The following is a 55179-nucleotide window of genomic DNA, read 5'->3' as shown; positions in this document are numbered from 1 at the left end:
GGCAAAGGGGGTGATGAAGGTTGATTGCGATTATTAATAAAACGTATTAAAAGCAAAATAATAATACAAAGATATTATGACAAATTAAAAGTTAAATTCAATAGACAAATTAAAAGTTGACAACATACCAAAAATAATTCATTGACAGAGTAAACATTTTATGATAAATATTAATTTATCATTTTATTAACATTTTAAAAAAATGGAGGAAAAGTAATGAAAAAGGTTATGAAGTTCTTTAAGTTAAAACTTTTGTTTTCATTGGTTTTTGCGTTTCTATCGGTTTTTTTAATTGCCAACAGCGTGTTTGCAGCTGATTACGGGGTGTTTACCAATGTTGCCGTAAATGTTCCCGGAAGCATTTCTTCCGTAACGCAAAAAGTAGAAAGCGCTTTGAACGCGCATAATTGGACGGTTATTGGCAAATTTAACACATCGGTTCCGTCCGGCGACACTTATCATTCAACAGTTATAGTCGCAACCAATAATGTTTACGACAAATATATGGTGGATAACGGGAAATATCCTCTTGGAGCTTTTGGATTGCCTTTAAGATTAGCCGTTTATACTACGCCAAATCAGGGAATCGTCGTGAGTATGGTAAATTTGCCTGCGCTTGCAAGGACTTTTTCAGGTAATTCTTATGTAGCTTATGCATTAGAAATAAATAACTATTTAAAAGGCATAATAAGAAAAGCGATAGGCGGAACTCCTTCAAACACTCAGTATGGACCTATGAGAACAGGAAGATTTCCAGGTGGAATAGGCGGAGGCTCATTCCCTGGAAGCGTCGACCAGATATCCAACTATTCCGGAAGCACCGATTCGAATTTGCGTGGAGTAGCCGATTTAGTTTTAAAGGGTATAGGGCGTAATAAAGGCAAATGGCATTTGGTTTACAAGATAGAAAAGCCTTCAATAGGATTTATAGAAATAGGCGTCACTAGAAATTCAACGGAAAGACATTCAATAGAAATAGACAGCAGTGCAAGGGCTACTTCATCATATAAGTTTCCAGGCATCGACCACAGTTCTGCTTATCCTATTGAAATACTTATATACAGAGCAGGAAATTATACCGATGTTTCTATACTAGGAGAAATGTGGAGAATGAAATATTATTTTGCAGACGCTGGTATGATGGCTTTTATGACCCATATGGGTATGCCTAGTTCCATTCAAGGATCTCTAAAGCAGATGATTTTATACGGACTTGCATATTAAAAATACGGCACAGTCCGGTAAGTCTGTCGTGCATCTGTAATTTTAAAGCCGGGGCTATTTTCGGAAGAAATGTGCATCATAGAAAAGAAAAGACCGAATATATTTTTAATTTATTAAACTCTTGTTAAATCTATAACGGAGGGCTCAAAGGCTTTTGCCGCGAGCCCTTTTTGTTTAACAGTTTTAATCTTGATATAAAATTTCATTCTTTAAAATAAATAAATTAACCGCTATTTGCAATAAAAATTTTTCTTGACAAAATTCTTCACTAAAAATAGAATAAAAATGTTAAAGGAGGTGATAAAATTTGAAAAAGCTTACAGTATTAGTTTTGGGAGTGTTTTTAGTCATATCGACTTTTGCATTTTCGGGTTGCGCAAAGAAAGCAGCGGCTCCGGCAAAACCTGCAAAACCTGCAGCAGTTAAAAAAGCGGCAAAACCGGCTAAAAAAACAGCTGCAAAAACCGCAAAAAAAGCGGCAAAACCGGCTAAAAAAACAGCTGCAAAAACCGCAAAAGCAAAAAGCTAAGGCTAAAGATTTAAATTCGTCCAGCTATCATTTCAATGCGTTATTAAATGAAAATGGTGGCTGGATTTTATTTTTATAAATGAAGAAAATTATTATTAATAATAAACTATTGTTTTTTTTTGCGATATTTCTATCGGTATCGCTTTCCTATTATTGCCGCAATAGCTTCGCCGCACATAAGCCAAATATAAACACGCGTTTGAAATACAGCTCCGTAATTAAACGCCTTACATTTTATAAAAAAGAATTATCCTTAATATCTTCTAAAATATCGCGCAGCGATTCTGCCGTAAGCAATCTGAAAAAAAAGATTAAGAATGATGAAAAGCAAATAAAAAAAATAAAAAAGAAAATAAAAAAATACGGACTGCTGATAGAGGATTTAACCGAAAAAATTTTTATTATCAACAAAGAGTATAAGTTAGACGGAATAACGCCGTTTAAAAACGAAAGCAATGCCTATATAATAAATTATCAGTTAAAAAATTTACTAAAAAAAGAAGAAACAAAACTCTTAAAACTCGTCAGGCGAAAAAATAAATTTTTAAGATTAAAAAAATATTTAAAAAACGAACAAAACAGTCTTATTGCCGACGTTAACGGCGTAAAACGCTCTAAAAAAAGGTTCAAACAATTGATAGCAGGTTTAAATATATATATAAAGTCGTTAAAAATGAAAAAAGATAAAAATTATAACGGTTACCAATCTAAAAAACCCGGAAATAATAGCAGAGACAATAAAAAGAATAGACTTTTAAAACGTAAAGTTATAAAATTGATTAAGAATTTAAAAAATAAATCCCGCAATAGCGGTGTAATATTCCAAATAATAAAATAAAGAGGTGAAGCATGTCCAACATAAAATACCGCTTAATATTTTTGTTTTCGGCATTATTTATTTTATCTATATCCTCCGTAAATTGCGTAAAAGTTTATGCCGCAGCAAAGACCGAACATAAAGCCGCCGTTAAAAAATTTAATTCAAATACCGTTAAAAATTTAAGGCTGTTTTCAAAAGTTTACGCGTTGATAAAAAACGACTATATAAAAAAAGAGCCGTCGAAAAAACTTATATTTGGAGCGGTGGAAGGCATGATATCTACTCTTGACCCCCACACCTATTTTCTAACTCCCAGCGAATTCAGGCAGATGAAATCAGAAACGTCCGGCGAATTTATAGGCATAGGCGTAAAAATATCTACCAGAAAAGGATACGTCGTTATTATTTCGCCGATAGACGGTTCTCCCGCCGCAAACGCAGGAATAAAAGCAGGCGACGTCATAGAAAAAATTAACGGTATTTCAACGTATCGCATGAATATTATGGAAGCAGTTAAGCTTTTGCACGGAAAAGCAGGGACTTCCGTTACGCTTTTAATAAACAGAAAGGGATTTAAAAAACCGAAAACATTCGTATTGACTAGAGAAAAAATATTGCTTAAAAGCGTAACCTATATGATTCTTCCGCATCACATAGCGTATGTCAGAATTTCAAGTTTTCAGGAGCATACTAATTCGCAGCTTTTGAAGGCTTTGAAGATTATAAGCGCTAAAGAACACGGCATTCAAGGACTTATACTGGATCTCAGGAACAATCCCGGAGGATTGTTGAATCAAGCGGTAAAGGTATGCAGCGATTTTATAAAAAGTGGAGTTATAGTTTATACAAAAGGCAGAATAAAGTCTCAAGACGTAAAATATTATGCATTGGGTAAACATATACAGCCTAATTATCCTATAGTCGTTCTTGTAAATGCCGGAACGGCAAGCGCGGCCGAGATTACGGCGGGCAGCTTACAAGTTCATAAACGCGCAATAATAGTAGGCACTAAAACTTTCGGCAAAGGTTCGGTTCAGACGATATTTACTCTGCCAGACGATACCGGCATGGGGCTTACGACGGCTTTTTATTTTCTTCCAAACGGGGTATCCGTTCAAGATACCGGCGTAATACCTAATTTTTACGTTCACAGCTCTAAAGATTTCATATTCGTAAAACCTTTGAGAAAACTAAGGGAAGTCGACTTAATGCATCATTTTAAAAATCCGGAAAACAAAAATATAGCAAACAGGGATAAAGATAAATATAAAACCTTTAACGTTTATTTCAAAAAGGATAATCAATTCAGGTTTGCATACGAGCTGTTAAAGAGCTGGAACGTTATTAAGAATACCGGCACTAAATTAAATTAAATGAAGAATTCCGTAAATTTCAACGATAAAATAATAATTGCTTTAGATTACGGCGATTTAAAACCGGTAAAAAATTTATTAGATAAACTTGAAGGAAGAGCTTTTTTTTATAAAGTCGGATTCGAACTCTTTACTTCTTGCGGAGAAAAAAGCGTTAAATTTATCAAGGAACGCGGATGTAAAGTTTTTTTAGACCTTAAATACCACGATATTCCGAATACCGTTTATAAAGCAGTAAAAGCGGCGGGTAGATTAGGCGCAGATATAATAAACGTGCATGCTTCCGGTGGAACGGAAATGATGTCCGCCGCAAAAAAAGCGGCAGACGAAGCATCGGAAGATGCAGGCAGGCATATAGATATTATAGCGGTTACGGTTTTGACCAGCCTTTCGGACGGCGATATAAATCGGATTTTTTACGATTATAATAAGGATTATGAAGAAGTTATGCAAGGAAAAGGCAATGAATGCAGAGTTAGCAAAAACAGCGCATCTTCCGCTTTAGCAATTCATTTAGCCATGCTGGCTAAAATTTCAAAACTGGACGGCGTAGTGTGTTCCGGTCACGAATCGTCAAATATAAAAAAAACGTTCGGGAACGATTTCAAAACCTTAACGCCCGGCATAAGAACGAAAACCGGAAGCGGTAATAAAATAACGAACTGCGCTAATAATTCCAAAGACGACCAGAAAAGAGTAATGACGCCTTCCGAGGCTTTTAACGCCGGAGCCGATTATATAGTAATAGGCAGAGAAATAACCGGAGCTGCGGATCCCGCCTATGCTTTCGATAAAATTTATGCCGATATAAAAAACAACGTCAAGACGCAAAAAATATGAAATTAATAGTTTACGGCGTAAATACGGTCAGGGAAGCAATTCTTTCGGGCAGTATTAAAAAAGGCGGCAGCGTTTATATAACTGAAAAAAAATACAAAAGCGGCATAGCGGATAAAAGCTTTATTAATATCGCAAAAGATAAAAATATAAATATTTATTCAAAAAAAGATGCCTCTTTTCTGCAAGAGTTCGGCAAGGAAGCTTTCATAAAGGGCATAGCCGCCGTTGCCGAATATACCGAATCGGATTATGAAAATTTATTAAATAAATCCGAACAAAATACAGGCAAACCGTTTTATCTAATTTTGGACGAAATAACCGACCCTCAGAATCTCGGCTCGATAATAAGAACTGCAAACGGAGCAGGAGTATCCGGAATTATAATACCTAAGGCAAATTCCGTCGGTATAACTTCTTCGGCGGCTTATGTTTCTCAGGGAGCCTTATTTTATGTCGCCGTGGTCCGCGTCGTGAATATTTCCAGAACTATAGCGGATTTAAAAAAGAGAGGCATATGGGTAGCCGGACTTTCGGGGGATGCGGAAGATACTGTATACGATATGGATTTTAACCTGCCCTTAGCATTAGTCGTAGGTTCCGAAGGAAGCGGTTTAAGGCGTCTTACTGCCGAAAACTGCGACAGGATTTTAAAAATTCCGATGGAACGAGGCGTTAATTCCCTTAACGCATCCGTAAGTTTTGCGGTTGCCGCATATGAAGTCGTACGTCAAAGGAAATACGGAGTTAAAAACAGCAGTTAAAAAAATAGCTTGACATTATTTATGCAGTAGTTTAAACTTTGTATTACGGTTATTTTATCTAGTTGTTTAGATAAAAGCCGATATTATTAATTTACAAGCCGTCGTTATTTAAACAGCGGCTTAAGATTCAAGGAGAAGTTAAGTATGAGGTACCAAGGGAAAGTGAAGTGGTTTAACGACAGTAAAGGTTTTGGTTTTATCGAACAGGAAAATGGACCTGATGTTTTCGTTCATTATTCTGCAATTTCGCAGGACGGTTTTAAAACCTTAACGGAAGGACAGAAAGTAGAGTTCGAAATCACCAACGGTGCAAAAGGACCGCAGGCTGTCAACGTAACCAAGGGTTAATCCTTAGTTTATCGTTTTAAGCGGAGTATGCGCGCCACTTGCATTAAAAATAATATAATTAAAAAATAATAAAAATTATAATATATATAAGTTAGCAAGCGAATAAAAGCATACCGTTTTAAAATCATTTACCCCAGTAAATAAATTAAATTTATTGGGGTATTTTTATTTAAAAAAATCGGAGGATAAATAATTGAATTTTCAAGAAAAAATTAGAAATATAGCCGTAGTTGCCCACGTCGATCACGGTAAAACGACTCTTATCGACAAAATGTTAAAGGAAAGTATAAGCAAAAGAGACTTCGAGGCTCTTTCCGAAAGGGCGATGGACAGCGACGAATTAGAAAAAGAAAGAGGAATAACTATTTTATCGAAATGCACCGGCATTAAATATAAAGATTACAGAATAAACATAGTAGATACTCCCGGCCACGGAGATTTCGGCAGTGAAGTAGAAAGAGTGCTTGCAATGGTGGACGGAGTTCTGCTTTTAGTAGACGCTTTCGACGGACCTATGCCGCAGACCAGATTTATTCTTAAAAAATGCTTTGAATACAACCTTCACGTACTTCTTGTCATTAATAAAATAGACAGACCCGGAGCGAGACCGGAAGAAGTACTGGAAATGGTTTACGATCTTTTTTTGGAACTCGGCGGGGAAAACGTAAATTTAGATTTTCCGGTAATTTATGCTTCCGCAAAAGAAGGTTACGCTATTAAAGATTTAAAAGTTCAAGGAGAGGAAAGGTTTAAAGACAAGCTTAATCCACTTTTCGATGCAATAATAGATTTTATACCTCATCCGCCCATACTTAATAAACCGGAACTTGAATTTTTAGTCACGAGCATAGGCCACGACGATTTTCTCGGAGCTACGGCTATCGGCATAGTTAAGGCCGGAAAACTTAAAGTAAACGATTCGGTTTATCTTTATAATGCCAAGGATGAATTGATAAAAACAAAACCTAACAAGATTTTTCTTTTCGACGGATTAAAAAGAACGGAAACCGATGAAATTAACGAGGGCGACATTGCTTTAGTAGCAGGTTTGACCGGCGTAAATGCCGGAGATTATATAGTTAACGACAAACCGATAGCGCCTTTGCAGAGAATAAAAATAGACGAACCTGTAATACTCGTTAACTTCATAGTAAACAAAAGCCCTTTTTGCGGAAAAGAGGGAAAATTGGTAACTACGAGGCAGTTAAGGGAAAGGCTGTTTAAGGAAGTCTCTAACAACGTCGGATTAAAAGTCGTCGAAACAGGAGACGAAACGGTATTCGACGTTTACGGCAGAGGTCTTCTTCATCTTTCTATTTTAATCGAAAAAATGAGAAGAGAAGGTTTTGAGTTTGCCGTTTCTAAACCTAAAGGCGTAATAAAAGAGATAGACGGAAAGAAAATGGAGCCGTACGAGCTTTTGTATATCACGGTAAAAGACGAATTTACCGGCGGAGTGCTCGAAAGGCTTTCATCCATGAAAGGCAATCTTCTCGATATGACTAAGGACGATAACGGCAATACCTACCTTGAGTTTGTAATACCTTCAAGAAGCATAATGGGATTTCATAATGAATTTCTCACTATGACTAAAGGTACCGGCACGATGAACCATAATTTTTATAAGTTCGACGAATATGCTTTCGATATTTCCCCCAGGAAAAACGGAGTAATGATTTCCATGGAAAACGGAGAAGCCAACTCTTACGGTTTATATAATCTACAGGACAGAGGAAGCCTTTTCGTTTCTCCGCAGGACGAAGTTTATGAAGGGATGATAATAGGAATACATTCCAAGCCCGGAGATATAACGGTAAATCCCTGCAAGAAAAAACAGCTTACAAATATGAGGTCGAAGGCATCCGACGAAATGATAACGCTTACTCCGCCTATAAGGCTGTCGATAGAATATGCCTTAGAATTCATAGAAGACGACGAACTTGTAGAGTTTACGCCTAAATCTATACGCCTTAGAAAAAAAATATTAACGGAGAACGACAGAAAAAAAGAATCCAGAGGACTTCTTAAGGCTTGACGGCAGATTGTAAATATATTAAATAATATATACAATATATAATATTATATATTGTATATATTTTGTAATTTTTATAATTATTTAAAATTTAGAATCGGGCATATGAGAATTAAAATTTGCGGCGTACAGATGTCTCCTTCTGCGGATATACATTCATCCGCATTGAAAGCTATAGATTTTTTGGCTATGGCGGCAAAAAATAAAGCCGGCATAGTCTGCTTTCCAGAGCTTTTTTTAATGAACTGGTTTCTGCAGAATAATTCTCCCGACAATATGGACGCGCATTATAAAACAGCCGAAGATTTAAACGGAAAAACTATAAGTTTGTTCAGAGAGCAGGCAAAAAGATTTAATATAGTAACAATAGTTCCTTTTTTTGAAAAATTAGAAAACAAATATTACAACAGTTCCGCCGTTATCGACGAAGAAGGCGGAATTGTCGGCGTTTATCGCAAGATTCACCTTCCGGAATTAGAATATTATAAAGAAAAGTCTTATTTTTCAAGCGGCGACGAAATTCCGGTTTTTAAAACTAAATACGGCAATATTGGGATACAGATGGGCTGGGATAATTTTTACCCGGAATCTTCAAGGATTTTAGCGCTTAAAGGAGCGGATATTATTTTTGCGCCGACGGCATCCGCTTTTAATACTAACGGCAAATGGTTTTTGTCTATTTCTGCCTCGGCTTTTCTTAACGGTTTGTATATCTTAAGGGTTAACAGGGTAGGAAGGGATAAGCCTTTAGATTTTTATGGAAAGTCTTTTTGTGTCTCGCCCGACGGAAGTATAATAAACGACTTTGCCGGAATAAATGAATGCGCCGTTATTTATAATATCGATACCGATGAAGTCAAATCGGCAAGAAAAAACTGGCCGTTTATGGAAAACCGAAATAAAATGGCGTATAAAGATATTATTAATTATTAGAAGCACGTGAAAATAAATTTTTTAGATTTGAAAGAGTTAAAACGGTCTTCTTCTGCAAATAACGATGAGAACGATATTCTAGCCGAATATCTCATCGGTAGGATGTTCGATATACATATGCAGTCTTCTCAGACCATATGGAACAGAACAATGTTTGACGAAGAATTAAAACGCGAAGGTTCGGGTTTTTTAATATGTTATTCCGATTCCGGCTCTGCGGACGGCGGCGATAAGCGTCTTGCTTTAAAAAAATTCACCGAAAAAGATATTGAACCCGCCTTAAAAATAGGATTACAATCATTAATCGTCGGTTTTTTTATTTATTATAACGTTATAGACGAAATGCATATACTCGATATCACGGTTTCCAAAGAAATGCAGTCTAAAGGCATAGGCTCTCTGATGTTAAGCAGGGTAATAAAAAAAAATTCGGAAGCCGGAATAAAACATTTCTTTCTTGAAGTCAGAACCTCAAACATTGCCGCAATTAATTTATATAAAAAATTCGGGTTTAAGATATTTATGTTAAGAAAAAACTATTATGAAGACGACGGAGAAGATGCTTTATGCATGGTAAAAGAATCGTAAGCGAAAAATGTCTCGTTACCGTAAATAGAAAAATAAAAGATACCGAAGGCACTTATATTTTAAGAATAAAAAACGATTTTATCGCGGCAAATTTTAAACCGGGGCAGTTTGTTATGGTTAAAATTAACCCCGACGGACTGAATCCTCTTTTGAGCAGGCCTTTTTCGATATTCAATAAATTTAACGATTCGGAATTTGAAATTTTATACAGAGTTTTCGGAAAAGGCACGGAGATATTGAGCAATATTAAGGAAGGAACTTATTTAGACGTTACGGGTCCTTTGGGAAACGGATTTAGTTTAAATAAAAAAAACAAAAACGCGGGTATTAACGTTCTTATTGCAGGAGGTATAGGTATAGCGCCTTTGAATACTATTCCGCTTTTTTTAGGAGAATCGTTATCTGCAGACGCTCAATCTACGGTGCAGGACGAGGAATCGGTAAATTCCGAAAATTCAGTAAATTATGTTAAAACCGTTTTATACTACGGAGCTAAAAAAGCCGAAGAACTTTATTTCAGGCACAGCATTCATGCTATGTTCGACGAAGTTTACTTTGCTACCGACGACGGCTCTTTCGGCTACAAAGGCAGTATCGTAGATCTGCTTTACGAAAATATAGACGTTTATAAAAATTTAGAAAATACGTCTTTTTATGCCTGCGGACCTAAACCTATGCTTAATTCGCTAATTTCCAGATTATATACGGACGGACTTTCCGGAAAACTGCAGGTATCGCTTGAAGAAAGTTTCGGATGCGGTATAGGCGTATGTTTAGGATGCGTAGTTAAAACTAAACCCGATAATAATGCCGGCAATATATCCAAATCTTCCGTTAATAAAAACTTAAATGAAGATATATCCGAAACCGATAATATTAAAGATAACATATCGGAACCCCCTGTATGTGACGGCATAAACGACGGCGCAAATTCCGGCGTCAGCGGCAAAAGCGTTGAATTTCAGTATAAAAGAGTATGTAAGGACGGCCCCGTTTTTTACGCCTCCGAAATTTTCATTTCCGAAAACGAAAATCCATCAAGTTCTATAAACAAAGCGGGAAAAACGGGTAAAGGCCGCGAAACCGCCGCAGAGCAGTCTTCGATAGTTGAACGAAGCAACGCTTCCGCATATTCATCGCTCAAAGACGGCGTTAAAATTGTTTCTCCCGATATTTCGGTAAAACTCGGAAACCTAAAATTAGACTATCCCGTTATGCCTGCTTCAGGTACGTTCGGATATGGAGAAGAATTCTTTGAAATAATAGAATATAATAATTTCGGAGCGCTTGTTACCAAAGGAATATCCCTCAGTCCTTCTAAAGGGAACGAAATGCCCAGAATTTGCGAAACTTCATGCGGCATGATTAATTCGATAGGGCTTCAGAACGTCGGATACGATAAATTTATAGAAGCTAAAATGCCTTTTTTAAAAACTTTAAATAAACCGGTAATAGTTAATTTTTACGGGAGCAGTATAGAAGAATACGCAGAGCTCGCAAAAAAATTGGGGGAAACGGAAGGTATTAGCGCTATAGAAGCAAACATCTCATGCCCGAATATAAAAGAAGGCGGCAGGTCTTTCGGTTCCGATCCGGAAGTAGTATATGAACTCGTTTCTTCCGTCAAGGAAAGTACCGGCGGAAAAATTCCTTTAATAGTAAAGTTGACCCCTATGGTAAACGATATATCTTTTATAGCCGAAGTTTGCGAAAAAGCCGGAGCAGATATTATTTCTTTGATAAATACCTTGCCTGCGGCTAGCATAGACATAAAAACCAAAAAATTCAAACTTAGCAGGGGTTACGGAGGCCTTTCCGGAGCGGCCGTTAAACCCGTCGCCATTAAGCTTGTCGGCGACGTTTATAATGCCGTAAGAATCCCCGTTATAGGAATGGGCGGCATAAGTTCGTGGCAGGATGCGGTTGAATTTTTTCTCGCCGGAGCTACCGCCGTAGCCGTGGGAACTTACTCTTTCGTAAATCCAAAAATAATACCGGAAATTTCCGCCGGATTAAAAAATTATTTGGCGGAAAACGGATTTGACGATATTTATCAAATTATAGGATTAGCGCACGACAGGCGCTAAATTTAAAATGCTTACTTACCTATTTTTATCGCTGTTTGTTATTTTTTTTGCGGCTTCGATTGCGCTTGCCGTTTATTTTGCTTCGTATGTAAAAAAAAGCAAAAAGACGATAGACGGATTAATAGACACAAGCCGAGATGAAAAGGACGGTCTTATAAAGCAAAATATAACGCTGGAAGAAGAGGCTAAATCTTTAAACGGCAGGCTTGAGGTTTTAGGCGCGGAGCTTAATTCTGCCGCCGTTCTAACCGAAAATCTTAGGGAAGAAAACAAAAATCTGTCTGTAAAAATTTCTGAAATATCGACCGAAAACAAAAACCTGCTTGAAAAGATTGAAAATATTAAATCCGATTACGAAGACAGATTAAAACGTCAAAAAGATGAATTTCTTGATTTTAAACAGGCTTTTGAAAATCTTTCCGAAAATTTGTCTTCAAAAATACTAGAAGAAAAAAGTAAAAAACTTATAGAAATCAATAAAGACAGCATTAGCGGCATACTTAACCCTCTTTCCGAAAAGATTCTGGAGTTTCAAAAAAAGGTGGAGGAAACTTACGATAAGGAGTCTAAACAGAGGTTTTCGCTTCAAAACGAAATTAAAAAACTCATAGATACCCAAGACGTCATGAAGCAGACGACCGACAATCTTACTTCTGCGCTAAGAGGCAGCGGAAAGGTTCAGGGCGACTGGGGCGAGATGATACTGGAACAGCTTTTGGAATATTCCGAATTAATCGAAGGAATACAGTATGAAATCCAGAAGACCGTAAAAACCGTAAACGAAATGGACGAAAAAATAAATTTAAGGCCGGACGTTATAGTGCATCTTCCAAAGGATAGGGATTTAATTATAGACTCAAAAGTTTCTTTAACGGATTACGAAAAATATATGAGTTTGGCATACGGAAACGGCGCAGATTCTTCGGCGGTTTACATTAAATCCGATTCTAATTCGGATGACGACCCCGAAAAATTTCTTAAATCGCATATTCTTTCGATTAAAAGACACATAAACGAGTTAAGCGACAAAAAATATACAGCCCTATACGGATTAAAAAGTTTAGATTCGGTTATTATGTTTATACCGATAGAGTTTGCTTATACAGCCGCCGTAAACTACGACAGGGATCTTTTGACATACGCATACGGGAAAAAAGTTATAATAGCTACACCCTCCATTATTTTGCTAATCCTTAAAATAGTTTATAATTTATGGATTCAGGAAAAAAGCCATGAGAAAGCGGCAGAAGTGATGACGTTAGCGGGAAACCTTTACGATAAATTTTGTTCTTTTGCTAAAAGCATGGAAGATATAGGAACTTCTATAGAAAAAACATCCGCATCCTATAATAACGCAAAAAGTCTTCTTTCGTCGGGAAAAGGCAATATAATGTCCAGACTTGAAAAAATGAGGCTTCTCGGCGCAAAAACATCTAAAACTCTAGATGCCGCGAAGTTCGACGGAGACGAAAAAGACGATAAAGATTATATACCTTCCATCGAAAACGAGTAAATCCTAAATCCCAAATTTGCCGATAGAAATCTTTGAAACTGTTTCAACATATTATAAATTCTGGATGAGCCGTCGATATTTAGACGGCTCATCCAGAAAAGAAATTTTCTATCGGCAATTTTGGGCAAATTCCTCTTCTGTTTTAAAACCGCCAAAAATGTTATAATAAAGCATTATGGATTTATTTAATCTTGTTTCCGAAAACACTCCTGCAGGCGATCAGCCCGTTGCGATTAAAGCGTTAACGGACGGAATAGAAAAGAAAAATTTTCGGTATCAGACGCTATTGGGCGTAACAGGCTCAGGAAAGACTTTTACGATGGCTAACATCATAAAAGAACTGCAAAGACCTGCTCTTATAATAGCGCCCAATAAAACCCTCGCAGGACAGCTTTATTCCGAATTTAAATCCTTATTTCCGGAAAACGCCGTAGAATTTTTTATAAGCTATTACGATTATTACCAGCCTGAAGCGTATGTTCCGTCTAAAGACCTTTATATAGAAAAAGATTCGGCTATTAACGACCAGATAGATAAAATGAAACATTCCGCTACCCGTTCTATCCTTTCCAGACGGGATGTTATAGTTATTGCGTCGGTATCCTGCATTTACGGATTAGGTTCGCCTGAAAGTTACGCCAATATGCTGATTGAGGTGAAAAAAGGCGACGAGATAAACTTAAGCGACGTTTTAGACAAACTGACCGACATAAGATACGAAAGAAACGATATCGATTTTCACCGCGGAACGTTCAGGGTGAGAGGGGATATCGTCGATGTTTTTCCGGCATACGAAGAAGAAGTCGCCATAAGAATAGAATTTTTCGGCAACGAAGTTTCGACCATTGCAGAAATAGACCCGTTAAGAGGGGTTATAATCCGCAGGCTTTCCAAAGTTGCTATATATCCGGCTTCTCATTACGTGGCGGACGAAGTTACGATGAAAAGCGCGGTTAAAACAATAAAAGAAGAATTAAAAGAAAGGCTTATGGAGCTTAAAGCGCTCGGCAAACTTGTAGAAGCCCAGAGGCTGGAACAGCGGACGATGTACGATCTTGAGATGATGCAGGAGATGGGCTATTGTTCCGGTATAGAAAATTATTCGAGGCATTTGACGGGAAGAAAAAAAGGGGAACCGCCGCCTACGCTTTTGGATTATTTTCCCGAAGATTTTATAATAATGATAGACGAATCCCACGTCAGCGTTCCGCAAATCAAGGGGATGTATAACGGAGATATTTCAAGAAAATCTACTTTGGTGGAGTACGGTTTCAGGCTGCCGTGCGCTTTAGACAACCGCCCGCTTAATTTCGAGGAATTTTCGTCGCATATAAAAAATCTTATTTTTGTTTCTGCGACTCCGGCAGACTACGAACTTAGTGTGAGTTCGCAGGTGGTAGAGCAGATAATACGGCCTACAGGATTAATAGACCCTGAAGTCGAAGTAAGACCCGAAACAAATCAGGTGGACGACATTATAGGGGAAATAAAAAAAACGGTCGCGGGAGGCGGCAGGGCGCTCGTTACCACGCTTACCAAAAGGATGTCGGAAGACCTTTCCGAATTTCTTATAGACAGCGGCATAAAGGCAAAATATCTTCACTCCGATATAGATTCGCTCGAAAGATTTAAAATCATAAGAGAGTTAAGGCTTGGAGAATTCGACGTGCTCGTCGGCATAAACCTTCTGAGGGAGGGGCTGGATATTCCAGAAGTCGAATTAATCGGAATTTTAGATGCCGATAAAGAAGGTTTTTTGCGTTCCAAAACATCATTGATTCAGACTATTGGCAGGGCGGCAAGAAATATTAAGGGAAAAGTAATACTTTACGGGAATAATATCACCGATTCTATGAAATTTGCAATTTCCGAAACGGAGCGAAGAAGGAAAATTCAGGAAACATTTAATAAAGAAAACAATATTACGCCGACAACCGTTAAAAAAAATATCGCCGGACTGTTGACTACGATATTTGAGCAGGACTACATAGATTTATCCGACGGTTTCGACGAAAATTCGCCTCTGATAATAGACCCTAAAGAAGCCGAAAAACTTATTAAAAATTTAACAAAAAAAATGAAAAAAGCCGTAAAAGAGCTTAATTTTGAAGAAGCGGCGCATATCAGGGACGAAATCCGCAATATTAAAAAAAATATGCTTTTAATGGATAAAGTTTAAGTTTAGCATTATCCTTATCTAAAAATTGCCGTTGGAAAATTATTTTTTTCTAATTATGATTCAAAAGGATATATTTGTATATATTATCTGTATTTTTTCATTATGAACGAAAATTTGTTTGCCAAGATTAAAGGTATTTCGAGTTCGCCGGGCGTTTATATTATGAAAAATGCCGACGGCGACGTTATTTACGTAGGGAAAGCAAAAAATTTAAAAAAAAGAGTTTCCCAGTATTTTTCCGGCAAAAATACAGGCGTAAAAACGGAACATTTAGTTTCAAAAATAAACGACATAGAAACTATAATTTCAGGCAACGAACTAGAGGCGTTTTTACTCGAAAACACACTTATTAAGCAATATAAGCCTAAATACAACATAAGCCTTAAAGACGATAAATCATACCCTTATATAAAAATAGCCGATTCTAAAACCGGTTTCCCATTTATAATCAAAACGAGAAGTTTTAAAAAAGGCGACGGGCTTTATTTCGGCCCTTATTCCAGCGCTTTTGCCGTAAACGAGACCATAAAAACCGTCAACAGGATTTTTAAAATGCGGACTTGTACCGATAATAAGTTTAATTCCTGCGCCGCAAAGAAAAAACCCTGTCTTTATTATCAAATAAAAAGGTGTTCGGGACCGTGCTGCGGCTTTGTCGATATTAACGCCTACAAAAAATCTATAGAGGGTATAATACTGCTTTTAAGGGGTAAAAACAGGCAGTTAATAAGAGACATGAAACGGTCGATGGATAAACACGTAAAGGAATTAAATTTTGAGGCGGCGATAAAATTAAGGGATAAGATAAACGCTATAATTAAAATCAACGAAAAACAGGCGGTAGTGTTTAACGAAGAAAAAGATATAGATGCGGCAGGTTTTTATATGCAAAACGACAAAATAGATATAACCGTCCTTATTATTAGAAACGGCAGGGTTACCGGTACGAAAAATTTCTTTTTCAAAAATGTTTATCTTAGGGAAGCCGAAATGCTTTCGGCCTTTTTGGACAGGTACTACGTTAAAAATTTAGAAATTAACGCCGATATTCCCGACGAGATATTTGTTCCCGTGAAAATTGACGAAGAAAATAAAAAAAGCCTTTCCGAGTATATTAAAAAATATTCCGGCAAGAAAGTTAAAATTATAGATCCGGAAAATTTAAAAAGAAATAAGAACAGATATGATACCATTGTCGTTATGGCTTACGAAAACGCTAAAAAGAATTTTTTTGAAAAAAACGGAGGAGATTCTGAGGGAGGCATTGCGCCGACTGCCATATCCGCTTATGAAAGTGCAGAAAATGCCGAATCCGCTGGAGAAGTTAATTATAAAGATGTAAATAAAGGACATTACCTCCGCAATAAAGATAACGTTAATTTTAAAAAACTGCTATTATTGAAAGATATTTTACGCTTAAACAAAACTCCCGAAATTATAGAATGTTTCGATATATCCAATATTTCCGGTACATACGCCGTTGCTTCAAAAGCCGTTTTGAAAAACGGCGAAAAAGATACTTCTTTATATAGGCGTTACAGAATTCAAACCAAAAATACGCCGGACGATTATGCCATGATGTACGAAGCGTTAAGCAGACGTTTTAAAGGCGCCGCGTCGGGCAAAGACCCTCTTCCCGACGTCATTATGGTTGACGGAGGAAAAGGACAGCTTAACGTTCTCGTAAAAGCGGCTAAAGAGTTTACGGATGCGGAGAATATAAAAAAAGAAGATATGCCGGCTCTTATTGCAATAGCAAAATCAAAAGACGGTTACAATGGTTATAATAGTAATACCGGCTCTAATTATAAAAATTTAAAAAGCAAAATAGACCCTTACGAAAAAGGCGGCATCGATAAAATTTATCTTCCTAACAGGAAAAACGAGGTTAATTTCGGTAAAAATAAAGAACCGATAATAATGCTTATGAGATTAAGAGACGAGGCGCACAGGTTTGCCGTCTCTTATTTTTCTAAAATTAAGACAAAGTCCCTGATTACTTCCGACTTGCTAAATATAGACGGAGTAGGTAAAAAAATTTACGGCAATTTAATAAAAGAGCTTGGAAGCATAGAGAGAATAAAAAAATCTTCCGTAGAAGAGCTTACGGCGGTAGAAGGCGTAAATAAAACGACGGCAAAAAATATTTACGATTATTTTCATTCTTAAAATCATTAACGCCCGTTAATTTAAAATTTTATTTTTTTTAACCGGCTTATGAAATAGTCGTTTTCAGATTTTTTTCTTACGGCTATCCTGAAATATTTGTCGTTTAAACCTCTGTAATTACCGCAGTTTCTTATTAAAATACCGCATTCGAGAAGATAATTCTTTAGATTTTTTGCATTTAAACTTTCATTGGTTATTTTGATTAAAAAAAAGTTTGCCGAACCGGGTATTATTCTTAAAAACCTAATTTTTTTTAATTTATTTTCAAAATCTTTTCTTAACTCTTTAATTAACAGTCTGGAGCGTAAAATATAATCGTCGTCGCAGATTGATAAATAAGCTATCTGCTCGGATAGAGACGTAATTTTCCAAGGAATGGACGTTTCCGAAAGAAGTTTTGCCAAAAACGGTTTTGCAAATGCGTAGCCTATCCTGAGTCCCGGCATCGCAAAAAACTTAGTCATAGACCTTATTATTATTAAATTATCAAATTTATACGTGCCGTCTAATTTTTTATCGTCCAAACTTGTTCCGGCAATCAGATGTTTTGCCGAAAAATCTTCGCAAAAATCCATAAAGGATTCGTCTAATATTAAAAAAGCTTTTTTTTCTTTAAGTTTTTTTAGTATTTTTATTATGGTTTGAAGCGGGGTTATATTTCCCGCCGGATTTGAAGGGTTTGCTATGAATACGACATCGTTTTCGACGATGTTTTCGCTTATGCAGTTAATTAGTTTAGATAAACTTTTTTCTTTTAATTCAAAATTTTCCGATAAATAAGTATTAATATGAAAAATTTTAGATTTTTGAAGTTTTGAAAGAGCGGCTCTTTCATATTCATAAAATGAAGGTTCTACAATGATTACGTTTTTAGGATTTAACCGAGCGGTAATATTAAATATAAGTTCGGAAGCTCCTGCGCCCTCGCATATAAACTGTTTTTCTACGCCGTGATAAAACGATAAGGCGTTAACGAAAGGTTCCGGATAGTTTTTTGGATAATTTTCCGTAAAAAATTTTAATTTATTAAAATCTTTTAAAATTTCGGATGCTTTTGGACTTAATCCAAGAGGGTTTATGTTGGCGGAAAAATCGATTATGCCGCTTTCGTATCCGTAATCGATAATATTTCCGCCGTGAATTTCGTCATATCGCGGATTAACGCTAAAATTTTCGTTTATTGATAAGAAAGCTGTCTGATTTTTTTCTAACACTGTTGTTTATATATTTTTGGACTTATTATTTGTTTGCAGATATATTGCTTATTTAGCTCTTTTGCAGTTTCACGGCTTTATTTGCGAAAAGTTCCAGAAAACCTGCCGAAGTTTTTACGGCTTCCGGTAAAATTCTGTTCATTGCGTTAAAATATTCTAATTTAGTTTTTGCATACAGCAATTCGGGTAAATAAAGCGAAGAATTATGGGCGTTATAATCCACCCATCCGAAAGGATGCGCGTCTCTGTAATGTCCTTTTAGGGGTTTAAATTTATATATGCCTTTTTCTAATTTTAAATCTGTTTCCAAATAGTGCGAAGACATCCATCTTTCAAAAAGTACGTGTTTTTTTAGAGCAAGATTAGTAGTATGGAAAGGGATGCATAAATCCTGTACAAGATGAACCGCTCCTCCGAGATTTATAAACGATTTTTTAAATCTGCCTTTCTCCCAATCTTTTAACGCTATATTAAAAAGCTGAACGCATTTTGTTCCGGCGTCGGAAAAACCTCTTATATATCCGGCATGCGAATGAGGATAAAGGTAGTGTCCGCCGAACCAGTGAACCCTTAATTTTTTTATAGCAAGCCTGTCTATTATGTATGAGCCGTGATGCATAAGATTGATTCTTTCTTCCGCTTTAATGCCGGAAATTCTATTATCGAGAAGGGTATCGATAACGCTTAATTTAGAATCGTTGTAAAGAAGTTCAAACGTTTTATCTATGCAATAGTTATGTAATTTTGGCTGCATGTTATATTTATATCATATTATAAAAAAAAATCAATAAATATTTGTAAATAAGTATCAAAAATTATATAATATATAAGGTATAAATTAAAATTTAGCAAATAAAAAAAAGGAGAAAAAATGCCTCTATTAAGCGAACAGGATGCCGAGTTCCTGAAAAAAGATTTTAACGAAAAATTAAAAAATAACGTTAAGTTAATTTTTTTTAAAGCCGAAGACGCTTGCCTTTATTGCAAGGAAGTCAAAGATATACTTGCGGAGGTTGTGGGATTAAGCGATAAATTAAGTTTAGAAGAATACGACTTTGACAAAGATACCGATAAAGTTAAACTTTACGGAATAAAAAGAACTCCGGCTATAGTTATCGAAGGCGATAAAGATTACGGAGTAAGATTTTACGGAATGCCGGCAGGCCATGAATTTATGACTTTAGTAAACGGCATAATCAATGTTTCTACTAAAGAAACCGGCTTGTCGGAAAAAACTATCGAAAAATTAAAAGAAATTATAAAGCCGTATAATATTCAGGTATTTGTAACTCCTACCTGACCTCATTGTCCGCCGGCGGCGGTTCTTGCGCACAGTTTTGCTATAGCTAACGAAAATATTACGTCAGACGTAATAGAAATTCAAGAATTTCCTAATCTTTCAGATAAATATGAGGTTTTCAGCGTACCTAAAACGGTAATGAACGAATCCGCCGAAGTTGTGGGTGCGGTTCCAGAATCGGTTTTTCTAGGTAAAGTTATGGAAGGGTATGCTAATCAGCAATAAAATTAAGATATAATCTATAGAATTAAATCTTATTGCTGTATATAAAAATGGAGGCCGTAAAAAAAATATGCGTTACGTCCTCCATTTATTTTTATTTTTTATTATTATATATTATACGATGTTTAAAAATTTGAAGATATTTTACGTAATTATTTAAGCTTCAGCATTTTTCTCCGGTGCAATGATATAAAAGTACCGGAATTTGCGACTGCCTTACTATACTTTCAGCCATAGAACCTAGAACCAACCTTGTCAGCCCCTTTTTCCCGTGCGTTCCCATAACTATGAGGTCGAATCCTCCTGATTTAATTTCGTTTAAAACTACGTTTACCGGTTCGCCGTGCGTCAAAACGGTATTAACTTTTACGCCTCTTTTTTCGGCTTCGTCTTTCAGTTTGCTTAATACCGGTTTTTCTTCTTCGACTAAAAGATCCAAATCGTTTATGCCCCCGCCCGATAAATCCGCTATATTTTGCAAAGTTTGAATATCTACAACATGCACAAAAGTTATTTCCGCTTTAATTTCGGAAGCAAATTGAATTGCGTTATTTGCGGCATCCATTGACGTGTCGCTGAAATCGACGGGGCATAAAATTTTTTTAAACATTTAATCTCTCCTTTTTATTTAAAATTTGACTTATTTTATATCTTAATATTTATATATCTAATTCAAATATAAAGTCAAGAAAAATATTGAAAAATATTGAAAAAATATAAAAATTGATTTTTACCGTCAATAATGTATATAATAAAAGTAAATAAAATAAATAAAAAATAAAATATTAATATTAAATTGAGAGGTTAAAGATGTATAAACGTCGGACGGATAGACCTTTGAAATACTTTTTGTTTTTTGCGGCTGCCGTATCGGTATTTTTAATTTCGGCGTCATTTTATGCTATGCCGTCCGCGAAGTGTTCGGCATTTTCTGCTTCGGTATTAAACGGGCGTTCGTCTGCATTTAAGAAAAACAAAAAAAAGAAATATTACACTGAAGGAAAGATGTATATAATGCTTAAAATTTCTAAAAATTTAAAAGCGTATATAAACAAAAAAAATCAAAAGGTTTATTATTTTTATAAAAAAAAATATTATTACTGGGCTAACGGCATATGGTTTGAATCGGCAAAAATTAACGGAATGTATGTTATTACTCCACAAAACGAGATACCGCGTCCTCTTAAACACGGTCCGCTTTTGAGAGTCAAAAGAAAAAAGATTCCGGCCGGATTTGCCGCTTTAAAAGTGCCGCCAAGACCGGTTAAGAAAGGATTGCCTAACGCGGCTACGGAACACTTATATAATCTTCCTCTCACTCTTCACGGACTTGTAATTTATCAAAAAAGTATCATTTATCAAAAAAGTATCAATTTTAACAAAATAAAATAAGTGATAAAATATATATAATGGAGGTTACGCGTTAATTTCGGCAATGGAATTTTTAAATATCTTAAAATATCCCGACCCAAAATTGAGGATTAAAGCAAATCCGCTTGAAATCAGCGATATTAAAAACAATATTCCTTTGATTAAAAGTTTGGTTTATACCATGTATAAAGCGGACGGTATCGGGCTTGCGGCTACGCAGGCGGGTATAAATAAACGCATAATAGTTTTAGACTTAGCCAGAAAAAAAGATAAGGAAATATCGTTTTCGCTCGACGAAGATATTATTCTTACGGCAAATAAAGACTTAATAATAGCCGTAAATCCGGAAATAATATTTAAGGAAGGAAAGACGACTTATGAAGAAGGATGTCTCTCCATCCCCGGTTTTAACGCAGACGTCGATAGGTTTTTTGAAATAAAAGTCAAAGCATACGATATTTCAGGAAACGAGTTCGTCATGGAAGCAAAAGATTTGCTTTCTATTGCTTTTCAGCATGAGATAGACCATCTCGACGGAATTTTATTTATAGATAAAGTTTCTCCGTTAAAACGCTCCTTATATAACGCTTCGCTTAAGAAAAAAAAGAAATTAGAGCATGCTGCCTCTTAAAACGGTCTTTATGGGGACGCCTAAAATTGCGTCGCTGTCATTGTTCGATATATTAAAACTTCAGAAAAACGGCATCGTCGATTTACAGGCAGTTTATACAAAGCCCCCGGTATGGGATTCTAAAAAAAAAGAATATATTGAATCGCCGGTCGAAAAAATTGCCCGTGAAAACCGCATTAATTTAAGAACCCCTAAAACCTTTAAAAATAACAGGGAAGAAACCGATTTTTTAAAAATCCTTGCCCCCGACGTTATAATAGTCGTCGCTTTCGGACTCATTCTTACCCCTGATATTTTGAATATACCCGTATATGGAGTATTAAATCTGCATCCTTCTCTTTTGCCGGATTTAAGGGGTCCAAGCCCTATACACTATACGATATTAAAAAGGATGAAATTCGGCGGAGTAACTATAATGGCTATGAATGAAGGCGTAGATACAGGTCCTTTGGCGGCTCAGCAAAGAATTGCTTTGGACAAAAACGAAAACTTTTCCGGTCTTTACGAAAAATTATCTTTAACCGGTTCTCTCTTGCTTTCCGAAGTAATAGAGACTGTATATAAGCATAGAATAAATTTTTTTGAATGCGGATACGGTCAGGATTTGGCAACAAAAGAAGACTATACGTCGCATGATTTAACCGCTTTAATAAAGCAGGAAGAGCTGAGAATAAATTTTTCCAAGGAAGAACCTGCGTTTATATATGCAAAAATAAGGGCTTTTTCTGAAGCGGGAGGAGCTTTTTTTATTTTAAAAAACAAAAACGTAAAAATATTAGAAGCAGAGTTAATAGTCGACGATACATGCGAAAAAACGGAAATAGAAAACGGAAAAACTAAAAACCGCGTTCAGCATGAAACATTCGAATATTCCGATTATTGCGGCGGTTTTTCGGATATTTATAAAAAAGAAATAGAAAAAGTATCTTCTAAATCCGATATTATTGCGGGTACGGCCGTCGTCGCAAACAAAACCGGACTGCTTATTTCCACGGTTAAAAAAGGTGTTTATATACGGTTAATCAAGCTTAAGCCTGAAGGCAGAAACATTATGAGTTATAACGATATCGTCAACGGATTTAGAATTAAACAGGGCGATTTAATATGTCTTTAAAAAAAGAACATGTTTATTTTTTGAAGATAGTATCGATTTCGCTTTTCGTTATTTTATCCGTATTTCTGCTTCTTTTCTGGATAATATCCGGCGGGTTGGAAAAAATCAGCCCATATTTGCCGTTATATATTTTTTTCGCTTTAGATTTTATACTGCTTTCTGTTATTATAATTTTTTTTGCGGGATTGACAGGCAGACGGAAAAACGGCGGCAAATCTTTTCTGGTTTATCCGGCGCGATATATTTTGATAAAAATTCTTTATCCGATGGCTTTCTTTATCACTTCCGTATTCAGGATAAACAGGGATAAAATGCAGGCTTCGTTTGTCGAGATAAACAATTTCCTTCTTTTCTCGTTAAATAAAAACGTAGCTTTTGACAGGATATTAATACTGCTTCCGCACTGCCTTCAGCTTCATAACTGCAAGGCTAAAATTACCGACGACATAAACAACTGCTTGAATTGCGGAAAATGCAACATAAAAGAGCTTGCGGCGCTTTCCAAAAAGAAAGGCATATTTATGGCCGTCGCTACAGGAGGTACGCTCGCGCGCAGAGTTATAGAGGAGAAAAGACCTAAAGCCGTCATAGCAGTAGCATGCGAAAGAGATTTAAGTTCGGGAATTATAGACAGCTTTCCGCTTTTTGTTTACGGTCTGCCCAATATGAGACCTAACGGACCCTGCAGGGATACTTTTGTAGACGTAAGCGCGTTAGCAGAGCTTATAGAGAGGATTTCATAGTTTAATGATTCAGTAATTTGGGAAAAGGTGTCAGATTAATTTTCCGAATAAATTAATCGCTAAATTAATTAATTACGTAAAATTCGGAAAATAAAATCTGACACCTTTTCCTTGACACCTTTTCCTACAATTTCTTCCTCAAGTCGTTTATTCTTTTGGCTTTGCCTTGGCTTCTTTCGATAGTTTTAGGGGGGACTGCTGTTATTTTTGCCCTGATGCCGATAAGTTCGTATATTTTGTGGGATATTTCTTTCGTAACCGCTTCGATTTTACCTTCGCCGCCGTTAAAAATTTCTTCTTTGGGTTCAACTATTATGTTCATTTTATCTAAAAGATTTTCGGTATATAATTCTATTAAATATATAGGTTCTAAATAATCCAGTTTAAATAAAACGGATTCTATCTGAGAAGGAAAAACGTTAACGCCTTTTAAAATAATCATATCGTCGGTTCTTCCTTTTATTTTGTCCATCCTGACGAAAGTTCTGCCGCATCTGCATTTTTCTCTCGTAAGCCTCGTTATATCTTTTGTCCTGAATCTTATTACCGGCATTGCCTCCCTGTTAAGGCTGGTCAATACAAGTTCGCCTGTTTCCCCGTCTTTTAGAACTTCTCCTGTTTTTGGGTTTATTATTTCCGGAAAAAAATTATCTTCGTTTATATGAAGTCCGTCTTTGTAAATACATTCGTATGCTACTCCCGGTCCTATTATTTCGCTCAATCCGTATATATCGTACGCATCTATTTTAAGCGAGCTTTCTATTTTTTGTCTGAGTTCGTCAGACCATGGTTCCGCTCCGAAAATACCTTTTTTTAATTTAATATTTGATTTATCGCTAATTTTTTTATTTATTTCTTCGGAGAGAAAAAGAGCGTAAGAAGGTGTACAGAAAAGAACAGTTGCGCCGACGTCCTGCATCATGGTAAGCTGTCTTTCCGTAAAACCCGTCGACATAGGAATAATCATTAAACCTAATTCCTGCGCCCCGTAATGAAATCCTAAACCTCCGGTAAACAGCCCGTAACCGTAAGCATTCTGCGCTATATCTTTTTTAGAAATACTTGCGGCGCAAAAAACTCTAGCCATTAACTTAGACCATATTTTAATATCGTTTTTTGTATATCCGGCTATAATAGGTTTTCCGGTAGTACCCGACGATGCATGTATTCTTATTATTTTATTTAAAGGCTGAGAAAAAATTCCGAATGGATAATTGTTTACGAGGTCGGATTTATAGGTAAACGGCATATTCTTTAACTCATCAATCGATTTTATTTTTTCGATGCCGCTTAAATTTTTTATTCCGTATTCCTTTAATCTTGTTTTTAAAAAACCGCCCCCGGAAAATATTAGTTTTAACGTTTTTTTCAATCTTTCCGTTTGAATCTGCGAAAGTTCGGAACGGTCGATAGTTTCGTATTTTTTTTCGTAATATTTTATATTCATAATGAAGTTCTGCCTTTTATAAATGCCTTAATATTTAAATCTACGGTTTTTTCGGGAACGTTTGTTTCAATAGTTTTTAGCCAAATATCTTCTTTTATATCCGTAAAAACCGATAACGCTCCTATAAGTATAATATTTGAAACTTTGACGTTCCCTAGATTTTCGGCAATCTGTTTATCGTCCAAAAGAGTCAAAGATTTAAAATTGTCTTTTAAAAGCGAGGCGATAGAATATATATCGGTAAAATTATTTATGATTGTATCATTTTTGGTTTTAGAAGTCCACGCCGGCGTTTTGCCGTCGTTAGACGAAACTATTATCGTATTTTTGTTTGCGAAACTGCTTGTATATCTTAAGGTTTCATAAATATCGAAAGAAAGAATCGCCGTAGCGCCGTTTTCCGGTATCAGCGGGGAAAATATTTTTTTTCCTAACCTTATATGCGTTGAAACCGAACCTCCCCTCTGCGACATTCCGTGAACTTCCGACGTTTTAATATCCATACCGCTTTCAAACGCCGCGAGGCTGATAATCTTACCGGCAAGTACGACGCCCTGCCCTCCTATTCCGCAAATTAATATGTTTTGTGTTGAATCGCCCATTTGTTTAAATTTATTTAAGCAGTTTTAATTTATTATCTAATTTATTCTATGTTTTATTTAATTATATTAAAAATTAAGATTGCCTTATTTCTTCGATAAAGTTAAAAACGCATATATCTTTGCATATAGAACATCCTATACAGGACGAATCTATAAAAGGAACAGGTTTTATTCCGTTCTTAGCGTTTATGCGGACTGTCTTATCGTACGGCAAGCGTATAGACGGACACCCGGTCTGCATACATAAATCGCATCCGGTACATCCGTCCGATATTTTAAATTTTTTTCCGGTATCTATTTTTTTGGGGTATAATACGCAAGGTCTGTCGGTTATAACTGCGTTAAGATTGTTTGAATCAAGCGCTTTTTTTAAAGTCTTAAGCGTTTCATTGTAATCGTACGGGTCTATGACGAAAATTTCTTCTATACCTATTCCTTCTATAATTTTTTTAATATCTATTTTATTTGAAATGGATCGGTTAAAAGAAAGGTTTTTCCCCGTTCCTGGATGATCCTGTCCTCCGGTCATCGCCGTAGTGGAGTTATCCAAAATAATAGCTGTAAATTTTGCATTATTATATTTTGCGTCTATAAGAGAAGTTATGCCGGAATGAAAGAACGTAGAATCGCCCATAATTCCTACGGTTTTTTTATGCGAAGATTTTGTAAGCGACAAACCTTGCGCCGCGCCGAACGCAAGTCCCATCGAAATGCAGCTGTCCATAGAACTAAGAGGCGGAAGCGCTCCGAGGGTATAGCAACCTATATCGCCCATAACGGGAACTTTTAATTTTTTAAGAGCGTAAAATACCGAAGTATGAGGGCATCCGCTGCACAAAGCGGGAAATCTCGGCGGCAGATTATTGCGTAAACTAATGCGGACGCTTTTGTCTGCATCTTTTTCTTTACCCGCCGTTTTTTTGCCTTTAAAAAAGCCTGCTTTTTTAAGTCCTGATAATATGATATCCGGATTAAATTCTCCGTCCTGCGGAAAATATTCTTTTCCTTTTAACTCTATGCCGAGCGAAGCGATTTCGTTTTGGATAAAAGGCTCTAATTCTTCAATTATAACTATGTTTTTAACGTTTTTTACAAAATCTTTAATTAATAAATCCGGAAGCGGATAAGAAAAAGACAGTTTTAAAAATGACGCAAAAGGAGCAATTTCTTTAGCGTACTGATAAGAAATGCCGCTTGTTATTATGCCGAATTCTTTATCGTTATATTCGGCATAGTTTAATCCTGAACGGTTAGAAAAATCTTTGAGCCGTTTTAACCTTTCTAAAGCGGCTTTATGTCTTTTTCTTGCATAAATAGGAACCATTACAAATTTTTCAGTATCTTTTTTGTAAGTATTTTTCGTATTTTTCAGTTCTTCCGGCGGCGTAAATTTGCCTGAAAAAACGACGACGCTTCTTGAATGGGATATTCTCGTAGTAGTTCTTAAAATAACCGGAGTATCGAATTCTTCGCTTACGTCGAAAGCTTTTGAAGTAAAATCTAAACATTCCTGGCTGTCGGAAGGTTCGAACATAGGTATTTTAGCAAATTTTGAATAAAGCCTGTTATCCTGTTCGTTTTGAGAGCTGTGCATTCCGGGGTCGTCGGCGGTAACTACGACTAATCCTCCCCTTACTCCCGTAAGCGCAAGAGTCATAAGCGGGTCTGAAGCAACGTTTAAGCCGACGTGTTTAGTGGTAAACATTGCTCTTTTACAGCCGATGGACGTTCCTATCGCTATTTCCAACGCGGTTTTTTCGTTGATAGACCAGTTTACCGTTGCTCCGCAGTTTAATTTAGATAAATAAGGAAGTATTTCGGAACTCGGCGTTCCGGGGTAGCCGACTGCCGTGTAAACGCCTGCTTTTGCTCCGCCTAAAGCGATTGCTTCATTTCCGGTAAGAAGTAATTTTGAGTAGTCTAAAGTTTTATTAAGCAAAAAATTACGCCCGTATTTATTTTTTTTACGTTATATATTTTTATACAGCAATATAAATAAAGCAGATGAATAAAAAAATAAAGGGAAAACTAAAGAATTATATATAATTGCATATTTTACCGACGAAAAAATAGCTATAGTCAATATAGTATAGTATACAATAAAAAAAGAGTAATCCGATTAAATACGCGCACCTCGAATCGATACCGTTGCTTTCTTTCGAACCTGGCGGGGTTTTCGGCCTTAATACCGTACCTTCGGATTACTCTATAAGATTATAGCATAGACGAGTAGTTTTAAAAAGCATTATTTTTTAATCGTGATGAAGAAATTTGTCGTCCTGAACCTTGTCGTGTTTTCTTATATATTCCATAAGCATTGCGGCATGCTCTTTTTCTTCGTCTCTATTATGCGCAAGAATATGTTTTAATTCTTCGTCGGCGGTGTATTCTATTCTTTCCTGATACCAGTTAATTGCTTGAAATTCTTCAATAAGCGATTGTCTTGCCATTTCTAAGTTTTTGGTTTCTTCGCTTAAAGCGTCGTCTAAATGATGTTCGTCGCACATTTCGTTATCCCCCTTAATAATTAATCGATTAATCGGTTATATTAAATTAATAAATCTTTCCGTTTTTATGATTATAGCAAAAAACTGCACAATTTTAAAGCCGCCTTGAAAAAAACGCTTCAATCGTATAATATTATTATATGGAAAAAGAAAAAAAAATTCTTTTAGCGGTCGATTTAAATTTTGAAACGGGGTTCGTGCTTTCGTCTGCGGCATCTTTTTTCAGGGAATCCGCAGCGAGATTTCAAATATTGCACGTCATTCCTTACGACATTTTTTCTTTTTCCGGCAAAAAAAACTCTTTAAAATCAAAAGCGGCTGAAATACACTTGTCCATAGAGGATAAATTAAAGGAATCGGGTTTGTATTATTTAAACTACGAAATATCCGTATATACCGGCAATCCGCAGGAAGAGATTATCAATTTTGCAAAAAAAAACGCTTCCGATATAATTGCGGTCGGAACGCATCAAAGGGTCGGAATTAAAGAAATAGTATCCGGTTCCGTTTCTTTTTACGTCGCCAAACATTCGGTGTGTCCGGTGCTTTTAATTCCGCTTAAAAATACGGCGAAATTAACGGCAAAAGAGCTGATAAAAGAATCCGCCCTGTCTTTAATAAACCCTTCCTGATGCGATGACTATATGATTCTTATTTATGATTTTAAAATACCTGCGAAAATTAAAAATCCCGAAACTACCGGATCGACCGGATTAGAAGAAGAAATTTTTCCGGATTATTTTTTGAAATATTATAACGAAAAATCTTCCGAAGCAATAATCGATATAAAAGATTTTATCGGCAAAATAAAAATAATTAAAAAATCCCTCGATTTCAGGCAAAAAGAACCGAAAAACGTTTATAAGGTTTTAATAAAATTCGACTTTTCAGGCAAAAATGAAGACGAGATTATAAATATTTTATCCAGTATAGATATTAAAGCAAGAAAAGCAAAGGATGAAGAAGAAAAACTTTTTGACGGTGAAAATTCGTTAGATTTTGAAAGCGGAAAACAAAATAAAAATCACGGGAAAACCGATAAATGCAAAACTAAAAAAAATAACTCCGGCAAACCGGCTGTTTTAATAACGGGCATGGGTCCTGCGGGTATTTTTGCGGCGTTATATTTGTTGAAACAAGGTATAAGGCCTGTTTTGATAGAAAAAGGAAAATGCGTAGAAGAAAGGATAAAAGACGTCGATGCTTTAATGAATAGAGGGCAATTTAACAAAAAAAGCAACGTTGTTTTTGGAGAAGGAGGAGCGGGGACCTTTTCTGACGGAAAATTAACGACGAGAAAAGACGATGCGGCCGTGTCTTTCGTTTTAAATTTTTTGGTAAAAATGGGAGCGGATAAAAAAATTCTCGTAGAGCATAAACCGCATATAGGCAGCGATATTCTTATAGATATACTCAGAAATACAAGAAATTACCTTATCGACGGCGGAGCCGAGATTTTTTTTGAAGAAGAATTAAAAGATTTTGAAACCGACGATAAAAATAGTATAGTTTCTGCGGCGACCGACAAAAGAAATATTCCGGCGGATTTTTTAATCTTAGCCGCCGGTTCTAACAGCATAGATACTTATGAAATGCTGAAAAGGAAAAACGTATTTTTAGAAAACAAACCTTTTGCCGTAGGATTCAGGATAGAACATAAGAGGAATTTTATAGATTCCCTGTTTTTTAAAGGCGGCAGAAACAAAGACGATTTAAAATTCAGCGGAGTGTATTATAATCTTTCTTCCAAAGAATATGGCGGTTATTCTTTCTGTATGTGTCCGGGCGGAGTAGTGATAAATTCCAGTTCCGGCGAAAATATTCTGTCTGTTAACGGAATGAGTTATTCAAACCGCGATTTGGAAAATTCTAACAGCGCTATAGTAGCCGCCGTCAGGGCGGATACTATAGCGCTGTTAGACAAAAAAGAATATTCATTGGACGGCGGATTTCTTTCTTTTAGAAAAGATTTGGAAATTAAAGCCTTTAACGCCGGCGGAGGAAGCTACGGCGCACCTTATCAATATACGCCGGAATATATAGCGGACGTAATAGGCAAAACTAAAAAAGAAACGGGGTTTAATTTAAATTCCGCTTTAAAATCGGATAACGGCATTAAACGGAAAAATCTGATACCTGAGCCGTCTTATAAACCGTCCGTAAAATATTTTAATTTGTTCGAACTCGTACCCGATTTTATTAATCGTTCTATTGCAGGCTCTCTTATTGAATTCGATAAAAAATATAAGGGATTTGTTTCAAATTCGGTTTTAACGGCAATAGAGACGGGGACGTCTTCTGCCGTTAGAATTAAAAGAGGCGCCGATTTTGAATCTTTATCCGTCAAAGGTCTATATCCCTGCGGGGAAGGTTCCGGCTATTCCGGGGGCATAATAACAAGCGCTATAGACGGCATAAAATGTGCCTCAGCCGTTGCCAATAAAATTTTTTAAAGATAATAAAAACTCTTGCAATAAATTTTACAAAAATATAAAATCATCTGAAAGGAAATTATTTTTTATATAATATTATAAGATTATAATTACTAACCTCATATCGTAAAAGCGGGTGCTTTATATGAAATTCTTATCGAGCGGCGGGTACAAGAAATTAATCGACGAAATTAAAGAACTTAAGAAAAAAAACGGCGAACTTGAAGTTTCTTTAAAACGCAAAGACGCCGATAACGCTTCGGCTGTAGACGGATTCAAAAAGGAAATCGAATCTTTAAGGTCTAAAGTAGCTTCGCTTGAAGAAGATATCCGCAATAAGGATAATCTTTTGAATTCATGCGCAAGCGATTCCGAAGAGCTTCCTAAAATCAACGAACAATTTAGTCAATTTAAATCAAAATGCCTTGAATCTAAAACCGGAATTAAAAATTTCGTAGATTCGTTATCCCATATGTATTCAAGTTCTTTTTCTACGCTGGAAAAGACTTATCAGGATTCCGTCGAACTATACAAATTAACCCTTTTTACCGACGAAATTTTAAGCGCGATAGTGTCTATTACAGACCAGATTAATCTGCTTGCGTTGAATGCCGCTATCGAAGCCGCAAGAGCGGGAGAAGCAGGAAGAGGCTTTGCCGTCGTTGCGGACGAAGTCAGGAAATTATCCGAAAAATCGTCAAGTTCTACCAAAGAAATATCCAACGTTCTTTTCGGAATAAGAAAAGTCAGCGCCAAGCTTAACGACACGCTTAGAATAGACAGTAAAATGAACGAAGGGCTTATGAAAACTATAAAAAACATAGACGGCAAAGTCAACGATATATGCGTTTAGCATCCAGTAATATAAATTTATTAAAGAGGTATCATAACCATGGTGTCAGAAGTATTATACGAATCTCCAAACCATAAGTTCGTTTATATAGGAAAAGATGCCGACAGGCCGGATTATATAATTGATACCAACCAGTATCTGCTGATTCACGATAAAGTCGCGACGATTATGGATCCGGGAGGAATAGAAATGTTTTCTTCGGTTTCCTCCGCTTTTGCCGGCGAAGTAAGGATGTCGGACGTAAAATTTATATTCTGCTCGCATCAGGATCCCGACGTTAATTCATCCCTTGCTCTATGGCTTTCGATTACCGACTCAAAAGTTATTATAGACAGAATATGGTCGACATTTATTTCGCATTACGGCGCAAGACCTGAAAATATGATAATGATCGACGACGGTAATACCGTAAAGTTAAACATGACCAAAGATTACGCTTTCGATATTATTCCGGCTCATTATCTTCATTCGCCGGGCCAGCTTAATTTGTACGATCCCATATCTAAGATACTTTTTAGCGGAGATATAGGAGCCGCGCTGGTACCTAGGGAAGACTTGAAAAGCAAAAGGAAACCTAATGTTTTTGTGCAGGATTTCGATTCCCATATAAAATATATGGAGTATTTCCATAAAAGATGGATGCCTTCCAACGAACCAAAAAAAGTATGGATAGATAGAGTATCAAAATTAGATATCGAAATTCTGGCTCCGCAGCACGGTCTTATTTTTAAAGGCAAAGAAATGATCGACAGGTTTTTAAACTGGTTCGACGGTTTAAACGTAGGACTATATTCTAAATAAAAAAATTAAAACTTATAAAATACTTAACAATTTAATAACTGCACTATAAGTTTTATAAATTATAAAAAAGTTTTTAAAATTTATATACGGGAGTCGGATTTAAAGTCCGACTCCCTTTTTACGTTTTATAATATACGCACGGATATGGAACGCTTTTATGACTAACCGAATATTGCTTAATAATTACAGCGACGATTTCGATTCTTTGACTTCTGCTATCGAAGCCGTTATTTTTGCTTCGGAAGAACCCGTTTCTTTAAAAAAATTGACGGATTTATTTAAAGTAAAAAAAGAAGAAGTATTAAAAGCCGTAGAATCTATAAAACTGGAATTTAACGAAAAATCGAATCACGGAATATATCTTTCCGTAAATGACAACGGCATAAGCTTTAAGACTAAGCCTGAATATTTCGATGCAATATCAGGCAGTTTGGAGATAAAACCTATAAAATTTACCGGTCCTCAGCTTGAAACTCTTTCTATTATAGCTTATAAACAGCCGGTTACCAAAAATGAGATAGACGCCGTCAGGGGATTCGATTCATCAGGCACACTGAAATTTCTTCTTGAAAAAAACCTTATTAAAGTCGCCGGAAGAAAAGAGATTGTTGGAAGACCGCTGATATATAAAACCAGCGATTATTTTCTGGAAGTTTTTAATCTTAAAAATCTTAACGATTTGCCTTCCGTCAAAGAAATGGACGATTTTGGCAAGAAAAGCGTATTAGAAGCCCTAAGCGGCAACGATAACGGCTCCGAAACCGAGAAAGAGCCTGCTTTGTTTGAATAGTTTTTATTTTGCTTAGGTGTTTTTATTTTACGTTTTCTGAATATATCGGGAGAATTAAATTTTTTTAAAAGTTTCATAGTATATAATAATTAACTGCATAAATTTGTGGTATAATTAATAAAAATAATTTTACTCCGCCAATCAAATATATAATATAATAAATATTTTAACAGGAGGAAAAATTGAAAAAGATTGCGCCTTCGATATTATCGGGCGATATATTAAATCTTTCCGAAGAAATAAAACTGCTTGAAGAAGCAGGTGCAGATTTTTTACATATAGATATTATGGACGGCATATTTGTTCCCAATATTACTGCGGGATGGAATATCGTTGAAGCAATTAAAGCCCGCACCGATATTCCTTTAGACGTTCATTTAATGATAGACCGTCCGGAAAGATATATAGAACAATTCGTTAAAAGCGGCGCAGATATCTTAACGGTGCATTTTGAAGGGACTACTCATCTTCATAGAGCGGTCGAAAGAATCAGGGAACTGGATGCAAGCCCCGGAGTAGCGATAAACCCGGCAACGCCCGTGGATTTTTTAAGCGAAATACTTCACGACGTAGACCTCATACTTATTATGTCGGTAGACCCAGGCTTCAGCGGACAGGAATTTATATATTCTTCTTTATTTAAGATTGAAAAGCTTCATGGAATAATACAAGAAAGAGAGCTTGAAACTCAAATTGAGGTCGACGGCGGAATAAAAGTAATAAATATAGCCGAAGCGGCTAATTCCGGAGCAGATATTATAGTCAGCGGCTCAGGAATATTAGGAACGAAAAATTATACCGCAACTATTAACGAAATGCGCGAAAGAATTTAATTACAAAAAATAAAGCAAAAAAATAATGGAAAAAAAATACAATAAGTAATATAATAATAATTTCTATACTTCATTTCGGGACGTAGCGCAGCTCGGTAGCGCACTTGCTTCGGGAGCAAGGGGTCGCTGGTTCAAATCCAGTCGTCCCGACCATTCAATAAGGATTTATCGGTAGTATTAAAAATCGTTTTTAAAAATTGTGGGTGATTTTGTGGGTAGAATTTATAAAGTTTTTTTTATTATTTTGTTTTTTTATTCGAAATTATTCCCAATATTTTCAGCTTTGAGTAAATCGCCGATTTCCGGAAATTTAATGTTTTTAGTTTTATAACCTAAGTCTTTTAGCATATCTTTGATTTTTCTTTTTTTCTTGTCTTTTGCTATCATTGTATTTATAGCTTCTACTGCCCATTTATAAGTTCTAATTTCCTTTTTGCTTTCCAGAAAAGATAAAATTTTTACTATTGTACTGTATTTTGACAAATCACGGATATTCCACGACAAAATAAGAATATTTATTGCTTTGTATAGTTCTTTGTTGAGCGGGTCCCATTTTACTTTTGCAATATTTTGCGATGAACCGCCGTTACTTGTATCAATTTCATATTCGCTTTCGCTTTCTTCTTCAAATGGATTAAAAACAGGTAGTTTATGTGCATAAGTCATTTCCAAAATTTTAGCGGAACATCCCATGCCTGCAAAAAAAGTAGAAGGTATAGGCTGATTGCCGGTTTTGCTTGTGCAGGAAAATATATAACATTCGCTATTGCTGTCGTTATCGTTAATTTTGTCTCCGCAACAGCATTTCTCAACTTGACCTTTATTGAGTTTTAAATGCGTAAGAGGTTTTATCAAATAAAGTTTTGTTAAATTTTCCTTATTTTTATCGCCTCTGCAGTTACCGCACGACATAAACGCCTCCTTTCTTTATTTAATTTACGATATTTAAATATTTTCCCAGTAGTCTGGTAGCCGTTCCTTCCTTTGCTTTCAAGAATAGTTCTTTTTCTCCGAATACATAAAAACTCTGCTTTGTACGCGAAACAGCCACGTTTATTATATTTTTATATTTATCGATAAATAAAAAATTTCCTGCGGAGTTCTTGTCGTAAGTCATAGAAAATAAAATAATTTTTTGTTCAGCGCCTTGAAGAGCATGTACGGTACCTATGGTTACTTTGTCGCCGTTATCAATAGAGTCTTTTATTCTGTTTTGAATCGCATATGCTTGAGATTTGAAAGGAGTAATTATGGCTACGGTTTTTTCTATAGGTTCTAAAAAATGAGCGTTATCGTTAATCCATTGAGTTATTGCACCTATTTCTGCTTCGTTTATGCGGCTTTCATTTACATATTTGCATGTACCGCTTACGTTTATAAAGTTCCAAGGTTCTTGATTCTCGAATATTTTATCTTTGACCATATTCTTAAATTCCCAGTTATCCGGATATCTAAGTTTTCCTTTATACATAAGTTTATTTGAAAAGTCGATTATTTCTTTTGGACATCTTCTGTGTTCTATAACGTAAAGTCCTCTTTCTATGTCCGGAAATTCCCAGAAATTCGAATTATTCTGCGCTATTTTCATTACGCTTCCGCCGTAATCGTGGCAGTTGAACGGTAAGGATTCGAATTCTGTTTCCGATATCTCGTTTTCGGACTCGACTATATGTCTATAAATACTGTAATCAAGATGTCCTGAAACTTTATATATCGGATATATTTGATAAGTATCGCCTACTATTACAGCTCTTTTTGCAAATAAAAAACTAAGTGCGCCTATTTCCGGAGAACATTGTCCGGCTTCGTCAACCAGCAGATAGTCTATAAAACTTGATAAAGGATATTCGGTATTGCTTCCGGAACCTTTATAGTATACAAGGGTTTTGTATATTGAATGCATAGTGCTTACAAAACATGGAGTTATAAGTGCAAATAACTTGTATTTTTTTGTCCTGCCGTCGAAAGATTTTTTAAATTTTTTTTCCTTGTTAAGGCAATCGTCATTCAATAGTTTTTTAGCTTGAATTATAAACTCGCCCTCGTTTGCGCGCATGCTTAAGTGAAAAAGTCTATATTTGATAGAATTATCTATGATAGCGCCTAAATAATTGTATATATGTATTAATTCTTCTTCGCTTACGTTGTCGTTTAAGAGGGAGTTTAATTTTCCGTTCGACTTTATAATTATTTGTTTTACGTCATCTATTGTCTTATTTAAAGAATCTAAATCGGATTGTTTTTGTTTTATCCTGGACTTTATGTTGCGGGCTTCTGCCGCGAGATTGTCCTTTGCTTTTTCAATACTTTTATCGTTTATTATTTTACCTATGCTTTCTTGTATAAATTTTATTCTATATCTTGTCGGTTCGATAATAATCTCTTTTATGCCAGGATATTTATTTTTATTGTCGTTGTATATCCTGTGAAGTTCCAGTTCGTTTTGTAAGAACGGAAGTATTTTTTTAATAAAATGATAACTCTCTATATATTCAGACCAAAATTGAATAAATTCATTTTTATGTTTTTCGTTTTGATCGCATTGAGCTATTTTTTCGGTATACGAATTTAATAAATTTTCAAGGGCTTTTATTTCTTGATTTATTATATGGGATTCATGCTCTATGGTTTTTAACTTTAAAACGTTTTGCTTTTTTGATTCTAAGGGAGAAAGATAAAGGTCGTATATTTTTTTTACGGATGATTTAAGCAGTTTGACTGCGTCTTGAAGAGATGCTTTTTGTCCGGCGTTAAACTTAAAATTTGAAATATTGCCGTAGATGTTTAGTTCTTTTGCAAAATCTATGCCGCTTATTTTCGAAAAGTTTTTTATATAAAATTCTTCGGCTTTATTGAGCCATTCTTCATTGAGCGTAATAGTTTCCAAGTCTTGCAAATCCAAGAATCCTTCGCGTTCGCTTTTTTCGTTGCTTTTTGTGACGCACCCATAGTCTATAGTCTTATCGTTGATTTTCGGGAGCCATCTTTTAGTTATATTTCCTATATCTTCCGCCAAGCTGTCCGATTCTATTGCGTCAATTTTAAAACCGCCTATAATATTGTTTTTTGCCTGGTTAGTGAAAGATGCGCCGAAGAAAATAGGCATGTCTTCGTTATTAAGCGTAGAATCAACAATTTTTGTTGCTATGAGGCTTTGCAGAATGGTTGTTTTGCCTGTGCCTGGAGGGCCATTGAGTGCTATAATGTTATCTTTATAATTTTTTAAGCAATGTAAAAAAATTTTCTGCTCCACGTTCAGCGTATACATATCATCGGGTTTTCCGTGAAATTTTATTTGCCCGGTAAAACTCGGTTCTTTTTCGTCAAAAAGGAAATCTTTGAGTTTTTCATAATTTGTTTCTTTTTTCAGTTTTTCGGCATAAGATTCTTGATCTGGTTTTTTTATATATTGTTCCAAAAGACCGTAATCTATGTTGTCTTTATCACCACCGTTCTTAATAAATTTTATAAACGAGTTATAAGAATCCCTGAGTATCGTTATCTGATCTTCCTTATCCGTTATTAAAGAATAATTTTGTTTTATGAGTCCTTTATTCAATAAAGGTTTTTCGGCGCAGTCCATAAGAAAATCTATAAGTCTATTCCATCTTTCCGAGTTTTTGATATCGTCGTCTTCTATTACTGCATCCTTATTTCCAAATATTTCGGTATTAAGAATATTTGACCAATCTTCTTCTTTGCAAAGCATAAGATGATTCGAAGCTCGTTCTATATCGTCGTCAATATAGAGATTATAAGGAGAGACAGCAGGTAATTCTGAAAATTTTATCTTTACCTTTTTCTTGTCGTAATATTGTGAATAATCTAATTCTGCGGTTATTATAATCGGCGCGGCGTAATCGTTCTTCTTGCTTTCCGTGTTTTTATACAGCAATGGATAAAAATCTAAATCTTTTGCATGCAGGTAATATTCGAATATATTTATTATTTCTTCGTTTTTATCCGTTTTTTTTAATTCTGAATAAATCCTTGAAGCGTCCGTCAAAAAAGAACTGCTTTGCTCGATATATCCAAAGTTATTGAGCATTTTCGGATATTCTGATTTTAAAAACCATGTAAATTTTTTATAGTCTGGATTGTATTTGGCGTTACGGTTTTTTATTTTTAATATGTTGCCGTAGTAAAATCGGCTAAAATCATTGCTGTCGTCATACAATTCCTTATCGTTTTCGTTTTTATTTATTTTTAAAAAACTTCTTAAATCGGTTAAAGGGATATTGCATGCATGGTTAGGATTAACGGTTATCCATTCCTTAAAAAAGCCGTATTCTACTATTTTTTTAAAATACTCTAAATGGTAAAGTATTTTTAAATCCTTTTCAGAAAAGGGATTTTTTATTTTATTTTGTTTTTTTTCGGCGTTGCGATTTTTATTAGGATGCGTTTGTTCGCTGTTTGTTGCCAGATTTGTTTTTTCGTTTATGATTTTGAGTATCGTTTCGGCATTTTCGGCAATATACGGTTTGTTGTAGTTAAAATTGTTTATGGAAAATAATTCTTCTTTGCTTGAAGGCTTTATTTTTACCAAAGCTATAAGGTCGGTGTCCCACGCTATATTAAACGCTTTTAGATTCAGCTGTTTTGATAATCCAAGCCGCCATTTTTTTAATTCTCCTAGAACAGAAACTTCATTATCGGTTAGAGGAGTGTCTTTTTGGTAATAAGCTTTCATAATTCTTTTCTTTCCTTGGGATTAAAATTTCTGCAATACCCATTTCACTTTGCCTATAATAAAATTGTCTTTGTCGATGTCTTTTAGCGGTATTATGATATCGGGAAAATCCTTATTTTCCGATTTTAAAATTACGCTGTCTAAATTAAGGTAAACCTTTTTGATAACAGCGCCTTCATAGGGCAGATATACAGCATAGATATTGCCTGATACAAATATCTTATTGTCTTTTTCGACGCCTATATAAGCACCCTCTCTGATAACCGGTTCCATAGATTTTCCGATAACTTTTACTACGGCGATGGAACCGTTAACGGCAAATTCTTTTGGAATTAAAAGATTGTCGATAGGTTCTATTTCCGTCAGGTCTATAAACTTGCCTGCGCCGGTATATGAATAAACCGGTAGCGATTTGTATTTGGAAGAATCTATTATCTCTGAAGCATCTAATGCAAAGATAGTGGGAATTGTTGAATTTTTTTTATTTACATGATTTTTTGCAGTCAAATGGTTTATTTCCGTTTGAGCGTTATAAAAATATTGAAGCGGTATTTTGTATTTATCCTCTATAATTGCAAGTTTGTCTAAAGAAATCTTATCTATTCCCTGTTCATATCGTCTTATCTGCTGTTCGGAAATGCCTAAAATCTCGGCAAGTTTTTCAGCGGAAATTTTAAGGTATTTCCTTCTAATGTTTTTTAATCTTTTTCCTAATAATCCATAAAAACTGGAATCGTCTTTTTTCATACTTGTTAATTTATTACTGTTAATAACAAAAAACAAGCAATTAATGCTAATTAATTACTTGTTAGATATGCTAATTATTTTTTTAATATTGCTAAATTTTTTCTTGACATAATGTTTTTGAAATGTTAATTTAATAGCATAGCTAACAAATATTAGTATAATTATTAAAAAAAGGCATGAAAATTCATCCGTTAAAAATATATATTCTGCAAAATAAAATTAAGCAAAAAGAGCTTGCGAGGCTTTGCGGGATATCGGAGATAACGATTCATCGTATCGTTAATTTTAAAACAAAGAAAATATCTAATAAAAATTTTGAAAAATTAATAAAATTTGGAATTCCTAAATCAATAATTTTATGCCGAGAAGAGTAATGCGAGAAATATTTACCGAATTAACCGATTTAAGCAAAAGTCATACCGATACCATCTTGATGGAAATATTAAACGAGCTTAGAGAGCAAAAAATTATATTATCGAATTTAGCCGTTGCCCCTATAGAAAATCGCAGACCTGATACCGATTCGATTTTAACCGTCAAAGAGACTGCGGCTGTACTAAAAAGAAAAACTTCTTACGTTTATATGCTTGTCCGAGAAAGGCGCATTCCTTTTTCGAAAATAAAAGGAACGGTTTATATTAAAAAAAGCAATATCGAAAAGATTATCAATAAAACCGAAGTAGCGGATTTCAAAACGGCGCTTGATAATCTTAAAAAATAATTAATAAGGATTAGAATGCGGGACGTGAAAACGGAAAAGATATACTGCTTTTGTTAATTGCATGTGCCGTAACAGCACTATTTGTCTTTTCCGTTTTTTTGGCGGCATCGTATTTATAATTTTTAAAAATAACAAAATTTAAAAACCGCTTTGTATTTATTTTAAATATTTTAAATATTTTAGGTTTTTGCAGTTGCTTAAATTTACTAAATAAAATCATGGTAGAGCAGAAAAAAATATATACATTGGCAGAAAAATTTATATATTTGAGCAGAAAAAAATATACATATATAAATATTTCTGCACAGAAAAAAATATACGGTTTTATCCTTTAATGTTTTGTGTTTATTAGAAAAAGGTATGTATATAAATTTTTCTGCCCAGAAAAAAATATATATTGATGAACTTTCTTTAAAAGGATAAAAGCTTTGTATTTACTAACTAAAAAACAGAGCAGAAAAATTTATATACATAAAAAATATATTTGAAGGAGGTACGGCGTGAATAAAAAAGATGGTTTTCCGTCAGTTTATAAGCCGTCTGCGCTTATAGCGATAAGCTTAAGCAAGGAAATATCCGCTCTGCAGGCTAAAATGTATAATATATTCCTGTTTAATGCCAAACAGCAGTTAAACAATAATTCTGCCGTGCGCAAATTTACTATTAGCGTTTCGGAAATCAAAAAAATCTCTAAAACGCGCCAGGTTAATAAATTTATCAAGGATGCTTTTTATGATCTCCTCGATACTAAAGTCAAATATAATATCCTTGGCAAAGATCCGAGGCAATATCCTATAGAAGGGGGTTTTGTTTTGATTGCGGGATATGAGTCCAGACCGGGAGTTTTTACTTATAATTTTGCGGAACAAATTATCGATGTTTTATTGGACCCTAATATTTATACGGCATTGGACTTAAAAGCCATTGCGTCTTTAAAATCAAAGTATTCCATTAAGCTTTATGAGCTTTGCAGGGATTATGTGAACAGCCCATCTATACCGCTGCTACGCATTTCCGATTTTAGGGATATATTCAACGTCGGCGATAAATACCGCGATGGAGAGAATCTAAGGCGATATGTTCTTGAGCCCGCTGTTTCGGAAGTAAACGAAAGAAAGATAGTTCCTTATTTGGTTTCCTACCAGATAAACCGTAATCGCGGCAATAAGAATCGATTCGAAAGCGTAAAAATAAAATTATTAAAAGAAAACGATAAAAGAATTACGGAATGCAAAAATGAAATAAAGGAAAAAGAACCTTCTCTTTTCGATATTCCCGCTGACGATTATTATAATTACGCCCCAGTTATTAACGATGTTTTAAACTACCTGAATCAAAAACTCTCTACAAAAACGAATCCTGTAAAATTCAAAAAAACCAAAGAAACCGAAAAACTCATTAAAGCGCGCATAAGTGAGGGCTACGATATAGAAAATTTTAAGTCCGTTATAGATAAAAAATATTCGGAATGGCGCAATACCGATATGGCCAAACATTTGCGTCCGGACGTTCTTTTCGGGGATAAGTTCGATATTTATCTTAACCAGTTATCAGCGCCTGCCGTTTCAGCCGGTGTTGCGGACGGCAAAGACTGGTTGTCAAACAGGTTAAAGGAAAAAAAAGAAGAAGAATCGGTTAAAACTGTTTTAATTAGCGAAGTATTCGATGATTTTTTAAAAAATAAAAATAAACAAGAGGCTTAAAAAAAAATGAAAATGAAAACTGCGGTCAAATCTAAATCTAAATCAGTTTGTTTCAGTATTGGTCGAGACCAGAACGAAATATTTCGCAGGTTACAAAGCGAAGCTAAAACTGTCGGAGTGCGCTTGACTTTCAAAAAAATTATTCTTGGCAAGATTAAGGAAAAGTAATGCGCAGTTGTTTTGGAAAGCGTTTCCGCTGCGTCGGGATATATTGAGAATCTGAAGAGAAAATCGAGGATACATGAATTTATTGAAAACATTTTAATTAAAAAAGGAGGTCGAAAATGATTAGAACATCTAACGTTTGTCCGCCCAAAAATTACAAAAACAAGAAATATCCTATGCCATGCGTCAGGGATTTTTGCGTGGAACTTTCCGATTTTATGCGGGAGATACAGGAGGCCGGGAGCTGTCCGGAGGTGCTGAACGTTATTAAAAGAATTAAAGGTATGATAGCAAACTATGAAGATTATTTTATCGTGGAAAACGCCGCAAACGACGCAAATATAAAGTCGTCTATAAATAATTAACATTTTTTTTATAATACGTATTGACATAATTTCTTAAAAGTGTTAAAAGTTAAAAAGAAGGAGAAAAGACATTGAAAATACTGTTATTAGTTTTCACGGTTGTTTTAATAGGTTTTGGAGGAAATTGTTTTGCTTATACTCCGGTTGCGCCGAATATAAGCGGAAAAGTTTTAAATTCCGCCGATAGCGGCTATAAAAAGATTAGCCTTAAAAACATTAAAAACAAAATAGTAATACTTAATTTCTGGGCTACTTGGTGTCCGCCATGCAGGGCGGAAATTCCTACGTTAAACGATTTTTATTCCTCTCACAAAAAAGATGTTCTAATTTTAGGCGTCAACATGAACGAAACTTCTTACGGAGTTTCCTCTTTTCTAAAAAATTACGATGTTGCTTATCCAATCGTTATGGGCAACTTGATTGAGGCGGAGGAGTACGGCGGATTAGGCATGATACCGCAGACGTTTTTTATAGTTGACGATAGGATAGTTTTTCACTGGTCCGGAGAGCTTAATAAAGGTATTCTGAAAGCGGTAACGGATAAAATTATTTCTATAAAAAACTAATTAAACGGGAGGATGTGAGATGTTTAAAAAGATTTTGTTATTTTTAATCGTTTTATTTTTGGCGGCGGGAGTCGGTTTCCCAGAAACGGCTTCGGCTCACGGCTATACTTATTGGACTTCCACTTCTAAAGTCGGTTTTGCGCATTTTTATTATAACGAAGGGTTGGATAATGACAGCGGAACGCAATATTCGCTTATCCAGAGGTTCGACTATCATAGCCATTAGCTGCTTGCAGTGTTAAAGGGTTCGGTTGCTTATACTCCGGCTACTTATAACGGCTCGTATACAAACGGAACGCCGCTGACGGCGGACGTTGATTACAAAAATTGGTCTGTCCTCGGAGGCATAGGAATAGACCCGCGCATCTTGTCAGGACTTATGCAGAACCAGATTTACGTATCTCTGTCGGAAGACAATATGACGTGGATGGCAGGCAATATTACCGGAGGATACGACGAAAACTACAACGTCAAGTATTTAGGCGTTCATTATAAAAACGTCTATGCTGTTACACCTAAATTATCGACCGTCGTGGGCTTATCATTTTATAGGGGAATCAACGGAACGGTGCTGGTTTCAAATTATCCGCTTTACGTCGGCGTTCCGGCTGAATCCATAGGGGAAACGCTAGGCGGCGAGTGGAAATACGGCGCTAAAATCGGCGTAAGATACAGGATTAATAACAATACGTCGGTAGTTGCTGATTTGGCTTACAACCATTTTTTCTTTGAGCAATCAAACGATGTTTATTTTTATAACGGCTCCGGCTACACGTATTTGCAAGAGCCGACTTCCAATACGTATGCGGAAGGAGTTGAAATAGGCTTACATGTTGCTTTTTAGTTCTATCCAACTGAGCCCTTCTAGAATTAATTCGAAGGGCATTAAAAAATTTATAAAGGAGGAATCAAGATGTCGGAATCAAAGGAATTAGTTTCTTTACGGCGCGGCTGGCGCAACTTTGCGGAATGGTTTGCGGGTTTGTCTTTGCAGAAAAAAAGAATTTTTACGTCAGTTTTTTACATGCTGATAATCGCGGTTATAGCCTTTGAAGGTAAAGGCGTTTCTGCCGCTACCGTTTCTACTAGCGGAACCGGTTCAAGTTTTTATAATACTATAGTAGGCTTTTTCTACGGCCCTATAGGCATAACTGTTGGTATACTTTTGCTTGCGTTTGGAGCGTTGATGCTTGTTAAGCACTGGCTTATAACTGTTTTTTGCGTTATAGCCCTTTTATTATTTTACGGTGTTCCGTATCTTGTATTGTCAGTAGCGTCAACGGGCGCAGCTGCATCAGGCGCGATGATTTAATTTTGTTTTTTATTATTTCTAAAATTTATTTAAGGGAGGAATGATGGAGCTTTCTAAAGAAGAATTAACGGATATAATTGCCGACGGCATTGAAAAAGGAAGTGAAGAAATCGTGAAGAAATTCAAACGCGAGATGCTTTTTATCCGCGTTGTCGCGGCCGTTTGCGCTGCAGCTTTAATAATGATTCCTATAGCATTGTCGGCGAATTTCCATTTTTAAAATGCAAACACTCGTTGTTCCGTCCTTATATTTGCATCATAGGGGCGGAACAGGAATTTAGAAAAGGTGCTGTTGATGAATATAAAATATATTCCAAGATACATAGGTTCTTCGTTTCAGGCGCTCTGGTGGGAAATAGACGAATTGGGCATATTTTTCGTAGGAACCATTATAGGCATAATATTCGGCTTTTTCTTTATATCTATAATAATATCCGGGCTTATTATGCATTATTATTCTAAATATAAAGAAAATACGGTAAGAGGATTTTTCAAGCATGCATTGTATTGGTACGGGTTTAAAGATAAAAAAAAAATAATCAAGTCGCATATGGATAAATTTATAAGGTGAATCAGTCATGGTAACGTCTAAATTTTTTGACAAATTTAATAAGTCGGTTTTAAAAAACTGGATACTTTCGGTCGTGGTAATCGTTTTATCGTCGGTAATTATTGCTCAAACGATAGAAATAGGAATAATGGCTAAAGATAAAGAATTCACCGTTCTTCCGCCAGTCGTTAACACTGCGTTTACCGTTCAGGGTAATCGCTATTCCAAGGGATATTTGATTGATATGGGTAATTTTATATCGCAGACGGTTTTAAACGTTAATCCTAAAAATTACGAAAACCAGATTAATTTATTCATGCAATTCGTTAACCCTAAAGATTTTGACTCGATAAGGCTTGATTTGCTTAAAGATTATAAAACTCTTTCCCAGCTTCAGATTTCCCAGGTTTTTTATCCGCTTTCCATTAATGCAGGCAAAAATGTTCTTAGAGTTAAAGGAAATTTGATGAGGGTAATAGGCGCCAAAAGCACGTCCGAGGAAAAAACTTTTATTATAAAGTATAAAATCGTAAACGGAGAATTTTATGTCAATTCCATCGGTTTCACTAAAAAAGCTTTTTAGTTTATTTTTATGCGGCATTAGCGTTTTATTGCCGTTAAAGGTTTATGCGCTTAGTTCGCAGCCGTCTTATCCGGTTTATAAGCCTCCGGTTAAATTAAAAACTAAGGCAGGGACTCTTGCTTATAAGCTTAAGAATAAAAAGTATTCTGCGGCAGCAAAAAAAACTGTGAATTCGCAGATTGTCCTGCCTATGCGCAATATGGCAAAACCAAAAATGAACAGTTCTGTGACACCTGTTTATTTGCCTGTTAAGAAAGGTGAAACCAAGACTGTTTATATAGCGAGAAAATTTATAAACCGGGTAGTTTTTCCGGATTACGTTAAATATGCTAGAACGTCTAAAACGGGCGATATTTCGGTGCTGTTGCAGGGTAAGACTGCGCTGATAAGCGTTACGCCATATATTGTCGCCAAAGGTCCGGTTAAAAGAGCGGTATTTCCAAAATCCGTTTCAAGCGCTATGTTTAGGGTTGACCATCGTACTTATTCGTTTCTTTTTATTCCCAAGGATATACCTCCGCAAACGCTGTACGTAAATATGAACAATGCGGCGGCAAGGACGATTAAAGTAAACATCAAAGGAGGGCTTGCTTCTTATTTGTATCCGATGCTGAAAAGCATTTACAACGGTATAGTTCCGCGGTCGTTTACTGCTTCCAGAAAGAACGTAATTTATAAATCCAACTACCCGCAGGTCGGCATAAAGCTGGTAAAAAAGTTTAACGGCGGTAATCTCGAAATATATGAATTTATCGTAAAAAATGAGTCCGAGTCGCCGCTTTCCGTATCGAATAAGGAGTTTTTATATTTAGAAAAAGACGCGGTCGCGATTTCTGTTTCAAACGAGCATTTATTCCCAAAGACATATACCAGATTATTTATAGTAACGAGGAGGATAACATATGGCAGATGATTTAAACTTCGATCCGCATGCCGGCGGAGGAGAAGAAAAGGACAAACTTGGTCCTATAAGTAGATTTAAATCATTATTTAAAACAAGGAAGCAATGGCAGATGTTTATATTCGGCGCCGTATTTTTCGTTTTAAGCGCTATATTCGCCGTAATTATTTTCGTGGTACTGCCCGCCCGCAAACCGCATTTAATCGTAAAAGCATCTCCTAATGTGGTCAACCTTGTGAATTCGGACAAATTATCCAAACAGGCGTGGGTTTCCAGCGCAGCGACTAAACTACAAGAAAATAATAAAGAAATAGAAGCATTGAAAAAACGAAACGCCGTATTTCAAAAAGAACTTCACGATATGGCGGTTATAAAACAAAGCCGGGAAAAAGGCGGGAACAAAGTCATTTATCCGCCTATACCCGGGCAGGAAAAAGGTTTAGCTTTTACCGGGTCTTCTAATGGCGGAAAAGGTTATACTCCGGCTGCGGGTTCTTCCGCAAAACAGTCGCCGGTTACGATAGTGCCGCTTAATAATCCAATTAATACTATCCTAAACAGCCAACCGTCTCCGACTACGCAAAAATCTAAAAAAAAAAGAACTTTGGAATATTACGTGCCGTCGGGAACATTTACAGAAGCGACGCTCCTTAACGGCATGGACGCTCCCGCCAGCATGAAGGGAAAATCTAATCCTTATCCTGCGCTGATAAGGCTTACCGATCTCTCGTTCTTACCTAACGAGTTTCGTTCGTCGCTTAAGGGATGTTTTATTATTGCCGAGGGCTATGGTTCGCTTTCGAGCGAAAGGGTTTATATACGTGCGGTAAACCTATCGTGCGTCGTAAGGGGCGGGGTCTATCACGTGGACGTTCCTTTGCACGGTTACATAGTAGGGCAGCACGGCAAGGTAGGTCTCAGGGGTAAGGTCGTAACGAAACAAGGAGCTATACTCGCAAGGGAATTCGCAGCAGGATTGCTGCAGGGATTCGGTAATATAATATCTCAACAGTCGATGACTTATTCCATGAGCGCTTTGGGTTCTACGTCAACGATTAATCCGGGCAATATAGGGCAGGCCGCCGTCGGTCAGGGATTAACCAACGCCGCCAATAATCTTTCCCAGTTTTATATTAAAATGGCGGATTCGATGGTTCCGGTCGTTGAAGTAGGCGCAGGAAGAAAACTCACCATTGTAATTACTAAAGGCTTTTGGATAAAAGATACGCCAAACGTCAGGGGCGTCGGCGGCAACAGCAAAACAACCAAAATGAAAGGAGGAAAATAATCATGCGTTTCAGAGGACTTTTAATTATTCTTGCTTTAACTGCGGTATTGTTTTCAACCGGCAGCGTTTTTGCCGGACAAGCGGTTAATCCGGCCGTCCAGTCCATTTTGCCGAAGATAAAAATGTCCGGTACTTTTCATACGCCGGTAAAAGGACTTTATGGGGCGGTGATATCTAACGGTCAGATAATATATGTTTTTCCTAAAGATAAAATAATCCTTCTTGGTCAAATGTGGACCGCTGCAGGCAAAAATCTTACGCAGGAAGCAAGGCTGAAGATGCAGCAGTCTAAAGCGGAAGATATAGAAAAGGGAGTCGATTTAAAAAAGGCTATCAAAGTAGGAGACGGTCCGGTTAAGGTCATAGAATTCGCCAATATAGATTGCCCGTTCTGTCGCGTCGCGGAAAAATTCTTTTCGAGGCCTGAAATAGCAAAAAAAGTTACGAGGTATATTTTTTTAATTCCACAACCTTCAATACATCCTCATTCTACCGCCATGACGCTATATTATTTTACTAAGGCCGACGGCAGACCTTTATCATATCGGTTATCGCTTCTAAATAAAATAATGGTGGGGCATATATATCAGACTAAGTTTGGGAATATAGCCCCTAAAATTAAAGTGTCTAAGAAAGCGGTAGAAAGGCTTTCCTATAATACCGGGCTTGCGAACGAATACTCCATATTCGGAGTTCCGTTTTTTATCATAAACGGCAAGGTGGTCGACGGCATCAATATAGGCCTTATTTTACAAGATTTAGGGGTTAAAGGCGTAAACGTGGCCAAATTAGACCATGAACTTTTTGGGAGGCAACCGTGAAAAAGAAACTTTTATTTTTATTTTCCGCGGCGTTTTTATTTTCCGCGGTTTTAACCGGCTGTTCGCTTATGCCGTATAGTTCAAACTATTCGTGTCCGGAATCGAAATCTGGCATGGGAAATTGCTCATCGCTTGAAACCAACTATAAAATATCGACCGGGCAGATAAAATCGCCGGGAGCAAATCATGGAGATTTAATCAACTGTCCTGTATCCTTGCGAGGAACTAATGCTTGCAAGGAGATATATAAAACTGCGGCTAAAGGAAAAAGATTTGCGAAGGGATATATAAGCGTAAGACAATACTTGCTTAAATATGAAGTCGAAGGCAATAATCCGCCGCTATACGTGCCTGCGGTAATCAAGAAAATATGGGTGCTGCCGTATTCTTCCGAAAACGTATTTCACGGAGGCGAAGACGTTTACGTCGTGATTAAAAAAGGACACTGGCTTTATGGAAATTATATCTTCAAAAAAGACGATAAAAACTACAATATGTTTATAATCAGGAGATAAACCTTATGATATGGTATTTCGCTTTATTTTTAATTGCGTTTGTCTCTGTATCGTTTTTTTTAAGAAGACAGATAATTTCTATTTTTGGGATAGGCATAGAAGGGCGGCGGCTCAGGGAGTATACTTATAAGTATGCCCATGCAAATAAGGCCTTCCCTTATAGGCTGTATGATCCAGCCGAGAGAAAATATATACTCGAATATGAAGACGGTTCTACTGCGGTAGGGGCAATATTCGAGATTTCTCCCGCTATAGTGGCGGTAGACGATTCCGCGTTCGATGCCTTATTCGATATTCTTATACCCGGCGCAACCTTGCAATTCATTTTATACGGCTCGCCTAATATAACAAGGAGAATAGATGCCTTTAAAAAACAGGCGGTTATGGCAAAAGAAAACCCCCTTTTCAAAGATATAATAGAGGAATACGCAGGTTTTTTCGAAAGGGCTACCAGGGAAGGCGTAAACAAAATGATGCCTACGACTCTTAAAGATTACAGGATGTTTGTTTCTATCCTGCTTGAAAAGAATCACGACAATATTTCCTATATAGCGGAATCGGTAGAGAATATCCTGAATACTAAAGGTTTCGAACCGGAAGCAGTGAAACCGGATAATCTGGTCGGCACTCTTTACGAGTATTTTAATATGAACCACGATTTCAGGGATATACCCGAATACGACGATTCCCAGATAATAGCCAACCAGATACTCGCGCCGGATACCCTTTTGGACGGCAGCGAAAGCAGGTTCGTAGTATCGGATGGAATTTACTATGCGTCTTTAAACCCGATAGAGCTGCCTATGCGGACAAGCCTCTGGCATTTCTGTACGAGGCTAGGGGATTACTTAAGCGAGAATAAAGACAAACAGCAGTTTAATTCTCCTTTTATAGTTTCTACGGCCGTTAGCGCTGTTCCCGAAAGCGAAGTCGGCAAAATAAAAGTAAACGTTCAGTCCATACATTCGCAGGAACTTCCCGAAAACCTCTTTCCGCGCCTTGCAAAAAAGAAAATAGATGCGACTATAGCTACTAAATCATTCGAAGAGAAGAAGAAACTGGTCAAGATGTCCTTGAACGTAATAGTTACCGGAAATTCTAAAAAGAACCTTAAATCTAACGTAGACGCTATAAAGATGTACTGGGCAAGCGGTTCGGCGGAGCAGAGGATTAAGCTTAAAGAGGACAAATTTATTAATACCGTAAATATTTTGTCCGCCGTTCCGCTCGGCGTAAATTACGATTATTACGAACTAACCGAGAAATACAGGACTATCTTTACCGAACAGGCTTCTTGTTTCATACCGGTGGAGTCGGACTGGAAAGGGACGCCGAATCCTGTTGTTCCGCTAATTACGCGTAGGGGGCAGTTTATGGCATTTGATTTATTCGATTCCCCCTCTAATTATAACGGTTACATAGTTGCCACGTCTGGAGCCGGCAAGAGCGTTTTTATAAACGATTTAACTTTGATGTATCTTGCCAAAGGCGACAACGTGTTTATTTTTGATGTCGGCCGTTCTTATGAAAAACTTGCAAAAACAATAGGAGGACAGTGGATAGAGTTTAATCCGAAAAACCCAATGAGTTTGAATCCGTTTTCGGAGATTAAAACGGAAGAAGATTTTGACGACGGTTGGGAATATCTAAGAGATTTTATATATATGATAGGCGGTTCGCTCTCTAAGGAGGAGGCGAAAAAAGACGAGAAACTTATCAAGTCTTATATAGATGAGGTTCTTCAGGAGCTCTGGAATGAATATAAAGATACGCTTGAAATATCCCATATTTCCCAATGGTTCATAAATGCAGGGCGTAAAAATGATAAAAAAGAGCTAATCGATTTCGGGCAGCAGTTAAAGCCGTTCACTAAAGACGGCATATACGGACGTTTTTTCAGCGGTCCTTCATCGGTAGATTTCCATAAGCAGTTCGTGGTTATGGAACTCGATACGATAATAGGAAACCTGGAGTTAAGAGATGCCGTTATGATGGTTATGACATATCATATATCGCGCAAGGTTTACCTGTCTAAAATAGCCAAACACAGAACTATTCTAATTTTCGACGAACAGCACAGGTTTCTTAGGACGTCTCCGAGGGTAGATTTGTTTACGAAAAACGCCTACAGGCAGATAAGGAAGCATGACGGTGCCATATTTGGAGCCACGCAGGGATTTAACGACATATATTCGCCGAACGACACGGATCCGGACAGCGCCGGCAACACTATTTTAAACACCAGTGCATGGAAATTCTTTTTAAAACAAAACGATGAGTCTATTAATGCCTTAAAATCTTCGAATCTTTTCAGTTTTAGCGAGATGGACTATCACCTTCTAAGAAGCATCGATAACTATAAACCGTTTCATTCCGAGGTTTTTATGGTTACGCCATGGGGCATAAAAGTTCCCGCTAGGATAGTAACCGACAGATTTATGTATTACCTGTTTACTACTTATATGCCGGACAAAATAAGAATAAACGGTTACGTTGAGCAGGGCGATTCAATTTCCGCGGCCATAAAAAAAGTCATAGAAGACGACAAAAGAAACGCAGCTTAAATCAATCTAAAAAACGGGAGGATATATGAAGATAAGCAGAAACGCAATGAATTACGCCGTATTAGTAGCTGTTTCCGTAATATTAACATTTTTAATAAATTTAGTATTGACAAAATATATTTATAATGTTAAAACACAAAGTAGAATATATGTTCTTAACCTGAAAAGCATCGTCGATTTAAAAAGGAAAGAAATGAACGAGGAGGCGTTAAAACATCCCTTGAAAAACACTCCTGCCGTTACTCAAAAAGAAATAACTATTTTTATCGGCGATATAAACGCGGACGCGAAAAAATACGAAAACGGCGTAATAATAGCAAAACAGGTCGTTATAGGAGGAGGCGGATATAAAGATATTACAAATTCGCTTAAAAAGGAACTTGAGAAGCAGGGGGTTTTATGAGCGTAAGGCGGTATAGCTTAATAGGTCTTTCTATCTTTATTTGTTTAGTCATGCTATATTTACTCTTGTCCCCGTTTTATTCCCTGACTATTTCAAATTCCGATTCTATGGACGCTTATTTTTTTATTACGTTAAAAAAAAGTAAAATTGTAAAGGACGGTTATGCGGTCGCCTTTAGGATGCCGTCAAAAAAAGTTTTTAAATGGAAAAAATACTATGAGTTAAGTCGTCTAAAATACGAAAAAGGAGAAATTTTTTTAAAATATGTCGGGTGTTCGTCCGGAGAAATTTTAAATACCGTAGGCAGAAGCGATTACTGCGACGGAAAACTTTTAACAAGCGTGCCTAAGTATTTGTTTTTGATTCCTCAGCCGCACGTAAAAATAAAAGGTTTTCCCGTATGGCATAATTATAGGATACCAGCAGGATATTTTTTTGCAACATGTCCGAACGAATACGGGCTTGATTCGAGGTATTTTGGACTGATTAAAGAAAGCAGGATTCTTTATAATATTCTACCGTTAAGGTTATAGGGGAGGATTTATGAAAAAAATTGTTTTATTAGTAACTTTATTATGTTATTTTACTGTTTCTTACTGCGTTCCGATAGCCTTGGCAGGTCCTTCCGATTTCGTGAATTCAATTTTTAACAATTCCGTTACGGCTACTACCCAGTCTCCTTCATCTTTTTCTATGCAGGGAGAAAATATTTATTCGCTTGGTTATTCCAATGTCGATTTTAATAATTCGGGGACTAATATTCAGTTATTCAGCATAACGCCTCCTTCTTTTTCTATAGGCTGTTCCGGTATAAGTGCGAGATTCGGCGCTATTGCTATGTTGGGCAGCAAGCTTATGCAGGTGCTTCAAGAGATAATATCCTCCGGAGAAGTGCTAGTTTTTGCGTTTAATATGGTTTTGGGCGTTTTATGTAAGCAGTGCCAAAACATAATGAGTCAAATCGAATCTATCGCAAACAAATTAAACGGTCTCAATTTTAACTCTTGTACGGCGGCTGAGGCTATGGGCAATCTTGCCGGCGCCGAATTAGGCAAAACTTTAAACCTTTCCTCTCAGGCCGGAACAAGCGGTTCTTCGTGGGCGGACTCGCTAAATACAGAACTGACTAACCCTAAGTCCGCAGTCAACACTTATTTGGGCGATATTACCAGTTTTACGAACTGCGTTAATAGCTTGACGAACATAAACGTTGCTAGTAACTACGTGGAGACTGGGCAATGTTCAGCTTATGATAAGGCGTCGAATATGTTCGTGGTCGTAGGATCTCTCCTTAGGGATACGTTGAAGCATGCCCATATAGGGCTTGTGGCTGGAACTTATGCCGGCAGCGGAGGCAATGGGGATATGATAGGCATTTTGAGAGGTTCGTTTATCGGGGATATTATAGGTTATATGTCTGCGGGAAAGAAAGAACCGGTTATCAGATGGGTATCTCCTAAATACGTTGATTTGGTCGATCAACCCGGTTCCGCTACAGCCGCCGAAACTACTTCTTTGTTCGATTCTCTTACTTACGGAGGAGAACTGACGTCTATAACTATAAATTACGGTTCGCAGCAATTTAATAGTTCGGGGGGATATTCTTACGTATCTCAACCGCAGATAGAAACAAAGACAAATGATTGTTTTAGCGGTTTTTTTCCTATATATGAGTATTATCTAACTTATGTGCAGGATATGTATTTTAATCCTTCGGCCGAGAATAGCATTTCGATACCGACTAAATGCGGAGGACCCATTGCCAATTTAAACGTTAATACGTCAATCGCCGGCAATTTTATAGCTTCATCTAACATGCCGGTAATTCTTATAGCAAAACTTGCCTATGTTTATAACGATCCGCAAATTATGGACGATGCCGCTCTTGCAATGGCTTACGGACAGGAAATCAAGCTGTTTAGTACTATTCTTAGCGCTATAAATGCAGCCGTAGCGTCTAATAAAGATATAAGCCACTCAAAGCATTTAAAATACTATCAAAAATACCAACAGGCCGCTACTTCGGTTATACAACAATTGCAAAAAAGCTATGAAAGGGCGGTATCTAAATTAAATCTTGATAATAATAATATTAAATACCTGCAAATGTTAAACCAGCAGTGGATATCGGCTTTGTCTAATAACGGTCTTGCGGGGGCGTATAATGCAAGTTCATATTAAATAATAAATATGCCAAAAAACAAAAAAAATAAAACAATCGGTATTGCTAAAAAAGGATGGATTTATAGCACGTTGATTATTGCCGTTATATTTTGGGCGCTTATAACAGCCGGTTTGTTTGTTGATTTTATTAAAGGACATTATGCATCCGTTTTAAAAACTATAGTCGTTATTGTTTTATTGTTAGCTGTATTTGCGGTTTTATCGATACTTTCTAAAAACGATAAGCCAAAGGAGTAATTTATGTACGTAGTTTATGCATTCGGCAACGGTTACCTTTTGTCGAATATGTTTATGGCAATATCGTCTTTTTTCGCGAACGGCGACACATATGCATTATTAGAAGGGCTTGTCCTTATAAGCTATATTTTTTTGTTAATAAGAGTAATAGTTACAGGAAATCATTTTCACCTAAAAACTATGTTTATGTACACCGGAGGTTTTGCGGTTGTTTACCTTGCATTGATAAGCGTACAGGTAAACGTGAACGTCCAGGATATTTCCAACCCCGGTTCTCCAACTAACGCTCAGGTGATATCACATGTCCCTATAGGCATAGCGGAACCTTGGAGCCTCGTTACGACCGCGCAGTACGCTCTTGCCCAGGATTTTCAAAACACTTTTTCCGTACCCAACGGCGACAATCTTTTAGAAAACGGGATAGGCGTTTCTCTTATGAATGACGAAACTAATGCTACCATATCGCCGTCCAACTCATATCTTTACGAAGATTACAATATGTATATTCAAAACTGCGTAGCACCGGGAATAGCAACCGGCAATATAAACGCATCTACATTGTTTAGCGCAGGAAACGCAACCGATACTAGTTCATTGTCTTATCA

Annotated in this window: 56 protein-coding genes, 1 tRNA gene and 1 other RNA gene (1 of these 58 cut by a window edge); 47 read left to right on the top strand and 11 right to left on the bottom strand. The window is 36.4% G+C overall.

Annotation, left to right across the window (positions count from 1 at the left end; all coding sequences use genetic code 11):
• Positions 1–216: 216 nt before the first annotated feature.
• From EVJ48_03285 to uvrC, 14 genes are all read left to right on the top strand, one after another.
• Positions 217–1224 (top strand): hypothetical protein, encoded by a 1008-nt coding sequence (locus EVJ48_03285; GenBank protein RZV39957.1) that lies wholly within the window; start codon positions 217–219, stop codon positions 1222–1224.
• A 307-nt stretch (positions 1225–1531) separates the two neighbouring features.
• Positions 1532–1753 (top strand): hypothetical protein, encoded by a 222-nt coding sequence (locus tag EVJ48_03280; GenBank protein RZV39956.1) that lies wholly within the window; start codon positions 1532–1534, stop codon positions 1751–1753.
• Between the two features lie 199 nt (positions 1754–1952).
• Positions 1953–2591 carry a hypothetical protein gene (locus tag EVJ48_03275; protein ID RZV39955.1) on the top strand — a complete coding sequence of 213 codons (639 nt, stop codon included), beginning with the start codon at positions 1953–1955 and terminating at the stop codon, positions 2589–2591.
• 11 nt (positions 2592–2602) lie between these two features.
• Positions 2603–3946 carry a S41 family peptidase gene (locus EVJ48_03270; protein ID RZV39954.1) on the top strand — a complete coding sequence of 448 codons (1344 nt, stop codon included), beginning with the start codon at positions 2603–2605 and terminating at the stop codon, positions 3944–3946.
• Complete coding sequence (gene pyrF, locus EVJ48_03265) at positions 3947–4786, top strand: orotidine-5'-phosphate decarboxylase (protein ID RZV39953.1); 840 nt, start codon at positions 3947–3949, stop codon at positions 4784–4786.
• Complete coding sequence (gene rlmB, locus EVJ48_03260) at positions 4783–5547, top strand: 23S rRNA (guanosine(2251)-2'-O)-methyltransferase RlmB (GenBank protein ID RZV39952.1); 765 nt, start codon at positions 4783–4785, stop codon at positions 5545–5547. The genes pyrF and rlmB overlap by 4 nt, the downstream gene beginning before the upstream one ends.
• A 144-nt stretch (positions 5548–5691) precedes the next feature.
• Complete coding sequence (locus tag EVJ48_03255; GenBank protein RZV39951.1) at positions 5692–5895, top strand: cold-shock protein; 204 nt, start codon at positions 5692–5694, stop codon at positions 5893–5895.
• 193 nt (positions 5896–6088) lie between these two features.
• Positions 6089–7930 carry a translational GTPase TypA gene (gene typA / locus EVJ48_03250; GenBank protein RZV39950.1) on the top strand — a complete coding sequence of 614 codons (1842 nt, stop codon included), beginning with the start codon at positions 6089–6091 and terminating at the stop codon, positions 7928–7930.
• A 102-nt stretch (positions 7931–8032) separates the two neighbouring features.
• Positions 8033–8860, top strand: a complete 828-nt coding sequence (locus tag EVJ48_03245) for a carbon-nitrogen hydrolase family protein (protein RZV39949.1) — start codon at positions 8033–8035, stop codon at positions 8858–8860.
• A 6-nt stretch (positions 8861–8866) separates the two neighbouring features.
• Positions 8867–9448, top strand: a complete 582-nt coding sequence (rimI, locus tag EVJ48_03240; GenBank protein RZV39948.1) for a ribosomal-protein-alanine N-acetyltransferase — start codon at positions 8867–8869, stop codon at positions 9446–9448.
• Positions 9427–11535: a dihydroorotate dehydrogenase gene (locus tag EVJ48_03235; GenBank protein ID RZV39947.1), complete on the top strand. Its 2109-nt coding sequence runs from the start codon at positions 9427–9429 to the stop codon at positions 11533–11535. Before rimI ends, EVJ48_03235 begins: the two co-directional genes overlap by 22 nt.
• A 7-nt stretch (positions 11536–11542) precedes the next feature.
• On the top strand, positions 11543–13048 hold the full coding sequence (locus EVJ48_03230; GenBank protein RZV39946.1) for a DNA recombination protein RmuC: 1506 nt from the start codon (positions 11543–11545) through the stop codon (positions 13046–13048).
• A gap of 175 nt (positions 13049–13223) precedes the next feature.
• Positions 13224–15227, top strand: coding sequence for an excinuclease ABC subunit UvrB (gene uvrB / locus EVJ48_03225; protein ID RZV39945.1), 2004 nt, complete (start codon positions 13224–13226; stop codon positions 15225–15227).
• Between the two features lie 102 nt (positions 15228–15329).
• The gene (uvrC, locus tag EVJ48_03220; protein RZV39944.1) at positions 15330–17396 is read left to right on the top strand and encodes an excinuclease ABC subunit C; all 2067 of its coding nucleotides are present in this window, start codon (positions 15330–15332) and stop codon (positions 17394–17396) included.
• 20 nt (positions 17397–17416) lie between these two features.
• Here the strand turns inward: uvrC and EVJ48_03215 are convergent, their stop codons facing one another.
• Positions 17417–18610: an aminotransferase class I/II-fold pyridoxal phosphate-dependent enzyme gene (locus EVJ48_03215; GenBank protein ID RZV39943.1), complete on the bottom strand. Its 1194-nt coding sequence runs from the start codon at positions 18608–18610 to the stop codon at positions 17417–17419.
• Between the two features lie 52 nt (positions 18611–18662).
• On the bottom strand, positions 18663–19364 hold the full coding sequence (locus tag EVJ48_03210) for a hypothetical protein (GenBank protein RZV39942.1): 702 nt from the start codon (positions 19362–19364) through the stop codon (positions 18663–18665).
• A 117-nt stretch (positions 19365–19481) separates the two neighbouring features.
• Here EVJ48_03210 and EVJ48_03205 point away from each other — a divergent pair, with 117 nt between their 5' ends.
• A complete protein-coding gene (locus EVJ48_03205; protein RZV39941.1) occupies positions 19482–19910 on the top strand; it encodes a hypothetical protein in 429 nt (142 codons plus the stop codon).
• 42 nt (positions 19911–19952) lie between these two features.
• The gene (locus EVJ48_03200) at positions 19953–20135 is read left to right on the top strand and encodes a hypothetical protein (GenBank protein ID RZV39962.1); all 183 of its coding nucleotides are present in this window, start codon (positions 19953–19955) and stop codon (positions 20133–20135) included.
• 160 nt (positions 20136–20295) lie between these two features.
• Here EVJ48_03200 and EVJ48_03195 read toward each other — a convergent pair whose 3' ends face one another.
• Entirely contained in the window at positions 20296–20742 is a 447-nt protein-coding gene (locus EVJ48_03195) for a universal stress protein (GenBank protein ID RZV39940.1), read from the bottom strand.
• A 227-nt stretch (positions 20743–20969) separates the two neighbouring features.
• On the opposite strand from EVJ48_03195, the gene EVJ48_03190 reads away from it, so the two are divergent.
• Genes EVJ48_03190 through EVJ48_03175 form a run of 4 tightly spaced genes read left to right on the top strand, consistent with a single transcriptional unit; the run spans position 20970 to position 23991 of the window.
• Positions 20970–21524, top strand: coding sequence for a hypothetical protein (locus EVJ48_03190; GenBank protein RZV39939.1), 555 nt, complete (start codon positions 20970–20972; stop codon positions 21522–21524).
• A 43-nt stretch (positions 21525–21567) separates the two neighbouring features.
• A complete protein-coding gene (def, locus tag EVJ48_03185) occupies positions 21568–22134 on the top strand; it encodes a peptide deformylase (GenBank protein RZV39938.1) in 567 nt (188 codons plus the stop codon).
• The gene (locus EVJ48_03180) at positions 22121–23248 is read left to right on the top strand and encodes a methionyl-tRNA formyltransferase (GenBank protein RZV39937.1); all 1128 of its coding nucleotides are present in this window, start codon (positions 22121–22123) and stop codon (positions 23246–23248) included. The genes def and EVJ48_03180 overlap by 14 nt, the downstream gene beginning before the upstream one ends.
• Entirely contained in the window at positions 23239–23991 is a 753-nt protein-coding gene (locus EVJ48_03175) for a DUF116 domain-containing protein (GenBank protein RZV39936.1), read from the top strand. Before EVJ48_03180 ends, EVJ48_03175 begins: the two co-directional genes overlap by 10 nt.
• Before the next feature lie 124 nt (positions 23992–24115).
• On the opposite strand, the gene EVJ48_03170 is transcribed toward EVJ48_03175, so the two are convergent.
• The 5 genes from EVJ48_03170 to EVJ48_03150 all read right to left on the bottom strand — a co-directional run bounded on the left by EVJ48_03170 (position 24116) and on the right by EVJ48_03150 (position 28547).
• A complete protein-coding gene (locus EVJ48_03170) occupies positions 24116–25432 on the bottom strand; it encodes a phenylacetate--CoA ligase (protein RZV39961.1) in 1317 nt (438 codons plus the stop codon).
• A gap of 2 nt (positions 25433–25434) precedes the next feature.
• Positions 25435–26040: an indolepyruvate oxidoreductase subunit beta gene (locus tag EVJ48_03165; protein RZV39935.1), complete on the bottom strand. Its 606-nt coding sequence runs from the start codon at positions 26038–26040 to the stop codon at positions 25435–25437.
• A 73-nt stretch (positions 26041–26113) separates the two neighbouring features.
• Entirely contained in the window at positions 26114–27979 is a 1866-nt protein-coding gene (locus EVJ48_03160) for an indolepyruvate ferredoxin oxidoreductase subunit alpha (protein ID RZV39934.1), read from the bottom strand.
• A gap of 170 nt (positions 27980–28149) precedes the next feature.
• Positions 28150–28243: signal recognition particle sRNA small type (ffs, locus tag EVJ48_03155), an RNA gene on the bottom strand.
• A 49-nt stretch (positions 28244–28292) separates the two neighbouring features.
• Positions 28293–28547, bottom strand: coding sequence for a ferritin (locus tag EVJ48_03150; GenBank protein RZV39933.1), 255 nt, complete (start codon positions 28545–28547; stop codon positions 28293–28295).
• Positions 28548–28687: 140 nt separating this feature from the next.
• Here EVJ48_03150 and EVJ48_03145 point away from each other — a divergent pair, with 140 nt between their 5' ends.
• The 7 genes from EVJ48_03145 (at position 28688) to EVJ48_03115 (ending at position 34409) form a co-directional block, all read left to right on the top strand.
• Positions 28688–29179, top strand: coding sequence for a universal stress protein (locus tag EVJ48_03145; protein RZV39932.1), 492 nt, complete (start codon positions 28688–28690; stop codon positions 29177–29179).
• A gap of 12 nt (positions 29180–29191) precedes the next feature.
• Complete coding sequence (locus tag EVJ48_03140; GenBank protein ID RZV39931.1) at positions 29192–31000, top strand: hypothetical protein; 1809 nt, start codon at positions 29192–29194, stop codon at positions 30998–31000.
• Between the two features lie 124 nt (positions 31001–31124).
• Positions 31125–31832 (top strand): methyl-accepting chemotaxis protein, encoded by a 708-nt coding sequence (locus EVJ48_03135; GenBank protein RZV39930.1) that lies wholly within the window; start codon positions 31125–31127, stop codon positions 31830–31832.
• 39 nt (positions 31833–31871) lie between these two features.
• Positions 31872–32633: an MBL fold metallo-hydrolase gene (locus EVJ48_03130; protein RZV39929.1), complete on the top strand. Its 762-nt coding sequence runs from the start codon at positions 31872–31874 to the stop codon at positions 32631–32633.
• Positions 32634–32790: 157 nt separating this feature from the next.
• Positions 32791–33423, top strand: coding sequence for an SMC-Scp complex subunit ScpB (gene scpB / locus EVJ48_03125; protein ID RZV39928.1), 633 nt, complete (start codon positions 32791–32793; stop codon positions 33421–33423).
• Positions 33424–33605: 182 nt separating this feature from the next.
• Entirely contained in the window at positions 33606–34256 is a 651-nt protein-coding gene (locus tag EVJ48_03120) for a ribulose-phosphate 3-epimerase (protein ID RZV39927.1), read from the top strand.
• A gap of 76 nt (positions 34257–34332) precedes the next feature.
• A tRNA-Pro gene (locus EVJ48_03115) sits at positions 34333–34409 on the top strand.
• Positions 34410–34508: 99 nt separating this feature from the next.
• Here EVJ48_03115 and EVJ48_03110 read toward each other — a convergent pair.
• Genes EVJ48_03110 through EVJ48_03100 form a run of 3 tightly spaced genes read right to left on the bottom strand, consistent with a single transcriptional unit; the run spans position 34509 to position 39696 of the window.
• The gene (locus EVJ48_03110; protein ID RZV39926.1) at positions 34509–35168 is read right to left on the bottom strand and encodes a hypothetical protein; all 660 of its coding nucleotides are present in this window, start codon (positions 35166–35168) and stop codon (positions 34509–34511) included.
• 19 nt (positions 35169–35187) lie between these two features.
• Positions 35188–38949 carry a hypothetical protein gene (locus tag EVJ48_03105; GenBank protein ID RZV39925.1) on the bottom strand — a complete coding sequence of 1254 codons (3762 nt, stop codon included), beginning with the start codon at positions 38947–38949 and terminating at the stop codon, positions 35188–35190.
• A 21-nt stretch (positions 38950–38970) separates the two neighbouring features.
• Positions 38971–39696 (bottom strand): LexA family transcriptional regulator, encoded by a 726-nt coding sequence (locus EVJ48_03100; GenBank protein RZV39924.1) that lies wholly within the window; start codon positions 39694–39696, stop codon positions 38971–38973.
• Positions 39697–39872: 176 nt separating this feature from the next.
• Between EVJ48_03100 and EVJ48_03095 the strand changes: the two genes are divergently transcribed.
• The 20 genes from EVJ48_03095 to EVJ48_03000 form a co-directional block, all read left to right on the top strand.
• Positions 39873–40070, top strand: a complete 198-nt coding sequence (locus tag EVJ48_03095) for a helix-turn-helix domain-containing protein (GenBank protein ID RZV39923.1) — start codon at positions 39873–39875, stop codon at positions 40068–40070.
• The gene (locus EVJ48_03090; protein ID RZV39922.1) at positions 40055–40417 is read left to right on the top strand and encodes a DNA-binding protein; all 363 of its coding nucleotides are present in this window, start codon (positions 40055–40057) and stop codon (positions 40415–40417) included. The genes EVJ48_03095 and EVJ48_03090 overlap by 16 nt, the downstream gene beginning before the upstream one ends.
• A gap of 1118 nt (positions 40418–41535) precedes the next feature.
• Positions 41536–42120, top strand: a complete 585-nt coding sequence (locus EVJ48_03085) for a hypothetical protein (GenBank protein ID RZV39960.1) — start codon at positions 41536–41538, stop codon at positions 42118–42120.
• 284 nt (positions 42121–42404) lie between these two features.
• Positions 42405–42650, top strand: a complete 246-nt coding sequence (locus EVJ48_03080) for a hypothetical protein (GenBank protein RZV39921.1) — start codon at positions 42405–42407, stop codon at positions 42648–42650.
• Between the two features lie 71 nt (positions 42651–42721).
• Complete coding sequence (locus EVJ48_03075; GenBank protein ID RZV39920.1) at positions 42722–43216, top strand: TlpA family protein disulfide reductase; 495 nt, start codon at positions 42722–42724, stop codon at positions 43214–43216.
• Positions 43217–43235: 19 nt separating this feature from the next.
• Complete coding sequence (locus EVJ48_03070; GenBank protein RZV39919.1) at positions 43236–43442, top strand: hypothetical protein; 207 nt, start codon at positions 43236–43238, stop codon at positions 43440–43442.
• A gap of 9 nt (positions 43443–43451) precedes the next feature.
• On the top strand, positions 43452–44060 hold the full coding sequence (locus EVJ48_03065) for a hypothetical protein (protein ID RZV39918.1): 609 nt from the start codon (positions 43452–43454) through the stop codon (positions 44058–44060).
• A 69-nt stretch (positions 44061–44129) separates the two neighbouring features.
• Complete coding sequence (locus tag EVJ48_03060) at positions 44130–44528, top strand: hypothetical protein (GenBank protein RZV39917.1); 399 nt, start codon at positions 44130–44132, stop codon at positions 44526–44528.
• A 295-nt stretch (positions 44529–44823) separates the two neighbouring features.
• Positions 44824–45099 (top strand): type IV conjugative transfer system protein TraL, encoded by a 276-nt coding sequence (traL, locus tag EVJ48_03055; GenBank protein ID RZV39916.1) that lies wholly within the window; start codon positions 44824–44826, stop codon positions 45097–45099.
• A 7-nt stretch (positions 45100–45106) separates the two neighbouring features.
• Positions 45107–45661, top strand: coding sequence for a hypothetical protein (locus EVJ48_03050; protein RZV39915.1), 555 nt, complete (start codon positions 45107–45109; stop codon positions 45659–45661).
• A complete protein-coding gene (locus EVJ48_03045) occupies positions 45624–46574 on the top strand; it encodes a hypothetical protein (protein ID RZV39914.1) in 951 nt (316 codons plus the stop codon). Before EVJ48_03050 ends, EVJ48_03045 begins: the two co-directional genes overlap by 38 nt.
• Positions 46564–47850: a hypothetical protein gene (locus tag EVJ48_03040; protein RZV39913.1), complete on the top strand. Its 1287-nt coding sequence runs from the start codon at positions 46564–46566 to the stop codon at positions 47848–47850. Before EVJ48_03045 ends, EVJ48_03040 begins: the two co-directional genes overlap by 11 nt.
• Positions 47851–47852: 2 nt before the next feature.
• Entirely contained in the window at positions 47853–48671 is an 819-nt protein-coding gene (locus EVJ48_03035; GenBank protein RZV39912.1) for a hypothetical protein, read from the top strand.
• Positions 48668–49186 (top strand): type IV conjugative transfer system protein TraV, encoded by a 519-nt coding sequence (traV, locus tag EVJ48_03030; protein RZV39911.1) that lies wholly within the window; start codon positions 48668–48670, stop codon positions 49184–49186. Before EVJ48_03035 ends, traV begins: the two co-directional genes overlap by 4 nt.
• Before the next feature lie 5 nt (positions 49187–49191).
• A complete protein-coding gene (locus tag EVJ48_03025) occupies positions 49192–51750 on the top strand; it encodes a hypothetical protein (GenBank protein ID RZV39910.1) in 2559 nt (852 codons plus the stop codon).
• A 25-nt stretch (positions 51751–51775) separates the two neighbouring features.
• A complete protein-coding gene (locus tag EVJ48_03020; GenBank protein ID RZV39909.1) occupies positions 51776–52153 on the top strand; it encodes a hypothetical protein in 378 nt (125 codons plus the stop codon).
• Positions 52150–52686, top strand: a complete 537-nt coding sequence (locus EVJ48_03015; protein RZV39908.1) for a hypothetical protein — start codon at positions 52150–52152, stop codon at positions 52684–52686. The genes EVJ48_03020 and EVJ48_03015 overlap by 4 nt, the downstream gene beginning before the upstream one ends.
• 10 nt (positions 52687–52696) lie before the next feature.
• Complete coding sequence (locus EVJ48_03010) at positions 52697–54334, top strand: hypothetical protein (GenBank protein RZV39907.1); 1638 nt, start codon at positions 52697–52699, stop codon at positions 54332–54334.
• Positions 54335–54343: 9 nt separating this feature from the next.
• A complete protein-coding gene (locus tag EVJ48_03005) occupies positions 54344–54574 on the top strand; it encodes a hypothetical protein (GenBank protein ID RZV39906.1) in 231 nt (76 codons plus the stop codon).
• A 3-nt stretch (positions 54575–54577) separates the two neighbouring features.
• A protein-coding gene (locus EVJ48_03000; GenBank protein ID RZV39905.1) for a conjugal transfer protein TraG crosses the window boundary here: on the top strand, positions 54578–55179 show its 5' end (the start). 2359 nt of this gene lie beyond the right edge of the window; the window shows 602 of its 2961 coding nt (coding positions 1–602); it begins with the start codon at positions 54578–54580; its stop codon lies beyond the right edge, outside the window.

The sequence above is a fragment of the Candidatus Acidulodesulfobacterium acidiphilum genome, assembly GCA_008534395.1.
Lineage (GTDB): Bacteria > SZUA-79 > SZUA-79 > Acidulodesulfobacterales > Acidulodesulfobacteraceae > Acidulodesulfobacterium_A > Acidulodesulfobacterium_A acidiphilum.
This window is presented reverse-complemented; position numbering and strand designations above follow the sequence as displayed.

Coding starts and splice junctions, on each gene's coding strand:
- EVJ48_03285 (RZV39957.1), top strand. CDS start 217: ATGAAAAAGGTTATGAAGTTCTTTAAGTTAAAACTTTTGTTTTCATTG.
- EVJ48_03270 (RZV39954.1), top strand. CDS start 2,603: ATGTCCAACATAAAATACCGCTTAATATTTTTGTTTTCGGCATTATTT.
- pyrF (RZV39953.1), top strand. CDS start 3,947: ATGAAGAATTCCGTAAATTTCAACGATAAAATAATAATTGCTTTAGAT.
- rlmB (RZV39952.1), top strand. CDS start 4,783: ATGAAATTAATAGTTTACGGCGTAAATACGGTCAGGGAAGCAATTCTT.
- EVJ48_03255 (RZV39951.1), top strand. CDS start 5,692: ATGAGGTACCAAGGGAAAGTGAAGTGGTTTAACGACAGTAAAGGTTTT.
- EVJ48_03245 (RZV39949.1), top strand. CDS start 8,033: ATGAGAATTAAAATTTGCGGCGTACAGATGTCTCCTTCTGCGGATATA.
- EVJ48_03235 (RZV39947.1), top strand. CDS start 9,427: ATGCATGGTAAAAGAATCGTAAGCGAAAAATGTCTCGTTACCGTAAAT.
- EVJ48_03230 (RZV39946.1), top strand. CDS start 11,543: ATGCTTACTTACCTATTTTTATCGCTGTTTGTTATTTTTTTTGCGGCT.
- uvrB (RZV39945.1), top strand. CDS start 13,224: ATGGATTTATTTAATCTTGTTTCCGAAAACACTCCTGCAGGCGATCAG.
- uvrC (RZV39944.1), top strand. CDS start 15,330: ATGAACGAAAATTTGTTTGCCAAGATTAAAGGTATTTCGAGTTCGCCG.
- EVJ48_03210 (RZV39942.1), bottom strand. CDS start 19,364: ATGCAGCCAAAATTACATAACTATTGCATAGATAAAACGTTTGAACTT.
- EVJ48_03205 (RZV39941.1), top strand. CDS start 19,482: ATGCCTCTATTAAGCGAACAGGATGCCGAGTTCCTGAAAAAAGATTTT.
- EVJ48_03195 (RZV39940.1), bottom strand. CDS start 20,742: ATGTTTAAAAAAATTTTATGCCCCGTCGATTTCAGCGACACGTCAATG.
- def (RZV39938.1), top strand. CDS start 21,568: ATGGAATTTTTAAATATCTTAAAATATCCCGACCCAAAATTGAGGATT.
- EVJ48_03180 (RZV39937.1), top strand. CDS start 22,121: ATGCTGCCTCTTAAAACGGTCTTTATGGGGACGCCTAAAATTGCGTCG.
- EVJ48_03175 (RZV39936.1), top strand. CDS start 23,239: ATGTCTTTAAAAAAAGAACATGTTTATTTTTTGAAGATAGTATCGATT.
- EVJ48_03165 (RZV39935.1), bottom strand. CDS start 26,040: ATGGGCGATTCAACACAAAACATATTAATTTGCGGAATAGGAGGGCAG.
- EVJ48_03150 (RZV39933.1), bottom strand. CDS start 28,547: ATGTGCGACGAACATCATTTAGACGACGCTTTAAGCGAAGAAACCAAA.
- EVJ48_03145 (RZV39932.1), top strand. CDS start 28,688: ATGGAAAAAGAAAAAAAAATTCTTTTAGCGGTCGATTTAAATTTTGAA.
- EVJ48_03140 (RZV39931.1), top strand. CDS start 29,192: ATGATTCTTATTTATGATTTTAAAATACCTGCGAAAATTAAAAATCCC.
- EVJ48_03135 (RZV39930.1), top strand. CDS start 31,125: ATGAAATTCTTATCGAGCGGCGGGTACAAGAAATTAATCGACGAAATT.
- EVJ48_03130 (RZV39929.1), top strand. CDS start 31,872: ATGGTGTCAGAAGTATTATACGAATCTCCAAACCATAAGTTCGTTTAT.
- scpB (RZV39928.1), top strand. CDS start 32,791: ATGACTAACCGAATATTGCTTAATAATTACAGCGACGATTTCGATTCT.
- EVJ48_03110 (RZV39926.1), bottom strand. CDS start 35,168: ATGTCGTGCGGTAACTGCAGAGGCGATAAAAATAAGGAAAATTTAACA.
- EVJ48_03105 (RZV39925.1), bottom strand. CDS start 38,949: ATGAAAGCTTATTACCAAAAAGACACTCCTCTAACCGATAATGAAGTT.
- EVJ48_03100 (RZV39924.1), bottom strand. CDS start 39,696: ATGAAAAAAGACGATTCCAGTTTTTATGGATTATTAGGAAAAAGATTA.
- EVJ48_03095 (RZV39923.1), top strand. CDS start 39,873: ATGAAAATTCATCCGTTAAAAATATATATTCTGCAAAATAAAATTAAG.
- EVJ48_03090 (RZV39922.1), top strand. CDS start 40,055: ATGCCGAGAAGAGTAATGCGAGAAATATTTACCGAATTAACCGATTTA.
- EVJ48_03080 (RZV39921.1), top strand. CDS start 42,405: ATGATTAGAACATCTAACGTTTGTCCGCCCAAAAATTACAAAAACAAG.
- EVJ48_03070 (RZV39919.1), top strand. CDS start 43,236: ATGTTTAAAAAGATTTTGTTATTTTTAATCGTTTTATTTTTGGCGGCG.
- EVJ48_03060 (RZV39917.1), top strand. CDS start 44,130: ATGTCGGAATCAAAGGAATTAGTTTCTTTACGGCGCGGCTGGCGCAAC.
- traL (RZV39916.1), top strand. CDS start 44,824: ATGAATATAAAATATATTCCAAGATACATAGGTTCTTCGTTTCAGGCG.
- EVJ48_03050 (RZV39915.1), top strand. CDS start 45,107: ATGGTAACGTCTAAATTTTTTGACAAATTTAATAAGTCGGTTTTAAAA.
- EVJ48_03045 (RZV39914.1), top strand. CDS start 45,624: ATGTCAATTCCATCGGTTTCACTAAAAAAGCTTTTTAGTTTATTTTTA.
- EVJ48_03040 (RZV39913.1), top strand. CDS start 46,564: ATGGCAGATGATTTAAACTTCGATCCGCATGCCGGCGGAGGAGAAGAA.
- EVJ48_03035 (RZV39912.1), top strand. CDS start 47,853: ATGCGTTTCAGAGGACTTTTAATTATTCTTGCTTTAACTGCGGTATTG.
- EVJ48_03025 (RZV39910.1), top strand. CDS start 49,192: ATGATATGGTATTTCGCTTTATTTTTAATTGCGTTTGTCTCTGTATCG.
- EVJ48_03020 (RZV39909.1), top strand. CDS start 51,776: ATGAAGATAAGCAGAAACGCAATGAATTACGCCGTATTAGTAGCTGTT.
- EVJ48_03015 (RZV39908.1), top strand. CDS start 52,150: ATGAGCGTAAGGCGGTATAGCTTAATAGGTCTTTCTATCTTTATTTGT.
- EVJ48_03010 (RZV39907.1), top strand. CDS start 52,697: ATGAAAAAAATTGTTTTATTAGTAACTTTATTATGTTATTTTACTGTT.
- EVJ48_03005 (RZV39906.1), top strand. CDS start 54,344: ATGCCAAAAAACAAAAAAAATAAAACAATCGGTATTGCTAAAAAAGGA.